General features: G+C 47.0%; 39 protein-coding genes (1 of these 39 only partly in view). 22 read left to right on the top strand and 17 right to left on the bottom strand.

Annotated elements, in window-relative coordinates; all coding sequences use genetic code 11:
- Positions 1-35 precede the first annotated feature (35 nt).
- The 12 genes from KE626_RS18445 (at position 36) to KE626_RS18390 (ending at position 15,237) form a co-directional block, all read left to right on the top strand.
- On the top strand, positions 36-2,831 hold the full coding sequence (locus KE626_RS18445) for a SusC/RagA family TonB-linked outer membrane protein (protein ID WP_211974399.1): 2,796 nt from the start codon (positions 36-38) through the stop codon (positions 2,829-2,831).
- Between the two features lie 29 nt (positions 2,832-2,860).
- Positions 2,861-4,531: a RagB/SusD family nutrient uptake outer membrane protein gene (locus KE626_RS18440; RefSeq protein ID WP_211974398.1), complete on the top strand. Its 1,671-nt coding sequence runs from the start codon at positions 2,861-2,863 to the stop codon at positions 4,529-4,531.
- A gap of 34 nt (positions 4,532-4,565) precedes the next feature.
- Positions 4,566-6,116 carry a right-handed parallel beta-helix repeat-containing protein gene (locus tag KE626_RS18435; RefSeq protein ID WP_211974397.1) on the top strand — a complete coding sequence of 517 codons (1,551 nt, stop codon included), beginning with the start codon at positions 4,566-4,568 and terminating at the stop codon, positions 6,114-6,116.
- A 47-nt stretch (positions 6,117-6,163) separates the two neighbouring features.
- The gene (locus tag KE626_RS18430; protein ID WP_211974396.1) at positions 6,164-7,009 is read left to right on the top strand and encodes a LamG domain-containing protein; all 846 of its coding nucleotides are present in this window, start codon (positions 6,164-6,166) and stop codon (positions 7,007-7,009) included.
- A 136-nt stretch (positions 7,010-7,145) separates the two neighbouring features.
- The gene (locus tag KE626_RS18425) at positions 7,146-7,736 is read left to right on the top strand and encodes an RNA polymerase sigma factor (RefSeq protein WP_211974395.1); all 591 of its coding nucleotides are present in this window, start codon (positions 7,146-7,148) and stop codon (positions 7,734-7,736) included.
- Between the two features lie 58 nt (positions 7,737-7,794).
- On the top strand, positions 7,795-8,802 hold the full coding sequence (locus tag KE626_RS18420; protein WP_211974394.1) for a FecR family protein: 1,008 nt from the start codon (positions 7,795-7,797) through the stop codon (positions 8,800-8,802).
- A gap of 164 nt (positions 8,803-8,966) precedes the next feature.
- On the top strand, positions 8,967-12,068 hold the full coding sequence (locus tag KE626_RS18415; protein WP_211974393.1) for a TonB-dependent receptor: 3,102 nt from the start codon (positions 8,967-8,969) through the stop codon (positions 12,066-12,068).
- 25 nt (positions 12,069-12,093) lie between these two features.
- Positions 12,094-13,257, top strand: coding sequence for a hypothetical protein (locus KE626_RS18410; RefSeq protein WP_211974392.1), 1,164 nt, complete (start codon positions 12,094-12,096; stop codon positions 13,255-13,257).
- A 189-nt stretch (positions 13,258-13,446) separates the two neighbouring features.
- The gene (locus tag KE626_RS18405) at positions 13,447-13,770 is read left to right on the top strand and encodes an ArsR/SmtB family transcription factor (protein WP_211974391.1); all 324 of its coding nucleotides are present in this window, start codon (positions 13,447-13,449) and stop codon (positions 13,768-13,770) included.
- Positions 13,771-13,776: 6 nt separating this feature from the next.
- Positions 13,777-14,250 (top strand): SRPBCC domain-containing protein, encoded by a 474-nt coding sequence (locus tag KE626_RS18400; RefSeq protein ID WP_211974390.1) that lies wholly within the window; start codon positions 13,777-13,779, stop codon positions 14,248-14,250.
- Between the two features lie 6 nt (positions 14,251-14,256).
- Complete coding sequence (locus tag KE626_RS18395; RefSeq protein WP_211974389.1) at positions 14,257-14,631, top strand: DoxX family protein; 375 nt, start codon at positions 14,257-14,259, stop codon at positions 14,629-14,631.
- Between the two features lie 27 nt (positions 14,632-14,658).
- The gene (locus tag KE626_RS18390; RefSeq protein ID WP_211974388.1) at positions 14,659-15,237 is read left to right on the top strand and encodes a YdeI/OmpD-associated family protein; all 579 of its coding nucleotides are present in this window, start codon (positions 14,659-14,661) and stop codon (positions 15,235-15,237) included.
- 71 nt (positions 15,238-15,308) lie between these two features.
- On the opposite strand, the gene KE626_RS18385 is transcribed toward KE626_RS18390, so the two are convergent.
- From KE626_RS18385 to KE626_RS18355, 7 genes are all read right to left on the bottom strand, one after another.
- Positions 15,309-16,898, bottom strand: a complete 1,590-nt coding sequence (locus KE626_RS18385) for a S41 family peptidase (protein WP_211974387.1) — start codon at positions 16,896-16,898, stop codon at positions 15,309-15,311.
- A gap of 14 nt (positions 16,899-16,912) precedes the next feature.
- Positions 16,913-18,532, bottom strand: a complete 1,620-nt coding sequence (locus KE626_RS18380) for a thiol-activated cytolysin family protein (protein WP_211974386.1) — start codon at positions 18,530-18,532, stop codon at positions 16,913-16,915.
- An 8-nt stretch (positions 18,533-18,540) separates the two neighbouring features.
- On the bottom strand, positions 18,541-19,668 hold the full coding sequence (locus KE626_RS18375) for a thiol-activated cytolysin family protein (protein ID WP_211974385.1): 1,128 nt from the start codon (positions 19,666-19,668) through the stop codon (positions 18,541-18,543).
- Between the two features lie 297 nt (positions 19,669-19,965).
- The gene (locus KE626_RS18370) at positions 19,966-20,712 is read right to left on the bottom strand and encodes a LytR/AlgR family response regulator transcription factor (RefSeq protein WP_211974384.1); all 747 of its coding nucleotides are present in this window, start codon (positions 20,710-20,712) and stop codon (positions 19,966-19,968) included.
- The gene (locus KE626_RS18365; protein WP_211974383.1) at positions 20,712-23,573 is read right to left on the bottom strand and encodes a sensor histidine kinase; all 2,862 of its coding nucleotides are present in this window, start codon (positions 23,571-23,573) and stop codon (positions 20,712-20,714) included. Before KE626_RS18365 ends, KE626_RS18370 begins: the two co-directional genes overlap by 1 nt.
- A gap of 175 nt (positions 23,574-23,748) precedes the next feature.
- Entirely contained in the window at positions 23,749-24,873 is a 1,125-nt protein-coding gene (locus KE626_RS18360) for a cellulase family glycosylhydrolase (RefSeq protein ID WP_211974382.1), read from the bottom strand.
- Between the two features lie 55 nt (positions 24,874-24,928).
- On the bottom strand, positions 24,929-25,732 hold the full coding sequence (locus tag KE626_RS18355) for a hypothetical protein (RefSeq protein WP_211974381.1): 804 nt from the start codon (positions 25,730-25,732) through the stop codon (positions 24,929-24,931).
- A gap of 238 nt (positions 25,733-25,970) precedes the next feature.
- Between KE626_RS18355 and KE626_RS18350 the strand changes: the two genes are divergently transcribed.
- A complete protein-coding gene (locus KE626_RS18350) occupies positions 25,971-27,062 on the top strand; it encodes an ATP-binding protein (RefSeq protein ID WP_211974380.1) in 1,092 nt (363 codons plus the stop codon).
- On the opposite strand, the gene KE626_RS18345 is transcribed toward KE626_RS18350, so the two are convergent.
- Complete coding sequence (locus KE626_RS18345; RefSeq protein WP_211974379.1) at positions 27,028-27,771, bottom strand: helix-turn-helix transcriptional regulator; 744 nt, start codon at positions 27,769-27,771, stop codon at positions 27,028-27,030. The two genes, KE626_RS18350 and KE626_RS18345, sit on opposite strands and share 35 nt — an antisense overlap.
- Before the next feature lie 411 nt (positions 27,772-28,182).
- Between KE626_RS18345 and KE626_RS18340 the strand changes: the two genes are divergently transcribed.
- The 7 genes from KE626_RS18340 (at position 28,183) to KE626_RS18310 (ending at position 35,495) form a co-directional block, all read left to right on the top strand.
- On the top strand, positions 28,183-29,136 hold the full coding sequence (locus KE626_RS18340; protein ID WP_211974378.1) for a peroxiredoxin family protein: 954 nt from the start codon (positions 28,183-28,185) through the stop codon (positions 29,134-29,136).
- 93 nt (positions 29,137-29,229) lie between these two features.
- On the top strand, positions 29,230-29,745 hold the full coding sequence (locus tag KE626_RS18335; protein ID WP_211974377.1) for a DUF2975 domain-containing protein: 516 nt from the start codon (positions 29,230-29,232) through the stop codon (positions 29,743-29,745).
- Between the two features lie 2 nt (positions 29,746-29,747).
- On the top strand, positions 29,748-29,957 hold the full coding sequence (locus tag KE626_RS18330; protein WP_211974376.1) for a helix-turn-helix domain-containing protein: 210 nt from the start codon (positions 29,748-29,750) through the stop codon (positions 29,955-29,957).
- 73 nt (positions 29,958-30,030) lie between these two features.
- Positions 30,031-30,900, top strand: coding sequence for an ABC transporter ATP-binding protein (locus KE626_RS18325; protein ID WP_211974375.1), 870 nt, complete (start codon positions 30,031-30,033; stop codon positions 30,898-30,900).
- 3 nt (positions 30,901-30,903) lie between these two features.
- Positions 30,904-34,059, top strand: a complete 3,156-nt coding sequence (locus tag KE626_RS18320; RefSeq protein WP_211974374.1) for an ABC transporter permease/M1 family aminopeptidase — start codon at positions 30,904-30,906, stop codon at positions 34,057-34,059.
- Between the two features lie 87 nt (positions 34,060-34,146).
- Positions 34,147-34,791 (top strand): dihydrofolate reductase family protein, encoded by a 645-nt coding sequence (locus KE626_RS18315; protein WP_211974373.1) that lies wholly within the window; start codon positions 34,147-34,149, stop codon positions 34,789-34,791.
- A gap of 221 nt (positions 34,792-35,012) precedes the next feature.
- Complete coding sequence (locus tag KE626_RS18310; protein ID WP_211974372.1) at positions 35,013-35,495, top strand: hypothetical protein; 483 nt, start codon at positions 35,013-35,015, stop codon at positions 35,493-35,495.
- 89 nt (positions 35,496-35,584) lie between these two features.
- On the opposite strand, the gene KE626_RS18305 is transcribed toward KE626_RS18310, so the two are convergent.
- From KE626_RS18305 to KE626_RS18265, 9 genes are all read right to left on the bottom strand, one after another.
- Positions 35,585-35,770, bottom strand: coding sequence for a hypothetical protein (locus KE626_RS18305; protein ID WP_211974371.1), 186 nt, complete (start codon positions 35,768-35,770; stop codon positions 35,585-35,587).
- Positions 35,771-35,931: 161 nt separating this feature from the next.
- On the bottom strand, positions 35,932-36,486 hold the full coding sequence (locus KE626_RS18300; protein ID WP_211974370.1) for an RNA polymerase sigma factor: 555 nt from the start codon (positions 36,484-36,486) through the stop codon (positions 35,932-35,934).
- A 168-nt stretch (positions 36,487-36,654) separates the two neighbouring features.
- Complete coding sequence (locus tag KE626_RS18295) at positions 36,655-39,258, bottom strand: DUF7133 domain-containing protein (RefSeq protein ID WP_211974369.1); 2,604 nt, start codon at positions 39,256-39,258, stop codon at positions 36,655-36,657.
- Between the two features lie 174 nt (positions 39,259-39,432).
- A complete protein-coding gene (locus KE626_RS18290) occupies positions 39,433-40,011 on the bottom strand; it encodes a Crp/Fnr family transcriptional regulator (RefSeq protein WP_249207546.1) in 579 nt (192 codons plus the stop codon).
- Between the two features lie 90 nt (positions 40,012-40,101).
- On the bottom strand, positions 40,102-40,944 hold the full coding sequence (locus tag KE626_RS18285) for an SDR family NAD(P)-dependent oxidoreductase (protein ID WP_211974368.1): 843 nt from the start codon (positions 40,942-40,944) through the stop codon (positions 40,102-40,104).
- Between the two features lie 24 nt (positions 40,945-40,968).
- Positions 40,969-41,421: a nuclear transport factor 2 family protein gene (locus tag KE626_RS18280; RefSeq protein ID WP_211974367.1), complete on the bottom strand. Its 453-nt coding sequence runs from the start codon at positions 41,419-41,421 to the stop codon at positions 40,969-40,971.
- A gap of 1 nt (position 41,422) precedes the next feature.
- Positions 41,423-42,157 carry an SDR family NAD(P)-dependent oxidoreductase gene (locus KE626_RS18275; RefSeq protein WP_211974366.1) on the bottom strand — a complete coding sequence of 245 codons (735 nt, stop codon included), beginning with the start codon at positions 42,155-42,157 and terminating at the stop codon, positions 41,423-41,425.
- Between the two features lie 4 nt (positions 42,158-42,161).
- Positions 42,162-42,380, bottom strand: a complete 219-nt coding sequence (locus KE626_RS18270; RefSeq protein ID WP_211974365.1) for a tautomerase family protein — start codon at positions 42,378-42,380, stop codon at positions 42,162-42,164.
- Between the two features lie 26 nt (positions 42,381-42,406).
- On the bottom strand, positions 42,407-42,925 hold the full coding sequence (locus KE626_RS18265; RefSeq protein WP_211974364.1) for a YceI family protein: 519 nt from the start codon (positions 42,923-42,925) through the stop codon (positions 42,407-42,409).
- Between the two features lie 211 nt (positions 42,926-43,136).
- On the opposite strand from KE626_RS18265, the gene KE626_RS18260 reads away from it, so the two are divergent.
- Together KE626_RS18260 and KE626_RS18255 are read left to right on the top strand one after the other, a co-directional pair.
- On the top strand, positions 43,137-45,653 hold the full coding sequence (locus KE626_RS18260) for a DUF5686 and carboxypeptidase-like regulatory domain-containing protein (RefSeq protein WP_211974363.1): 2,517 nt from the start codon (positions 43,137-43,139) through the stop codon (positions 45,651-45,653).
- A 182-nt stretch (positions 45,654-45,835) separates the two neighbouring features.
- A protein-coding gene (locus tag KE626_RS18255; protein ID WP_211974362.1) for a SpvB/TcaC N-terminal domain-containing protein crosses the window boundary here: on the top strand, positions 45,836-52,314 show its 5' portion. 1,366 nt of this gene lie beyond the right edge of the window; the window shows 6,479 of its 7,845 coding nt (coding positions 1-6,479); the start codon lies at positions 45,836-45,838; its stop codon lies beyond the right edge, outside the window.

The raw sequence follows: 52,314 nt of genomic DNA, 5'->3' as shown, positions 1-52,314 counted from the left end.
CCCGGCGCCTGATCGTAAACTTCAAATCTGAAAAAATGAACCGCATATATAAAATAAAAAGAACAGCTTTGCTAACGGCAACGGGTACACTTTTTACCCTCGCTACAATAGCGCAATCGGCTACAGATTCTGTTCCTGCAGCAGCAGATACCAGCCGCCGGGTACCGGTGGCATATGGATCGCAGCCATGGTGGAAGGTCACCGGCGCCTATGGCGGCGTAAATGGCAGCGTGCTGAGGAAGTCGGCGGCCGCCACGCTCAGTAACGGGTTGTATGGTCGTATTCCCGGTCTTACCGTTATGCAGGGCAATGGTGAACCCGGATATGATGCGCCTTCCATGAGCATACGGGGCCTTAGCTCTTACCGGGGCACAGGCATCCTCACTTTTGTGGATGGATTCGAAAGTCCTTTTGATCAGCTGGCAGCAGATGAAATAGAAAGTATTACCGCGCTGAAAGATGCCGCCGCTACTGCCATGTATGGCATACGCGGCGCCAACGGCGTATTACTCATTACCACTAAAAGAGGTACAGCCGGTAAACCGAAAATATCCTTCCGCGTACAAACAGGCTTTCAGCGTCCGCAGCGCCTGCCGGAGTTTCTCGGTTCGTACGACTATGCCACGCTTTATAACGAAGCATTAAGGAATGAAGATAAAACAGAGAAGTACTCGCCCGCCGACCTGGCAGCCTATAAAAGCGGCAGCGATAAGTACTTCCACCCGGATGTAAACTGGTATGATGAAGTGCTGAAGAAATCGGCGCCCATGTCTGAATACAACCTGAACCTGACCGGGGGTAACAGCAATGCTACCTATTTTGTATCGCTGAATGTGCTGAAGAATACCGGGTTGTATAAAAACACCGATTCAAAAAGAGAAGAGAGTTCCAACGCTAATTTCCTGCGGTATAATTTCCGCTCCAATGTAGACATTAAAGTAACAAAGCGGCTGAGTACTTCGCTGGACCTGGCCGGCAGGGTGGAAGACCGCAGCTATCCCGGTGCAGGCGCTGCTGAAATATGGAGCAATATGATGCTGATACCACCTAATGCATTTCCTGTCCGCAATCCCGATAATTCTTACGGAGGCACTTCGGTGTATCGCAGTAACCCGGTTGGACTGGTACTGGGCCGCGGCGTATCCACCACGCATGCACGCAGTTTACAGGCTACCATGCGGTTGAGCTACGAGCTGGATCAGATTGCGCCAGGGCTGAAAGCCGGTGCGGCCGTTTCTTTCAATAACTGGTTCCAGGGAAATGATGATAAAACCAAACAGTTTGCCGTATTCCAGCTGCTGAAAAATCCAGCCGGAGCTACGGTCTATAACAAGTTTGGTGACAATACCACTATCGTGGAAAATGACGGGGTGAATGATCAGTGGAGACGTACAAATACCCAGTATACGCTTACCTATAACCGCAGCTTCGGCGAACATAGTGTGGATGCGCTGCTGCTTTACAACCAGGATGTTTACACCATATCCGGTAACAATGTGCCATATGCCCACCAGGGGACAGCCGGCAGGTTAACGTATGCGTATAAACGAAAATACATCGGCGAGTTTTCCTTTGGCTACAATGGGTCTGAAAATTTCCCGAAGGGTAAACGCTTTGGCTTTTTCCCTGCATTGTCTGCCGGGTGGATCTTATCCGAAGAACATTTCCTGCAGCAGGTGCAGTGGGTCAGCTTCCTGAAGCTGCGGGCCTCATACGGACTGGTGGGCAACGACCAGGTGGGAGGACGCCGGTTCCCCTATCAGCAATATTATAGTGGTGGTGGCGGTTATTATTTTGGTACCGACAATCACTATGCCGGTGGTATGGATGAAGGGAGCCTTGCCAACCCTGCCATCACCTGGGAAAAAGACCGCAGGGCTAATTTCGGGATAGACGCTTCGCTGCTGCATAACAGGGTAACCTTTACACTCGACCTCTTCGATGAAAAAAGAAGGGATATCCTGGCCGAAAGATATGGCGCTATTCCCGGTTATGTAGGAGTGGGATTGCCGGCAGAAAATGTAGGCAGCGTAAGCAACCGTGGCTTCGAATTACAGTTGGGCTACCAGAGCGAAGTAAAACACGGTTTCAGCTATTTTGTTTCCGGATCGGCAGCCTTCGCAAGAAATAAGATATTGTACATGGCAGAAGCCCGGCAGCCATATGCCTATCTGAACCGCACCGGTCAGCGCATTGGTCAGCCGTTTGGTTTGCAGGCCATTGGGTTCTTTAAAGATGAAGCAGACATCAACGCCAGCCCACAGCAAATTTTCGCACCGGTAAAACCCGGTGATATCAAATACAAAGATCAGAATGGTGATCATATCATCGATATCTATGATGAAGTGGCTATCGGTAAACCCGTATTACCGGAATGGACATTCGGTTTGCACCTGGGCCTGCAATACAAAGGATTTGACCTCGACGCATTTTTCCAGGGCGTTGCCAACCGCAGTATCATGTTATCAGGTCCGTTGGTATGGGCTTTTGTGAATGATGCGAAAGCCGCGCCCATCGCAATGGGCAGATGGACGCCGGAAACAGCAGCTACCGCTACCTATCCGAGGTTGACCACTACGGCCAACGACAACAACTACCGCTCCGCTGATTTCTGGCAACGCAACGGCAGCTTTGTAAAACTGCGCAACATTGAACTGGGATATACCTTTCCCGTTTCCCTGTTATCGCGTATCAGGCTGAAACAGCTACGGATATACGTAAATGCCGTGAATGTGTTTTCGCTGGATCATATCCATTTTGCTGATCCGGAAACGTTAAGCGGGTATCCTGCCATGCGCTCCATGAACGCCGGTGTACGTGTGCAATTATGATCATCATCTCAACAAAAAATTTCAATGTTATGAAATATAAGTTTTGGTTGTTTTTTACAGGGATGGTCACCATCATCACGGCTTCCTGTAAAAAAGATTTCCTGGACAGGCAGATCAGTACGGAGCTGACCAAAGATGAAGTATTTTCTTCCTACGCCAGAACCCGCGATTTCCTGGTGGGCACCTACGCCTACCTGCCGGGTGGTTTTAACCGGATTGACAACGCCATGTTAGATGCGGCTACCGACGACGCGGAGTATACCTGGGAAGGCAGTGCCATTCAGCGGTATAACAATGGCAGCTGGAATCCGTACATTAATCCGGACGATAACTGGAATATAACTTATACGGCTATACGCCGGACCAATCTTTACCTGGAACAATCAGGTAATGTGGATCTCAATATGTACAAACTGAACCCGGACGCCACTGCGCAGCAAACCTATCGTAACATGACGGCCGACCTGGAACGGTGGCGTTATGAGAACCGTTTTCTGCGGGCCTACTTTTATTTTCAGCTGGTGACCCGCTATGGCGGCGTACCGCTCATTACCAAAACACTGGGCTTGTCCGACAGTCTTAACCTCCCCCGGAATTCCTACGACGAGTGTGTGCAGTTTATTACATCGGAATGTGATTCTGCCGCGGCGCATTTAGGCGCAACGGTGGCAGATAACGACCTGGGAAGGGCTACCAAAGGCGCCGCATTGGCGCTGAAAAGCCGTGTGCTCCTGTACTATGCCAGCGACCTCAATAACAAAGCACGCCTGAAAGAACGATGGATAGCCGCCGCAAAAGCAGCAAAGGAAGTGATAGACCTGAATGTTTACCAGCTGGAAAACGACTACCGCGGATTGTTCCGCAGCACTACCAGCAAGGAAATTATTTTTGCACACCGGTATGCTCCTGCCAACAGCTTTGAAAGAGCCAACTACCCGATTGGTTACGACGGCGGCAGCAGTGGTACCACGCCTACTCAAAACCTGGTAGACGCCTACGAAATGATGGATGGCAGCACCTTTGACTGGAATAACCCTGATCAGGCCCAGCACCCGTATGATAACCGCGATCCGCGTTTAGCCATGACAGTTATCCTTAACAATTCGCAGTGGAAAGGACGTGCGGTGGAAGCATTTGCCGGCGGCAGGGAAGGCGCCGGCGTAGATCGCGCCTCCAGGACGGGCTACTACCTGAAAAAATACGTGGATGAAAACCTGGACCTGTTGCTGAATAAAACCAGTGTGCATACGTGGATACTGTTCCGCCTTAGTGAAATGTATCTCAACTACGCCGAAGCCATGAACGAGGCATATGGCCCTGATCAGGACCCGCAAGGCTTTGGGCTTACTGCGATCCAGGCGGTTAATAAAGTACGCAGCCGCGCTTCTGTTAAAATGCCTGAATTGCAGGCCGGACAATGGAGTGCCACTACACTGCGTAATAAGCTGCGCAATGAAAGAAGAGTGGAGCTGGCATTTGAAGAACATCGCTACTGGGATGTGCGCCGCTGGGAACAGGGAGTGGCATTATTTAATTCGCCGGTATACGGTGTAAATATTGCCCGTGTGAATGCTACTACGTTTAAATACACCAAAGTAGAAGTGGAGGGCAGGGTGTTCCAGCCAAAGATGTACTGGTACCCGGTACCGCAGGCCGAGAAAATGAAATCGCCGGCTCTTACACAAACACCCGGCTGGTAACGGCACAGGATCATGAATACTAAAAGAGACAGTAATGAATATCAGGAAGATTTTCCGGGGCGCTGCGATATGCGCCCTGGGATTAAGCTTACACGGCGGCGCAGCAGCGTCCCGCATTTATTATATAGATGCGCTGGCAGGAAGGGATACGAACAACGGGTTATCGGAGCAACAAGCCTGGCGCAGTTTGCAACAGGTGAATAACCAGGTTTTTACCCCGGGTGACCAGATCCGTTTCCGTGCAGGCCGTATTTATGAAGGGCAGCTGAAACCGCAGGGGAGTGGCAACGCGCAACAGCTGATTACCATTGACCGCTATGGAGAAGGATACAAACCGCGCATACAAGGCAACGGTGTTATGCCCGCTACTTTGCATTTATTGAATGCGGAAGGCTGGGAGATCCGTAACCTGGATATCTCTAATTATGGTGCAGATATTTGCGCCCATCGTTCAGGGGTATTGGTACAGTTATCTGATTACGGTACGGCGTCTGCCATCTCCCTGCTGAACCTGGATGTGCATGACGTGAATGGAAGTCTTGTAAAGAAAGAGGGCGGAGGCGCCGGCATTATTTTCAGTAATGACGGCCACGATGCCCGCTCACGGTTCGATAGCATTCTCATCGCCGATTGTACTATCAAACGTTGCCAGCGCAATGGTATCCTGGTAAATGGCAACTGGTCCAGGGCCAACTGGTTTCCCAATGAGCATGTGGTGATCCGTGGCAACCTGATAGAAGGCGTACCTGGTGATGGCATTGTGCCCATTGGCTGCGATGGTGTGCTGGTGGAACATAATACCATGCGTGACTGTCCGCGGTTATTGCCCGACAGCGAATCCGCTGCAGGTATATGGCCCTGGAGCTGTGATAATGCCCTCATTCAATACAATGAGGTCAGCGATCATAAAGCGCCCTGGGACGGGCAGGGTTTCGACTCCGACTGGAACTGCAACAATACTGTGATACAGTATAATTACAGCCATGACAACGACGGCGGATTTTTGCTGGTATGTGATGATGGCAGCGCGCATGCGTCGCAAAGCTGTGGTAACAAAGGAACTATTGTCCGCTATAATGTAAGCGTAAACGATGGGTTGCGTACTACCGGTAAGCATGCCGGTTTTGGGCCGATATTTCATATAACCGGCCCCGTAGTAAATACCCGCATTTACAACAATGTGATTTATCTCCCGGAAAGAGATCTTAAAATGGATAGTACACTGGTAGAAATGGGGAACTGGTTTGGTTATGCAGACAGTACGTATTTCGCCAATAATATTTTTTATACGCAAAGCACGGCGGACTACGTGATGAATCAAAGCAAACGTAATTTTTACAGCAACAACCTTTATTTCGGAACACATCTTAACCGGCCGGCCGACAAGGCGGCGGTTACAAAGGATCCGCGGTTCCATGCAGCGCCGTTGCCGGGAATGGCGGGGTTGAAAGCGCTGGAAGTGTTTCGTTTACAGCCGGGTTCACCTGCTTTTCAGAAAGGTATAACGCCGCCGGATAAAATGGCCGGAGATCTTTATGGGAACAGGTTATCGGCACATCCGAACATAGGGGTAGATGGGAAATAAGACAGTGATAAAAGCGGCTTTTATTTTTCACTATAAAAATTCCATTTATGAAAGCATGTATGAAAATCTTATTGGCGCTAACCTGCGCAGTAACCCTCTCGTGCCGTAAACAGGCCGCTCCCGGGGATTTGAAACCCAAAGATGATGCTACGCTGAAAAAGGTCACCGCAGCTACCGTTACCTGGGAAACGGTGCTGGACAATAGCTCCTTTGCCAGTTACACGGCCTTTGAAGCTGCCTGGAATTACCTGTATCCGTGGGGATCGGATCATAACGGTACCGCGCGTATGTATGGCAGCACTTCAGATCACAACCACATTTACCTGAACAGCGGGGTGCTTACACTAAAGGCTGCGCGCATCAACTGGAATGAAGGAAACAGCAGCAGCGATCCTTATCTCCCTATACATTATCACAGCGGTGCGGTACATGCCAAAGCGCAGGTGCTGGTAAATGATCAGTTCCCCGACTGGGAGGTGAAGGGCGATTTCCAGGCGCCGTCTGTAGGTGGCTCCTGGCCGGCTTTCTGGCTTACCGGCGTTAACAGCTGGCCACCGGAAAGCGATATCCTGGAGTTTAAGGGAAATGCCACCAACTGGCAAAATACTTTCCGGACCTGGCAGGATGTGTCGAGCATTTTGACAAATGTTTCGTCTCCTGGCAACTGGCATAACTACCGGGTATGGATCACCAAAGTCAGCGCTACCGATGTGAACATTCACTATTACATTGATGGCGTATGGAAAGGGATGCATGTGGCTAATTTTGTAGGAAAACCCATGTATATCATTATTAACCTTCAAATGGAAGGCTCCAGTGGCGGCAATGGCCCGTCGGGCGATACCTATTATAATGCGAAGAATATTTACGTAGGCCGCAACCGGGTATCGTAAACCTGTTTTATTTCTTTTTCCGCCGCCCTGCATGTTCAAATTAACCGAACTGCGGGGCGGTTGGTTTTTTAGCGCAACACTTAACCTTATCATAATATTGCCTGGTTACCTTTGCCGCGAATGTTTCAACTTCGCGATGGATACAGTAATTCAAAGACACCTGGAAGATTGGCTAAACGGCGATGAAGCCGCTTACCAGCTTGTGTTCAGGTATTACTACCAACGGTTGTTGTCGTTTGCCGTTCGTTTTTTGAAAGACAGGAAACTGGCAGAGGAAATTACGATGGACACATTGCTCAAAGTGTGGCAGAACAAGACAATTATTGCTAATACCGGCACCTTTCAATCCTATATTTTTGTTATACTCCGCAATGAGCTGGTGAGCGCCACCCGCAAACGTACGCTGCATATGGTTCCGATAGACGGACTGGAAGATGAATGGCAGGCAGATACCCCTGAAGCGATATGGGCTACACGAGAAGTGCTGGAACAATACCAGCACTGCCTGGCACGCCTTTCTCCCAAACGAAGGGAAGTATTCCTGTTAAGTCGCGAAGAAGGCCTGTCACATGCCGATATTGCCCGGCAACTAGGACTGTCGGTGTTTACCGTTAAAAATCATATCAAGGCCGCCTTGCAGTTTCTGAAAGCTGAATTACCCCAGGCAGGTGTGATGTCTGTATTGTACGGCACTTTCCTGCTCGACAGCATCGCTATGTTATCTTAATGTGAACAGTTAGCCCCTGCAGATAGCAAAAAGCGTATTATCTATATACGCTAATGTTATGATGTCTGCTATTACCAAATCGTTGCTGATCCGCTATTTTAAAGGGTATTGTAATAAAGAAGAGAAAATCGCTGTACAGGCTTTTATTGCAGCCGGCACTGATCCCGCGCTGGTGGAAGCCAGTATGGAGGAAGCATTTGAAACACAGTCGCCCGATCAGCTGCTCCTGCTTTCGGAAGATGAATACAGCCATGCCTGGCAGCAGTTCCGCCATAGAAGCGGCTGGCAGCAGCAGCCGAAGATGAAACGTACTTATTTATCGGGCTGGCGCAGGTATGCCGCTGCAGCCGTACTCGTGCTGACGATCGGTATAGCCGGATACCAAACCATATTGCATGTAGCGGAAAATAAACACCATACATTGGCGGAAGCCATGCCACAGCGAATTGAGGCTGTAAGAGGCACGGCCAAACGTATTACCCTTAACGATGGCAGTACGGTATACCTTTTTCCCGGATCAACTTTGCTGGTGCCGGAAGCATTTAATAAAAAAGACAGGGCTGTTGAATTAAAAGGTCGGGCATTTTTTGAGGTTACACAACACCCCGGGAAACCTTTCCTGGTGCAGGCCGGTACGCTTTCTGCCAGGGTACTCGGTACCTCTTTTGAAGTAAACGGTTATGATGATCAGCAGGTAGCTGTTACCGTGCGCACAGGCAGGGTAGGAGTTGCGGATGATAAAAAAGAACTGGCCTTGCTAAACCCCGATCAGCAGATCATTTATCATACTAACAGTGGCGCCTGTACGGTGAACGCTGCGGATGCCGCCGGTCTTTGCAGCTGGGTCAGCGGGGAGCTGGTATTTGACCGCACCCCGCTGACGGAAGTATGCCGTACACTGGAGCAATGGTATGGGATCAGTATAGCACTTGACAATGTCCGCTGGCGGGATAAAAAGATTACGGTGAAATTCAGGCAACAGCCGCTGTCTACCGTATTACAGATACTTTCACTCGCATCGGGTTTTAAGTATGAGCAGGCGCACGATCACGTAAAAATTATCTAACCCGTAAATATATATGCACACCAGGATCAGAAGTGGTTAACCACAAAAAAACCGCTCTGCTACCAACAGAACGGTTCTTAAAAAGTTCCGGCGCTGGCGGCGCCAAAAACAATTATCAATAAACGAAAGGGATGTGATCCCATACTCATTTAATGCGCAAATTTATGCAAAAAGAACCAGGATTAGTTCAACTGCCTGTCGCAGGGTTATGCAGAAAGGTGATAGCAACGCTATTGCTGTTATTGGGGCTGCTGCACGTCTATGCACAAACACCGGATAAAATAATATCATTGTCCGCATCGCCGCAATCCTGCCGTGCATGGCTGTTGATAATTGAAAAACAGACGGGTATCCAGGTGGCTTTTGATGACAATATTGGGAAAAGACTGGGAAAAAATATATCATTTCCCGGTGGTAAATCAACGGTGAAAGAGATGCTGGCTAAGATCTGTGCTGTTACAGGACTGGAGTATACTATCAGTAACAACTATGTAATATTTAAACCAGCTGCGCCGGTGCTCCGGAAAGCGCCCGGCAGGTTTACAGGGAAGCTCACGGATGAAGAGAACGGGCAACCCATTCCAGGCGCTACTATCCGGATCGGCAACAGCGGCGTGACCACGGGGGAAGACGGCGCTTTTACGATTGATCTGCCAAAAGGTAAATATGTGGCGGAGGTGCGTTATGTGGGTTACGGTGTAAAAAAAATAACAGACATCCTCATCAGGGAGGAAGAAACCTATACCCTCGACATTCCCCTGAACCGGGAAAAAGGACAGCTGGGCATGGTAACGGTATCGGCCTGGCGGGTGAAAGAAACCGGCACCAACGACTTTATCATTAACGAGATCCGTGGAGCGGATGCGGTAGTAAGCGGTATTTCCAAAGAACAGATCAGCCGCAGCCAGGACAGGGATGCGGCAGAAGTGGTGCGTCGCGTATCAGGTGTAAGTATTATACAGAACAGGTTGGTGGTGATCCGTGGATTACCCCAGCGCTATAATACAGTAATGCTCAATAATGTGATTGCACCCAGTTTTGAGCCGGATAGCCGCGCTTTCAGTTTTGATATCCTGCCCTCCGGATTAATTGACCGGGTGATGATTTATAAAACAGCCGTTCCTGAATTGCCTGGTGATTTTGCCGGTGGCGTGATCAAGGTGTATACAACGGATATGCCTGTACGTAACAGCTTTAATGTTTCCTATGCTGCTTCTTATAATGCCAACACCACCTTCCGGGATTTCTATGAACAAAAACAGGGGAAAAAAGCATGGCTGGGGTATGATGACGGCACCTACGGTATGCCCAAAAATGCGCCAGGCAGGATTGATGCGTTAAGCGTGGATGCACAGCGCGAGCTTACGCCGGATTTTAACACCAACTGGGATACACAACGGAAAACAGCCCCGGTTGGTCACCGCTTTAACCTGGATGGTGGCCGGCGCATTCCTTTGGGGCCAAAGGCTGTGCTGGGAGTTATTGGCGCCTTCAGCTATTCCAATACCTATGAATACAGTGTAGTTGCACAAAATACCGCCGGCGTGATGGGCGGCGTATTCTCCAGCGGATACCGGCTGGCGGATCAGTCGTATGATCATAACGTACGCCTGAACGGGCTGCTAAACCTTTCCCTGGAAATTAATCGACACCATCGCATTGGTCTTAAACAGCTATACACCCATATGGGCAGCACCAATGCCATTACGCGAAACGGGGCTACCGGCGACGCCGCCTCCGATGGCTCGGGGCTTTACTCCGGTCAGTATGTACGGCAGTACATATTAAGCAATGCTTACCGGGGCATTTATACCACGCAGTTGTCGGGCGCTCATCAGTTTGGAAACACGCAGGTAAATTGGGTAGCAGGGTATACCAAAAGCAGGTATGATGATCCGGATCAGCGATACCGGACCTTAAAGGCCGATACGGCGCATTATTACAATGACTCTTCACTGGTAGAACCTGTGCCGGGTACCATATCAGGGATTTACCGTGGCCGTCGCTATTTTTCGTTACCGGAAGAAATAAAAACAGCGGGGCTGGACCTGGTGCAACCCATTAGTATTGGCAATGCCCATCTGACTATCAAGGCAGGGCTTTTCATAGAAGATAAGCAAAGAACTTTTGAATACCGGCAGCTGGGATACCTGCCGGATACAGCAACCGGCATGCGTATTACCGAAACGTATGGGAAGAACAACAGCTATACTGCCCGCAACACGCTGAAGGCGGGCTACCTGGCCGTTGAAGTGCCTATTACTGCTCACCTGAAGGTATATGGCGGTTTACGGATAGAAGATAATACCCAGGAACTCCATACCTATACCTGGCAAACAACAGGCACAGTGAATAATGGGCGCATTGACCTGTTAAGAAAAAATACCAGTAAGTTACCATCTCTCCATATCAGTTATACGGTTAACGACAAAAGCCTAGTGCGTGCAGCCTATTCTAAAACGCTGAACCGGCCTGAATTCCGTGAAATCTCTACCTTTTATTATATGGATATGATGACCTACCGGCTGGCTTATGGAAACGAAAACCTGAAGATTCAAACCGATATTGACAATTATGATCTTCGTTTTGAGCATTATCCCGGTAAGGGAGAAATGATTACAGCCGGTATTTTTTATAAGCATTTTAAGAACCCGGTAGAGTTCTACTATTACGCGGGTACCAGCGGGTATAATAATTTTCAGTGGAATAATGCGGTATCTGCCAGCAGCTACGGTGCCGAGGCAGAGCTGATGCTGGGCATGGCGCGTTATTTTAACGGCGGCAGCGCATTGAACAAAGTGCTTCAGAAAATATCGGTACTCTTTAACGCGGCGTATATACGTAGCCGTGTGGACCTCGGCAGTCGTGCCGGTATCCAGGATAAAGACCGCTCCCTGTATGGTCAGTCGCCTTTCCTGGTAAACGCTGCGCTGAACTACACCGATGATAACCGTGGACTGAAGTGCAATGCGAACTACAATGTAATAGGCAAACGGCTTACCGCGATTGGGAACCTGGTGAGCCCCAGTATTTATGAAATGCCGCGACATGCACTGGATGTCAGTTTCGCCAAAAAGATAGGACGCCTGTTCGAAGTAAAGGGAGGGGTGCAAAATATCCTGAATGCCCGTTACCTGCTGGTGCAAACAGCCGCAGACATCGCGAAAATAGCCGGCAAAACCGATAATACGATCCATGGCGATAATATTTATCAATCCAATTATACCGGGGCAACGTTTTCCCTGGGCCTGGGGTTGAGTTTATAATTACTTCTACCAATAAAAATTATTTATGAAATCATTTACCATAGCAGGATATATTTCTTTTTTGGTGATGGCAGCAGTGATATTGGGCTCCTGCCAGAAACAGGAAGCATTGTTCGATTTTAATGAAAAGGTACAGCCGCCACCACCTCCTCCGCCTCCGCCACCACCTCCGCCACCGCCATTATCAGAGGCGTTCAAAAATATTGAACTCACTTATAATGATACGCTGCTAAAAACCAGTATGATCGGACGGAAAACATTTAGTGACACAAAGCAGGCTTCAGGACTTTATTCCAACGGGTTTGAACTGGCGATACGGTTGGACAATAATTCAGAAGGGATAGGGTTTCAACAATTGCAGATCATGCTGCCGCTAAATGATAGCGGGCATGTGGTAAAAGGGCGGTACAGTATAGAAAATAACCAACCGACGGCAGGAGGGCTGAAAGACCTGGTGTACACCAAAGGAACCTTTACAAATGTTTTTCCTGATGCCTCCTTTAGTACCGGTAAGGATAAATTTAATTTTAGTATCAGCTTGAGAATAGAAAGTTTCGACCCGGTTAACCACAGTATTGCCGGCGTTATTGATAGTATGAAAATTTATACCACGGCAGATACCACAAAAAAGATAAGTATTAAAAATGCAGGTTTCAATTTCTATTATGATTTCCTGGAGCTTTTCCTCAATGATACATTGACGTATGAAACCGCCACGGGGCCGTATACCAACTGGTATCCCCAAAATTTTGGTAGTGAAGAAAATGTGGCCAGTGTTTCCGGAGAGCGGGTGTATCCTACGGTTGCTCATCCTCCATTTAAGATGGGGCAGGTAACTTTTAATTTTTCCTTTACCAAGGTACAGGATGTTTTTCCCCAGGAAACAGTGTTGCCGTTATCGCCATCTACCGCCAGCCAGTTTTTACTCCGGTCGGAGGATTTGTTTGACATTAATGGCCGGGTGGTGTATGGGGTTACGCCTGCCACTGCCTATCAATGCCGGTTCATCAATGCTACGCAGGTGGGTGTTGCCGGGGGAGTGGAAATAACGGCTGCCAGCGCAAAGCTGTTGATGGATGAATATTATGATTATGAGGTGGACCCGGTTTCGGGCGTTTATTACCCCCAGGAATTCAGGACCGCCCCGGATTATAAGCTGAAATGCCTTTTTTATCAGCGAAAATTTTAGTTTCCCCTGTCCCAGTGAAGAGCCATCAGCCCTGTGTGCCATGCAGCACCAGGGCTGATTTGTTTCAGGGCAGGCGCCCCTGGTTGCACCGTTGCCGGAACTGCTGATCCCGCTTCTCCCCGAAATTTTCAAAAAAAAATTTGTGTAGTTAAATGACTACGCATATATTTGTAGTCAAATAGCTACGCAATGAACCTAAGACGAGACGTATTTCAAGCCATAGCCGATCCCACAAGAAGGGCTATCCTGTTGCTGGTGGCTTCACAATCCATGACAGCAGGTGCGATAGCCTCGAACTTTGACACCGCGAGACCGACCGTTTCCAAACACCTGCAGATACTCACGGAATGCGAATTATTGGAACAACAGCAAAACGGCAGGGAAATTTATTACTATCTAAACGCAAAAAAGATGAAAGAGATAGCAGACTTTATTGAACCGTTCCGGAAAATGTGGGACGACAGATTTAATAAGTTAGAAGACATCATGAAAAAATACAAATCCAAAAAATAGTACGCCATGGAACAAAAAACAAAAGTCCACGCTGAAGACGGCAAGCAGGAACTGCTGATTACAAGGGAGTTTGATTTGCCGCTGGAGCTGCTTTTTAAAGCATACACCGTACCCGAATTCCTGGAACAGTGGATGGGTACGGAAGTAGTGAAGCTGGAAAACAAACCCCATGGCAGCTGGCAGATTCAAACAAAGGATGGCCGCGGTAACGTGGTATTCCGGGCCAACGGGGTAATCCATGAGTTTGTTCCGGAACAGAAAATTACCCGGACATTTGAAATGGAGAATACGCCTTTTGGTGTGCAGCTGGAGTTCCTGGAATTTGAAGCGCTTACAGACGACACCAGCAAACTCAATATCCATACCTTATGCCGGTCGGTTGCCCTCAGGGACCAGATGATACATATAGGCGTAGGCATGGCTAAAGGGCTGGAAATGGCACATAACCGTTTGCAGGAAGTTATAGGCAAACTAAAATAATGCATCATGACAAAGCGAAATAAAATCATCTATTGGATCGCCACACTCTGGCTCTCACTGGGCATGGTTTCCAGCGCCCTGGTGCAGATATTCAAAGTACAAACGGAAGTAGATTTTATCAGCCGCCTGGGCTATCCCGGCTACTTTATGACGATAATAGGCGTGTGGAAGATTTTGGGTGTGATTGTACTGCTCATGCCTAAATTACCGTTGCTAAAAGAGTGGGCTTATGCCGGATTCTTCTTTGCCATGTCAGGAGCCGCCGTTTCGCATTTAGCGTCGGGCACGGCGAATGAAATATTTCCCTCGCTGCTGCTGCTCACCCTGACGATCGTATCCTGGTATTTCAGACCGGCCGAGAGAAAGCTTATTTTTAGTTAATTTGAAAAAGTAAATTCCATGAATCCGATGAATCCTAAAGTAGATTTTTATTTTAAGAAAGAAGACAAGTGGCAGAAAGAACAGGCCAAGCTGAGAACTATTATCCTGGACTGCCATCTGACAGAAGAATTGAAATGGGGGGTGCCCTGCTACACCTACGAAAAAAGCAACATCGTTTTAATACATTCGTTTAAAGACTACTGTGCGGTGTTGTTTATGAAAGGTGTGATGCTGAAGGATCCTAAAGGAATTCTGATCCAGCAAACAGCAAATGTACAGGTAGCGAGACAGGTAAGGTTTACCAGTTTGAAAGAAATAGAGAAACTGGCATCTACCCTGAAAGAATATATTTTTGAAGCCGTTGAACTCGAAGAAAGCGGGGTGAAAGCGCCTTTGAAAAAGGTGTCAGAGTTCACCATGCCGGAGGAATTTCAAGCGGAATTAGATAGAAACCCCGCCCTGAGAGCTGCCTTTTACGACCTGACGCCAGGACGCCAAAGAGGATACCTCCTTCATTTCGCTGCACCTAAACAATCCAAAACCCGGGTATCAAGGGTAGAAAAATATATAGCGCACATCCTTGACGGAAAAGGATTGGATGATTAACAGCAGCTGGAAAACATTATTACCTCACCCGGTATGCTGTCTGGCTACCGGGGATATGGTAATGATTGTTGTTACCGATCGAGACTGATCTTTGTCCCATCTTTCAGTGTAATACTTGACTTCAGGACAGGCAGTTCATTTTTATTCAACGGCAATTCCTTCCACGATGCCGTATTGCTGCCCAGCCGTTCCGTCTTTACCCGTCTTTCACCGTCCCCCGAAATCAGGCTTAAGGCCGCTTCCAGTCCTCTTTCTCCCCTGGTCCCAAAATCAAACTGCGGATCATCATAAACGCTGACCTCTGCGGGTATGCCGTCGTAGTAATCGCCCTTTCCGTTTGCATTTATATTCCTGAACATGGAATAGTAAACGCTCATATTACCGATTTTGAGGGGAAAGAAACCAACCGGCTTTCCATATGTCTTCACGGTGTTACTGTTTTCAGTACCACCGCTTACGCCAACAATTTTTATCTTCAGGTAAGGTTGCAGGCAACTGATCAGTAATTCTGCTGCGGAAGCTGTTTTTTCACTTACAATAAAGCATACACCTTTAAGGGTGCCTATTCCTCCCATCTTGTTATAGTATACGGTATTTCTTTCTTCGGTATAGTCTACATCCCCATAGGTAATCGCTTTCCCATTTTGATAAACCGGTAAGCCATCGGCCGCGATAATAGGTTGCAGGGAAAGGAGGGTGGCCTGCCCGGACTTTACCAGGTTGTTGTATTGTTCTTTTCTCATCACCTTTCCATCCGCCGGAAACGGAACCAGCAGGTTGGCAAAGCGATCCAGTTCTGTGAGGTTCCCGCCGCCGTTATACCGGAGATCTACAATCACATCCGATACCCCGTTTGCGGCAAATCCGCCGATGACACGATCAAGGTCCTGGTATACATGCCTTACATCAATGAACTTCAGGTAGGCCAGGTAACCTGCTTTACGCCCCGACGGAAGGGGGAGTATGGTATCTTTAAGAATGGGTTCAAAATAGTTATTCTTTTTATAAATGAATTTGTATTGCCGGGTTACCTGGTGATCCATGCAAACCAGTTCCAGCTGCGATCCTTCATTGAAAGATTGCATGATCATTTTGTAATAGGAAGCAGATATTTTAACAGGATTTCCGTTAATACTGGTTATACGCATTCCTCTTTTTACACCCGCTTTCTCTGCATCACTTCCCTTTATTACATAATTGATATACAGGTCCTGGTCTTTTACCACCACCAGGCTGATACCAAATCTGCCGGAAACATTCAGCATACCTGCATCCGTTTCGCTTTCCTGATCAGTGGCGGTAAAAATAGCGCTGTATTTAGGTATGGCCGGTATCCACCGGTTCCACTCATAGGGCTTGCCGGATTGAGGGTTAATAGTGAGCTGGCTGATATCAAACAACTCTGTTTTGTAGTTCAATTTGCCTTCGGACGAAATATACCGGCCCGGGTTAAAATCCTTTAGTGAAGGCAGCTGCTCATTCCAGAGATATACCTGGTTAGCATACAGGAAGATGGAATCCGCCAGCAGTTTATCTGTCCCTTTATGCTGAATTTCATCGGGAACAACGTCATTCTTTTTACAGGCAGTCAGTAAAATGCTGATAACAAAGAATACGGGAAGAAAGAACTTCTTCCCGTATTTACTGGTGTTTAGAATCATTGATAAGTTGTTATTTATCGCCTGATCGGCGCCAATACTTTATAGAAATCTCCAGGCAGTAATTCGTAGGTATACCCATACGTTTGTGATGTTGTTTCAGTCAGCGTCATGGTATCTTCCTCGTAATTTCTCGACCGGTCTGTACGATCCTCCAGGAGCGCCGGAACGGCCAGCGGATATTCTGTGTTTCTGAAAACATTGTACCGGTCGCCTTTTTCATCTGTTACCTTTTGATCCGAGTAGTTGCCGCCTCCCGGTGAGCCATATACGTTGTAGTCGTATGTTTTGGTCAGCTTATAGTTAAACCGGACAAATAAAGGTGGATTAGTTGGTTTGGTGGCGAGGGCATCGGCATAGAAACGGATATACACTCTACCGGTTGTTTTGGCCAGGTCTTCCCATTGATCGCCGTAATATTTCCTGTCTGTTTCAATCTTCACGCCTTCCGTTTCCATTCTTGCAAATACCGGGTCGGTATAAACGCTTACCCGGAAGGTTTGTTTCACGAGGCTATGGTCCGACAGGTTACTTAATGAAAAATAAATAGGTACCCCGGGTTTGTCGGCCGAGAACTGCTGGCCTTCCTGTGCCACTTTCATAAAGCCTTCGTAACCCTGTACCGATTTCACCGTAGCTTCACCATCTGTACCCACCAGGAACAAACGCATATCTGCCTGGTCAATGATCCGCTTCTCACTTTCAGTGAAAGTAGTGGAACCGCTTACAAACAATGCTTTGTATGCCTTATTAAAAGCTTCATAGGTAGATTCATAAGAAGAGTCAGATTCGATCGACATGATTCCCATCCTTCCGTAGGTAATAGAGCTTACATAGGTAGGGTTCAGGCCAGCCAGGTCAGCGGGATTCACTGAAGGATCCAGGAGGTTGCCGCCATCGGGTAAATCAACATCAATGGTGAAGTTCCGTTGAACAAACCGCACATAGATACCTGATTTTTTAGAGATGCGGTGTTCCTCGCTGGACGATGAACTCGAGCTTTTGTAGAACAGTGCTCTCGTGTTTACATTGGAGCCAAAGGCGGTTTTGATCTCATCGTACGACGTGAACCGCTCCATGCTATAACCATAGGAGGCAAATTGATTACCGAGCTGGTTATTGTACATAATATCAGAGATAAATTCCCTGGTACCGGACAAACTGCTCTTATTAATTACGCCACTCACGCGTTTGGCAGGAAAGGATACAGAAACTTTTAACGGCTTTACTTTTCCCTGGAAAGCAGCTATTGGTTTCAACGTTAAATCGTTGATCGTATTTCCCTGTATCAGCGATCCTGCAAAGGCCCGTTGTAATTGGGTGGTTTGCGAAATACTGATTTCATCGGAAACACCAATGATCGTTTTGCCAAAACCGTCTGTCCATATACTATCCCGCAGTTCTACGGTATTCGTTTTCACGCTGTTGGCAGCTTCGTTGGCATCTGCTACTCCGAATTTTACCACGCCGCTTCCTCCCGGAAGGTAATTGCGTGTACTCAGTTCAATGGTTGGAAGGGATGCTTTCGATAACCCCGTCAGTCCATTTTTACTCTCCACGTCCACACGTTTTTTACACCCCGTCAGTATGAGTATAAATAACGCAGCGATGCCGGTTATTCTATTAATACTAATCATGGGGGGAATTATTTATTAGGGACATTTACATTGAAGATGGTGCTGAATACAGAATGATCGCTTAAATGGCTCAAAGTAAAGTACAGCGGGAACCCCGGAGCTTTGGAAGAATAATTTCCGCCTGACTCAATGTACTTCCTGAATTCTTCGTATCCTACAATAGTTTTGGTAACCTCATCACCTTCGCCGCCAACGGTTCTTACCTGGATGCTTGATTCATCTATGATCTTCTTGGTGGTGGCATCTACCTGAACGCCTCCGCCAACAGTAGAGATCTTAAAGGCAATGTTAAAAGCCAGCTTCAGTTCCTCATAAGAGTAATTTGATTCTACCTTTATTATTCCCATTCTTCCATAGGTGATGGAGCTTACATACACCGGGGAAAGCGGTCCCAGATCGGCAGGGTTAACGGTTGAATCCAGCAGGTTACCATCATCCGGAAGATCCATATCCAGGGTGAAGTTTTTCTGGATGAATTTAGCGACCAGGCCGGTTGTTTTTTCCACCTTCTCTTTACCAAAGGAAGCTCCTACAGAGAACAGGGAGCCAATGCTTACGTTGGCGCCAATAGTGAGTTTCAGCTCTTCGTAGTAAGTAAATTGGTTCATGTCAAACTGGAATCCTACCAGCTCGTTACCTACAGGTCCGTTTCCGAATACTGACCCGATAAATTCTCTTGTTGCAGAAATACTGGGCTTGTTGATAACTCCTGAAATGTATTTTCCGGGAGCGGAAACAGAAACGGTAATGGGTTTCACTTTACCCTGGTATTTTGCAATCGGCACATACTTCAGTGCGGCGATGCCACCGGCCTGCAACAATGATCCGGGGTAAACAAGTCTCAGCTGATTTTCAGGCGCCAGTTGTTCATCCGAAGAGAAGATCATGGTTTTCCCGGTACCATTGGCCCATGCGCTGTCTCTGAGGAATTCCAATACGCTCTTCTTGTTGTTTTTCAGTATGTCTTCTAAGTTGACATTTCCTGCCTTGATATCCACTATGGCATCAGGGATTTTTTTGAGATCTTTAAAGCTCGTAATAGGTGGTTGTTCTTCGACAACGGGTTGGGTTTCTTTTCTGCAGGAACTAACGGCGAATGCGAAAATAGCTGCAAACAACAGGTGTTTTCTTTTCATAGTACTTATCATATTAGGTTAATAAACGCGCGTGGGGTTTCATATTTACATAACGCCTTATGTAAAAAATAAACATGCCTGATTTGCTCTGGGTTACAGCACTGTACAGATTTATAGGTTTTGTTGTGCTCTATGGGTTCAAATCAACGGGGCGAAAGTACAACATAAATATTGCAGGTATTTTTTATCCATGTTAACTTAATATTAAGAGCCGGTTTAAATTTTCTTGATGCTTATTTTACCAGCTGACAGGAAAATTTAAACAGGGATCCTAATAAAAAATACATAGGTGGGATGTTATTTCTTATACCTGAATTTTTTCAGCAGGTCTTCTTTTTTTCGTCGTGATACGGTTACATACATACCGTTTTCCAGTTCTATCTGTCCGCCTTCTCCCCGGATGTAGCGCCGGATATATTGTAGATTGATGATGTATGAATGGTGGGTACGAAAGAATAGATCCGTAGGCAACAGTTCCTCGAAATCTTTCAGGGTACGGCTGGCGAGCAGGCTGGGGGCTTTGGAGAAGTGGATAGCGGTATAATTGCTTTTTGCCTCCAGGCATATGATGTCGGCTATATTGAAGAAAAGCAGGCCCTCTGCGGTAGGAATGGCGATCTTACCCTGCAGGGACCCTGTATCCAGGTTTTGTTGCAATACCTGGAGCTTTTCTTCTGTATGTTCTCTTGGTTGCTCACTAACTCTTTTAATAGCGGATTTCAATTCTTCAATATCTACCGGTTTGAGCAGGTAGTCAAAAGCGGCGTACCGGATCGCTTTGATCGCGTACTGGTCGTAGGCAGTGGTGAATATAAGATGGAAGTCTTTTTGTGGCAGCATGTGCAGCATTTCAAAGCCGCTCATGCGTGGCATTTCGATGTCCAGGAAAACGATTTCCGGCTTCTGTTCCCGGATCAGTTTCAGGCCCTCCGCTCCATCGGCCGCTTCTCCCAGCAGCTCCACTTCCTGGCAGTAGTCGCGCAGTTTTTCGCGTAAAGCAAGACGTCCTTTTTGTTCATCATCGATGATGATAGCTGATAGCATTACTGAATTTTTAAAAGTACCTGAACCCGGGTGCCCGCAGGCTTTCCTTCGTTCTTTAAATCTGTTATTACTACGGAGGCATATTCTTCATTATTGAAAAACTTTACTCTGTCGCCACTCATTTGCATGCCATAGGAATGGTCATGTTTACGGCCATTTTTGAGTGTATCCCTGCCTACGCCGTTATCTTCAATAATGTATTTAATATGTTCTTCGTTTTTCGTTACGGTGATGGTGAGCCTGCCCCCATTGTCAGGGCGATGCCTCAGCCCGTGCAGGATGGCGTTTTCGATATAAGGCTGCACTACCAGTGGCGGAACCTGGTAATCATCGAGCAACAGGGATTCATCTGCTTTGATGGCAGCCGTAAATTTATTTTCATCCCTGAGCTGTTCAAGATCGATATAAAGCTGCAGCGTTTCCAGGTCTTTTGCCAGGCTAACGGTATTTTGTTTTGAGCTGTCGAGCACATTACGAAGCAGCCGGGCAAATTTGTTCAGGTAAACCGTTGCATAGTATTTATCATTGCTTTGGATCAGGGCATCGATGCCGTTGATACAATTAAAAATGAAATGCGGATTCATCTGCGCCCGCAGCGCCATCATTTCGGTTTCGGCTATACGATGTTTGAGCTCCGCTTCCCGCCAGATGTTGTTGATCCGTCTTTTTATCAGGATGGCTACCAACCCGGTGAACAGGATCAGCGCTGTGATCCTGAACCACCAGGTTTGCCACCAAGCGGGATGGGCTTTTACAAATAGCGACAGGGTTTGTTCCTGCCGGTTGGCAAGGTTATCGAACACCTCTACAGTAATATGATATTCTCCCGGCGTAATGTGATGAAGAGAAAGCTCCGGGCGATGCCCCAGGTCATGCCAGTTATTTTCATCGCTGTACTTATACCGGAAATAAACTTTATGTGGATCCAGGTAGGAGAGGTCAGAGAAATATAAATAGAGTGCAGTTTCTTTCCTGGATAATTCTATGCTGGTAGCAGTATCATTTCTGAAAACGCCGTTTACGCTAATCTGTGTAAGGCTAAGGCGGTTGGTGAGCCTGGTTTGTAAAATCTTTTCGGGGTCAATTAACAGGATGCCGTTTGGAATGCCCAGGGCAAGGTTGCCATTGAGCAGTTTCTTATGGGCATTTACCAGGTAATCGGTAGGTAAGCCATCTATCTGCGACAGCCGCACCACCTTGTTTTTTTCCTTCAACCAAACATGTAGTCCTTCACGGGTACCAAAAAATACATTCCCGTGCCGGTCTTCGGAAATACCTACATTATAGGTGTCTGCTATCTCGTAGTCATGCGTATCTACCTTTTGAATAATTTTCCCTTTTTCATCTGTCCGGTTCCAGCCGCCGTAGGCGGAAAAAAGCAGCTGGCCATTGCTTGCAACACCAATGCTGTTGTAATAATCACCTACAAAAACGCCCAGTGTTTTTTTGTTGATGGTGGAGTCGGAGATCTCTATAAATGTATTTTTAGCTGCGTCGTAGCGGGCAATACCCCAGGCCTTGGGCATCCATCCTGCCAGCCAGGTGATGCCGCTGCTATCTGTCAGTATATCATTCCAGGTGTTGCCGGTCCAGAAAGCACTGTCGTTGTTAAATGCCCTGGAGAATTTTTCAAAGCCGGGATAACTATATCGTGCAATTGGCTGACCGGAGAAAACAACCCAAAATTCATTCTGGGGGGTGACCAATACTTTTCGTATGTCGCTTTTTATTTGCAGGCCCGGCAAGTGAAGCTGCCGGAAGCGGTTGTCCTGCCACCGGAATATTCCTTTTTGGGTGGATAATATGACCTGGTGTTCCACATCGTCGAGCGCATAATACCGGTTATCCATCTCCCCGGAAAAACGTTTCTCCAGGGAACCGTTACCATAAAACCAGACCTCTCCTGAACGGGTAAGCATCCAAAGCTCACCGGCTTTGGGCGCTGCGATGGAGATCACCGGGTCGTTTTGCGTTTTTGTTCCGGGAAACATGCGTGTTTCAACTGCTTCGGGGCCGGGCGTTAATTTTATTATGCCTTTTGTAGTCGACACCCAAAGCAGGTGGGTGCGGGCATCGGAACTGAGGTGATTGATCAGCGCATCATCCGCGCTGCAAATTTCCTGGTAAGCAGCTGGTTGCTTTTGATATATTTTGCGGGAGGTATAGAGAAACAGTCCCTTTGCCGTTTCCAGAAATCCTCTCACTATATCGTGGTCAGGTAGTGAAGGAAGATCAGCGGATTGGCCGGTGGCCGGATTTACCCGGAGAATTTTACCGTTGGTAGTGGCGAGGAGCACTTCTTTGTCATTCAGCTGAATGGCGCTTTCATAACTCAGCCGGTTGATAGCGGTTGCAGGATGCAGCTGCAGTTTATTATCGGCTTCATGCCATACCCAGAGACCGGATCTTGCTGCCACCCAGATTTCTCCATCGGCTACCTCCAGTATAGCTGTATTTATTCCCGCGTCTTTATTTTCGGGCATAATGAGGAAGGATGATATCCTGCCATTTCCCGGCAGGTAGTATTTCACATAGTTAAAGTCAGTGGACCATATTCTTTGTTTGTTGTCAACGAAGATATTTGAGTATGCATCATTATTCGGATCTGTATCGGTAAAGATATTCGCTGCCAGCAACTGGGGGACTGTATGAAAATTCTTCAGGCGGTTTAGTCCGCTGTCGTTATAAAAATAAAAGGTATGATGATCCAGGTACAGATCACTGACCCCCAATTGCAGGAACGGGTGGTTTACGAAGCGGTAGCCGTCGTAAATCGAAATACCCTTTTGGGAAGCGATATACAAATACCCCGATGAATCAGGGATGGCTGCATATACGTAGTCGGACGGAAGCCCGTCCATATAGTTCAGGATTTGTTTTTTATAGTGACCCTGGCTGTGAACAATCCCTGTATAGCAGCTACAGCATATCAACCCAAACAGGGCACGTAGTATCGGACGTGGTAAGGCCAAGGGTTTTTATTTAAATTTACAAACATTTGAATTGATCCTCCTGCATTTCGGTCCTGTCCTCATTTTAGTTTTCCCTCGGGAGGGGTTGTGCAGCGCAGCCTCCTCCTGACAGCAATCCATAGGTACCGTTATGAACCACCTCATGACCATAAGTAGTTAACGTATTAAACTCGCCGTTGGTTGTCATTTCCCGCGGTTTGCAACAGTCCTGGGTATAAGCCCAGGCCAGCCAGCCAATACCGCGGTGACAGGCTTCATTTACGATAACAGGAAACAGGGTGCTTATATTCTGAACGCAGCAGGTATTGCCATCCTGCCAGTTACCTACTTCTCCCAAAACGAAGCATGTGCCGGTGTTGTCTATTTCGTCCATTTTTGTTTTAATGGCGGCAGCAGTATTGGCGTAGTCCGCCCAATAGGTGTGTGCGGAAAAAATAATATTCCTGGCGGGGTCGGCAGTGAGAATGTCTTTCGCTACTTTGGCGAGTGGTGAAGAAGAAGTACCGCAGTCCGGTGCATCAATCATTAATGGGATGGTGATGCCGGCGCTGCGCAGTTTTTGTACAGCCTGGATGTAATTGGTTTTGAAGATTCCCAGTGCCGCTTCCGGATCTTCCGCCCACCGCACATTACCGAATTCACAGGCGATGTTGGCAATCAGGTATTTTTTATGTTTATTGATAAGATCAAGTACGGCTGGCTGCTGCCACCAGGGCAGGGCTACGGTTTTAAAATAATTCCAGTCGCTTTCACATACTGTATTTTGTACCACCAGGATGGGAATCATTCCTTTCTGATAGCAGTACCCGATGATATTGCTTAATGTGCCGTTATTGAGGAATCCATCAACTGTTCCGGGCGATCCTTCTGCTGATGTATCCAGCCAATGGGTGTTGTTTGTATACCATTGGATGCGGATCGCATTAGCGCCGGTTTTCGCCGCTTCATCAATTTTGAATTTGTACCGGGTAGGGTTGCCGAGTGTAGGCAGTCCTTCATCGATAATAGGATAGTTGATGCCACGCAGGACGAATGATTGTCCGCCGGCCAGCACCAGGTTTTTGCCTGATACGGTGATAGTGGGAGTGGAGTGATCCACGTTTACAGGGTTGTCGCGATGGCAACTTGTTATGATGACAAGCGTCATTACAACGGAAGTGAAGTAAACAGTACTTATTATCGCTTTCATTTTTGTAGTTTTTGTTTTCAGTAAGATATCGGGTGAGGGTTACCTGGCTGGTGAATCAATTACAGGAATACTGGTATCTTATTTCCTGGCTGTTTGTACCGGAAGTAGCTGTAAGGCTTGTAGTGTTGATTTTTCCTGTTTCATCGTATTCGTAATTTACGTTTATAATCATTGTGCTGTTTGATAATGATTTGACCAGGTTTTTGTTTTTATAAGGATTGACGCTATAGTTCATCACGTTTTGAAAGGCGACAGGATCTCCTTTCTGAGTGGGTTTATCGGTATAATATTCAAAGATGGATGTTTGGCCACCGGTATCTTCCTGTTTTACAACATTGCCATTGGCCCAGGTATAAGAGGAAGTGATGTTGGAGTTACCGGCCGGGGCATTGGCAAATACTTTTTTTTGGGTAGACAGCTGTAGTTCTCCCTGGCTATTGTATTCGAAGGTTGTGGTAATGGTAACAGAGAGCTTGAGCGGTTGACCAATCGGGGTATAATCGTACTGTTTTTCGGTAATAAGTGTGGGCAGTCCCATGCTGTTCACTTCTGCGCGCAGCTGCCCTGTTTGTTGCCCGTTCCAGTTGTCTGAATAGGTATCCCGTGAAAGTATGCCGGGTGCATAATTGAAAAGGCTCCGGCTTTTGCTAAGATCATCTGTGCTTATTTTACTGATGCGTCCATCGTTGTCGTAAGTCAGTGTATAGATGACGGTGACAGCGCCGGATTTTGATGTAGCGGTTGCAATGCGGCAGTTCTTGTCCGGCGGCGGCGCCGGGTTGTCGTGACCTTTGCTGCATCCTGCCGTGATGAACAGGGGCAATAATAAAATACAGTGGAGAAGGGGTGAAAGCTTCATGATATTAAGTTTTGTATTTGCATTAATTATTTCGGCTGATCCATAGTCGGGGAATCGTTATTTGCCTGTATCAAAAATCCGGTACAAAGAGGAATAGCCCAAGGGCCGTTTAGCAGATGGAGGGGGTGGGTGAGCCGGCGGGGTATTATGCCCTCAAAAGGCGTGTTTTGCGGAGATGTTGGGAGATTTATTATATTTACTCCTAATTTATCTGCCCGCTGCTTTCCCGTAAATGCTCATGAAAAAAACGATTACGTTTAAAAATATGGCCCGTCAGCTGAAGGCTGATCTTGGAGGTAAGGACTCTTACCGGGGTGTTACACTAACCTATACCTGGCTGGCCAACCAGTTTGGTCATTTTTCGCTGGGGTTTATTCCAGCCTTTATCGCTTTCCTGATCATGAAGCCGCATATGGCGCCGGCCAGGGCTTCGCTTAATGCCGCCTGCCTGATCAGCGGTACCTGGCTGGTATTTGAAACCATCAATTTCCTATGGCCGTTAACGTTAGGCAGAAAGGGTGGTGTAAAGTCGTACGTTTTTCAACCAGCCTGGGGAAATGTTGCTTTTGATACCATTACCGACCTGCTTTTTTTCTGGCTGGGTGCATTTTTTTGCTCCCTGTTATGCTATGATACTCCCCTGGCCAGGGGAGTAGTAATGGTAACAGCTACGCTGATCCTGTATCCTGCCTATTATTGGTATCTCACAAAAATGTACCTGCAGGCGCCGGGATATCCTTTCCAGTTCCGCCTAAGCCAGTGGAGTACAGAACATATCGCGCCTGAGGATATTAAGCTGATAAAACGCTTTCTCGACAGCAATACCATGGGTATGCACCTGTTCCTGTTCGGGCCCAAAAACAGTGGTAAAACCAGTCTGAGCGTGGCGATTGCCACGGAGTTGTCTATCCGTCACTATTCGGCCATATATACCTCTGCGATGAAGTTGTATTGTATGTTCTTTGAACAGGACGACGATAACACCGCGGATGTACTATGGACCTGGCGTAAGGCTTCCATCCTCGTGATAGATGATATTAACCCCGGAGACCCGGTAAAAGAAGACCTGATCACCTCAGAACGCTTCCTGGGCTTCGTAGACGCGCTGTCTACCCGGGATATCAATCGTACTGCACTGAAGGATACCAACGTGATCTGGGTGCTGGGAAATGACGATAAGGACCGTAAACTATCTGCCAACTGGCAGGACATGTTGTACAGCATAGGTGTGGAAAGGGACAAAATGCTTTCACTGAACCTGCAGCGTCATGTACCTGCAGCCAGGGGCGCCAGGTCTAAGGGAGAATATGATTTGCAAATGCAAAGCTGATCAGGTGGGTCAGGCTTTTAACGCCGAAACGCTTATACATCGGCAGTATCCTTTTTTCTATGGCCGACTGTGACACGCTGAACCTGGCTGCAATTTCCTTAAAGGAATAGCCTTCCGCCACCAGTGCGAGGGCATCTTTTTCTTTTTCAGAAATGGCGTAATGCCGGAACAGCTGTTTGTTCAGCTCTTCTTCAAATTCCGATTTTTCCGGACCATAGGCGGCATAGCGCATTACGCTGCCAAACTTAATGCTTTCATTCCTTTGTGAATGCCCTATGATACAGGTGACCTTTCCTCCTTCCGTGGCAAATACGCCCACTTTCCAGATAAGCGGTACCGGGGCGCCGTTCTTATGAAGTTTTTTTAGTTCGATGGTGAAACTGTATTGGTGCTCTTCTTCGATGACCTTACTGTGGAGGAACATCAGGGCTTTGTCGTTCAGTTCATTGGAAAAAGGGGCATATTCCGGTGCTGTGATATTTACAATGGTGAGCATGCTGATTTCATCGTCCCGGTAGCCCAGAAGGGGTTCCCAGCCATCGGCATACAGCATTTTATTTTCCTTGAAAGAATAGATGTAGATGGCTTCTTCCGGAAAACGGCGAATGGTATTTTTGAAATGCAGGGCTTCAGGGGCGTTCAGATCTGCCGGTACATCCGTTATAAATGCTTTAGAATAGTTACCATATGCCAACTTATCAGGATCCATCTTTTTAGGTGTAAAATAACAAAGAATCGGCTAACCTGCGAATTTTCGCAGTTGATTCCTGCTGTTCTGTCTTATACTTTTGCTGCTGTAATACAATCCTTTAAGGATTAGCAGGAAGAATCGCTCATACGGCCTTTTATCCGGCGATCCCATCAAACCGGCCCCGTGGCAGAGGCTGGCAGAGAAATGGGATGTTTACAAACCCCAAAAGTTGAATTTTTTAATGGCTGTCTTAACGAGTTTGTCATTAACCGAAACCCCAACGCAATAAAAATAAATTGTTCCCCGGGCCGGTGCAGGAAACTGTACCGGCATTTTTATTCTTTGCAAGATCGCATCCGCGATATCATCTACCCGGCAGCCATTCACCCTTTTCGATGCCCCCGATGCCTATATATAAAATCAACCATCATGAAAAGAATAATGCTGTGGAGCGTACTCCTGTTTCCCCTGTCCGGCCTCTGTCAACAACAGGCACCGAAGGATACCGTGCGCCTGTCTGACCTGGACCTGAAAGCAGTGATGGCTTTCCTGGCTAAGGACCAGGTAAAGGATACAGATGTGATCGGGGATTTCAATGCTTTAGATGCCATACTGAATAAGGATATCGGGGAAGAAGCGTTGGGAAAGGAAATTGAGTCATTGGACATGGTCAGGGACAGTGTAGCCTTTTATAAATTAGTCACCACAAAGCCTGCAGCGCTTTACCAGAAAAAGTTATTGATGAAGCAGGCGTTTGTAAAGGAACATCCCGACTCCTATATGAGCTTATATGAGCTGGAAGACAACAACGAGATGTATACCACAGCTACTTATGCGGCAGCTTATGAGCAATTGAGCGACCGGCTTAAAAAGATGCATGCTGCCCAACGGATCCGTGACAGGATAGCCGCCTGGAAGAAACTGAGTCCTAAAGGACAGCAGGCGCCTGATTTTACCCGGAAAAATCAATATGGTAAAACCATACGACTGAGTGATTACAGGGGGAAGTTAGTCATACTTGATTTTTGGGGCAGCTGGTGTGGCGCCTGCCGGCAAAGTCATCCTCATTTGAAAGCGCTTTACGATACTTATAAAAACAAAGGTCTGGAAATTGTTGCCATTGCAAATGAAAATGCGCATGGACAGCCGGCATTCGCGGAGTGTAAAGCTGCCTGGCTGGGGGCTATTAAAAAGGACGAGGTGAACTGGGTACATGTATTAAACGATGAAGGCAGCGGCGGAATCGATATCGTAAAAGCGTATGACATCAGTGCTTATCCTACAAAGATCCTGCTGGACAGGGATGGGAAAATATTGATGCGTGTATCTTTCATGCTGAATGTGGAGATGGACGAGTTGATTAAATCAATGTTGGAAAAGTGAGTTAAAGCGTATTGGAAATAAATTAACAATAATTAATTATCGTTTTACGATAATTAATTATTACTTTTGGGGAATTAATTTTAATTCCCGAAAATGGTACGCGTAAAAGTCGTTTCTAAAATACTGTATTATATCAGTTATATATTGGCACTGGGGTACCTTGCCACGACTTTATATTCAGTTATTTGTTTGCTTACCCAACGCGGTATAGTGCCGTATGGTGAAGGGAAGTACATTCATATTATGTACCCGTTTACAAACGAGCCTTTTCTCAATATAGACAATAACGCTCCCTATGTAGTATTCTCATTCCTGTTGCCATTGAGCTTATACAGCTTATTCTTCTGGGCGGCTTCCAGGGTTTTTAAAGTATTTTATCAGCCCAGGTTATTTACGTCACGAAACATTATTCATCTGCGCCGCTTCTACCTGCTTAATATGCTGGTACCGGTTTTCTGTGCCGTACTATCGGGCTTTTTTGTTCAACTGGAAAGTATCGTATGGGGGTTGGTGTTGGTGCATTTGTTCCTGGGGATTTTTGCCTATTTCCTGGCGGCTATATTCAGGCAGGGACTACAACTTCAAAAAGAACAAGACTTATTTATATAGTTATGCCGATTATCATAAATATTGATGTGATGCTTGCAAAGCGTAAAATGCAAAGCAAAGAATTGGCAGAAAAATTAGGAATTACACCGGTAAACTTATCCATACTTAAAACCGGGAAAGCGAAAGGCATGCGGTTCGACACGCTGGAAGCCATTTGTAGAATCCTGGAATGTCAACCCGGTGATATTTTAGAATACAGAGAACACCCGTAATTTTTTATATCACAAGTTGTAAAAAGCAATGGACAACCATTGCAGGGGATTGTATTATCTAAACATTCGTAAAATGAACAGGCTTTGCATTGATCAGCTTTCGCTCACCTATCGGAATGGTATAAAGGCGCTCAACAATATATCACTGGACATTACCAATGGAATGTTCGGTTTGCTGGGACCGAACGGGGCGGGTAAATCTTCGCTGATGAAAACAATTGTAGGGCTGCAAAAGCCCGACAGCGGGACTATTATTTTCAACGGGGTTGATGTGATCAGGCAACCGGCATTCATGAGGAAGCAGCTTGGTTTTTTGCCCCAGGATTTTGGCGTGTATCCTAAAACCTCTGCCTATGATCTGTTACAGCATCTTGCCGTGCTTAAAGGTATAGATAGTGCCGCTGTGCGAAAAGCGCAGATTCTGTACCTGCTTGAAAAAGTAAATTTATACCACGCGAAAGATAAAGAAGTGCACACATTTTCGGGCGGAATGAAACAACGTTTTGGTATTGCCCAAACACTACTCGGAAACCCCCGGATTGTTATAGCAGATGAGCCTACCGCCGGGCTGGATCCGGAAGAGCGGAACCGGTTCAATATTTTGCTGAGCGAAATAAGCGAAAAAATAATTGTTATCCTTTCCACGCATATCGTTGAAGATGTCCGGAACCTCTGCCCGCAAATGGCGGTGATAAAAGAGGGTGCCTTACAGGCTGCGGGCAGTCCTGCGCAGATGATAAACACATTAGCGGGAAAAGTATGGACCAAACAGATTCATACATCTGAATTATCATCGTACGAGTCGTCCTGCAAGATCATTGGCCGGCAGCTGATAGCGGGAGCTATGCATATTACTGTTTTTTCCGGGAAACAACCGCAGGGCTTTCATCCATTAACCCCAACCCTGGAGCATGCCTATTTTCATACCCTGTATCACCAATAACCCATGAAAGCAATTTTTCTTTTTGACATAAGAGGGTATACGAATCGCTTCACTGCTTACCTGGGAATGGCGTGCTTCCTGGGTATGGGGATATTCGCCGGCAACCGGTTTAACCTGTCGGCAGGCGAAGGGATTAACTTCAATGGCGCTTATACCATTGGATTTATGCTGGGAATGTTGAGTCTTTCTACTATCCTTATTGCTACCGTTTTTGCGCAGAAATTGCTCTTTATGGAATGGGATACCCGGTTTGATCTTATCCTTTTTTCAACACCGGTTGGTAAGGGTAAATTCGCAAGCGGCCATTTCCTGTCGCTGTTGATCCTTACTGTTTTTAGTTTCCTGCTGGTTACAATCGGGTTCGCCATTGGACAGCAAATAAGAGCGGGATTTTCCATTCATCTTCTTTATTACCTGTATCCATTCATATTGTTTGGCTGTATCAACAGTTTGTTTGTATGCAGTTTCCTGTCGTGTATTGCGTGGCGAACGAGGAGTAAATTGATGATGGCACTAGGTGGTATGCTTTTGTACGTACTATACATGGTGACGTTGTTATTTTCTAATTCACCTTTGATGGCACAGGCATCTCCGCAATCTTTAGCTACGCAACAAGTATCTGCGATGGTAGATCCGTTTGGATTGTCGGCTTATTTCTATGATAGCAGGGGGCTTTCTGTTAGCCAACGCAATACTGTGTTGTTGTTGCCATCGGGATACTTTTTAGTGAACAGGCTGATCATAACGGCAGTTTCGTTTGTATGCTTATGGCTGGGTTATACGGGGCTTTCCGGTACACAAAGAAAGGTGGGCGGCAGATCATCTGCAGCAGCAGAAAAATCGTTTCCGCTGCGCCAGGAGCCGGATTTTACGATAGCCACCAGGTATAACCTCAGAACTAAGTGGCAGTCGATATGGTCGTTTGTAAAAATAAATATAGGTCATACTTACAAAAATATTCCGTTCATTGCCAGTGTGGTAATCCTGCTATTTTATACCGGTATGGAGATGTATGCCGCTATAGAAAAAGGTATCCGGCTGCCACAGCAGTATGCCAGTTCCGGGTTAATGGCTGTCACCATTTCTGAGAGCTTCTATTTTATGGGTATGTTGTTAATGGTGTATTTCGCACACGACCTGTTTTGGAAAAGCAGCAACGTGAAATTTTCGGCGATTGAAAATACCACGGCGCATGTTTCATTCCGGCAATGGGGGCATTGGTTCAGCTGTGTATTGTTGCTGTTATGTTATACCGTATTGATTATTATGCTGGGGCTAAGTTTCCAGTGGGCTTACCATTATCCCGTTATTGACTGGAAGGCTTATGGAGGCGTGGTGATTTTTAATACGGGTCCGCTGATATTGCTCACAGGAATGCTATTATTCATTAACCAACTGGCGCCCCGTAATTATATCGCGTTAAGCATATGCATACTAACAACACTTGCGATCGCTAGTCCGCTGTCAAAGAAAATCATCAGCCTCCCCCTTTTCCGTTTTCTTTCAGGTTTTAACGGGGTTTACAGTGACTTCAACGGCTATGGCGCCTATCTGCCTTCTTTTGTTGAAAGGTTGATATTTGGCGCCTCTGTTGTAGGGATGCTATGGCTTATTTACAGCGTTATAAAAAATAGGCGTCTGAAAGTGGCCAGCCTTATAGGTATGCTTGCTTTGGGCGGCGGTGGTGTTTTCTCAGGCATAGCCTTTATGCATGGATATGCAGGCAAAGACCGGGAACTAAAACCGGAAGCAGCTGCACGCTACGAAAAGTTGTACCGTAAATACCAGGATATCCCACAGCCTGTTGTTACAGCCGTAACCTCCCGTATCAGTTTGTATCCCGGCAAACGGGCCTATACGATAGCGGGAAGTTATATTATTAAGAACCTTACAACAGCAGTCATCCATAACATATTGATCAATTTTGATGAGCGCCTCCACATGCTGCATGCGGCCTACGTATCAAAGGGAGAGGAGATACAAATTAACCAGGCGGTTACAGCACTCCTGTTGAACCACGGCCTGCAACCCAATGACAGCGCCGCTATTCACTTTGAGATATCATACAGCTGGGCGCCGGTCAATGGCCATCAACCCTTCAATGCTATTATAGAGAATGGGTCTTTTATGCGCATCAGCCGTTATTATCCTCAAATAGGTTATCAGCCGCAAAAGGAGATAACGGACAGTTTGCAGCGGAAGAAATGGGGATTGGGAGAAGCCACAAAGGTAACCACCCTGACTGCGCCCAAATCTTCTACCCTGGATTTCATTTATTCAGACATGCTTATTTCAACAGACTCGGGGCAAACAGCTATTGGTACAGGAGAGCTGATAGCGCAATGGCAGCTGGGTAACAGGAGCTATTTTCATTATAAAACAAATGAACCGGTGCCTTTTCGTTTTGCAGTTGCTTCCGCCGTGTACAGCATGCGCCGTATCATGTACAAAGGAATTGAAATCAGCGTATATTATCATCCCAAACATGATGAAAATGTGGCACACCTGATTTCCTGCGCAAAAAATACACTGGATTATTGCCAGGAAAATTTTGGTGCATACCCGTTTCGTTCACTTGCCTTCTCGGAGGTATCCTCGTTCACCAGTGGTTTTGCAGCTACGGCTTATCCGGCAAATATTTTTATGACGGAGAACATGCTTTTCCATGCAAATATTAAAGCAGACCGGCAACAAGACGTCATTAATGAATTGGCGGGACACGAACTGTCTCATTTGTGGTGGGGCAATAATCAGATAGCACCCGACGATAGGGAAGGAGCGGCCATGCTTACGGAAACGCTGGCTATGTATACAGAGATGATGCTGTATAAAAAAATGCATGGCCGGCAGAAAATGCTGGAGCGGGTGCAGGTACATCAGCAGATCTATGATATGGAGAAGGGGCTTTCAGAAAACCGGCCATTATATAAAGTGCAGGAGAATGACACGCATATTTCCTATTCAAAGGGAGCTTTAGTAATGGTGAAGCTCAGCGAGCTGATTGGTGAAAACAAAGTGAATGAAGCATTAAGAAATTTTCTTCTGAAGAATAAGTATCCACGGCCCAGGCCTGTTTCCATTGATCTGATTACGGAGCTATTGAAGGTAAGTGAGGAGAAGTATCATCATGAAATTAAGAAAATGTTTATGGAAATTTGATGACGCAACGGCCCCCTTTGATTGTCGCTTTTGCCCTATGTGAGTTCCGTGAGGGCGGCTTACATTTGGGAAACAAAAATTCTAATCATGAGAAAACTAATGATGAAGATGTCAATGTCCGCTGATGGGTTTGTAGGCGGCGCCAACGGCGAGCTCGACTGGATCTTCAAGACCTCAGATGAAAACTCAGCGGCCTGGTTGGTTGGGCTTTGCCGGACTGCGGGATTGCATATTATGGGCAGTAAAACCTTTCATGATATGGCGTCTTACTGGCCAACTTCGACCGCACCCATTGCCGCGCCAATGAACGAGATACCCAAGGCGGTTTTTACGAAAAAAGGATTTGCAGGTTTTGATCCGGCACAAACCACTGCGGCCGTAGAAAATACCAGGCGATATGATGCCGCCAATGGAATCCAGCCCAACGCAGAGCAGTCGCCGGCTGCAGCCTCCTGGACCGGGGCCCGGGTTTTCACCGGTGATCTTGCTGAAGGGATCAGGGAACTCAAAGCAGAGCCAGGGGCGCCGATCTTAGCGCATGGAGGTGCAAGATTTATGCGGAGCCTGATCGAGACGCGTCTCATCGACGAATTCCATTTAGCCATACACCCCATAGCATTGGGAGCCGGACTACCGATATTTAGCGGTCTTTCGAAACCACTTGACCTGAAACTGGCTGATGTGAAAACTTTTCCCGGAGGGATTATTGTGCATACTTATCAACCGGCATAAGCGGTAATGATGATGAATATTCCTGGAGTAACATTGTTGTTTACAGCACGGGCAAAATACGACCCGTTAAGTAATGAAGATCAGATGGGGTGGGATAGGTACCCAACCGCTCAATCATTCCCACCAATGGCTAAATAGCCTTTCTTCACTTTTTTGAAAAAACGGTTCTTTGAAGTAACGAAGCATTCCCCAACGTGCTTCAAACCTTCAAACCGATAATCATGAAAACAACATTGCTGCTATTAGCAGGCTTGCTGATGATATCATGCTTTGCCTGTTCAAAAACCGGCCCGGAAGGCCCTCAGGGCGCACAGGGACCGAAGGGAGATAAAGGCGCTACCGGGAACCAGGGCAACACCGGCACAGCGAATGTGATCTACTCCCCCTGGAAGTCTTTCAAAGGACTGGTGGCCCAATGGCCCATACCAGCCTTGACAAGAGAGCTGCTTGATAAAGGTGTTACGTTGGTATATGCTGATTTTGGCTCTACTGTTTTACTCCTACCATATGCTTCCAATGCCGGTGATATAAAGATGTATCCCCAGTTCTATGTTGGCGGTCTTAATGTTGTGAGCAATTACCCGCTGGATGTTATTAAGCTCCGTTATGTTATTATTCCCGGGGGTATTGCAGGAAGAAGGGCGTCGGGTGCAGATTTTAGTGATTACCAGGCAATGTGCGGATACTATCATATTCAGCCCTGAACCGGTTGAGGTTAATACGAAATAAAATATAATCCCGTAAATAGCCATATTTACGGGATTGTTGATGACGAAATGCTTTTAGCGTGTTTTCATCTCCTGAAAAACCGGCGGATGCTATAGCCTACGCTCATGGTAACACAAAGCGGGCATACCCCGAAACGGAAAAATGTTAAGAATACTTTCTTATACCAGGGGAGATTAGCCGGAATAATGGGACAGTGTTCACCATCTCCTTCGAATTCTTTGATTCCCCAGATATTGACAGATGTTTTCATTTTTACTGTTTTTGGGTTAACCGAAGAAATGATAAAGACAGATACCTGTTAATACCAGGGAGAAAATGCAAAGAACGATTTTTGTTGTTGCTGACATCATGAATTGTTTTAAGGGTGATTTGTTTATTAATACCAGCCGGTAAAAATTATCACCCAAACAACTATATGCTTTCTTCGGTTTGCCTTATTTTCTTTACCTGTTGAATACACTTATATTGTTGGTTGGCCGCCGTATGCTTATTTTTCCAGTTCATTTTCTTCATCAGTATATCCATTGGTTCCCGGTAAAAGAAGATAGCTTTTAAAATACGCTGGCAATGCCGGGTGATCCTCATTATCCAGGATTGTACTTTTTCATCTTTGCTTTTTTCCCGGTGCAGTTCCGGGAGAAAGGTGTCATGTTCACCCTGGTATATTTCTACGTCTGCTACCGGCAATAATTTATTATCCCGCAGGCGTTTCAGCCAGAGGTGCCTGCAAATGGAAAAGAGATAGGTTTTCAGGGCGGCGGTAAGCTGGAAATCGGGTTGTCTTACTTTGTGCAATAATACGATAATTGCTTCCTGGAAGATATCTTCGGCATCTTCATTTCTCCCGTAATTATTGGTAATATAGGTGGCTATTGGAGGAAAATAGTATTGATACAATACCGCAAAAGAAGCGTTATCCTCGCTTCTCAGTTTATCCAGCAGGGCATTGTCTGATATTGTTTGCATGCTATTGTAGATTTAGTCACCTGTATATACCGGGAACAGCGTTTTATCACCCATAAAATTAAAATTATTTTATGGCAGATATCAATGCCCTCAAAAAAAGCGGCCCGCATGGAGTTTAATTCCATGCGGGCCGCTTTTGCAGTTACGGCTATGCCGGTATAAAAGGCTTTATTTCTTTTGTTGCGCCAGGAAGTTAACCAGTGATGCAAACTCTTCATATGATAATGAGTTCGCAAGACCTGTAGGCATCATCGATGTTTTCATTTCCTTGCGGCTCAGGATATCAGCGGCATTCACTGTGTATACCTGTCCGGAAATATCCCTCATAACCACCTTGGTGGCTGTTTCTTCTGTTACAAAACCAACATAGGTTTTATTACCCTTCGCGGTGACGGTCACTGTGGCAAATCCCTGGGAAATAGACGCATTGGGTTTTAGGATAGATTCTGCAATCCGTTCACGGTTCATGATAGAGCCGATCTGTCCCATGAAAGGTCCTTTCATTTTCTCACCCCTGTTGAGGCTATGGCAGGCAATACAACCCTGGTTGCTGAACAGTATCTTTCCTTTGGCAGGATCTCCTTTTAACTGTTTCACGGCCAACAGCACATCTTCAATAGATGCCTTACCTACCTGGCCTTTCTTGCTTTTTATTTTCTCGAGGTCCACTTTAGGTTCTTTCACTGCAACGGGTTCTGCCTTTTTCAGCGGGGCAAATGCGGCGATCTCCATTCTATGACGTGCATCGAGATCCCTGAACAGGTCCATGCGGGCCGGTCCGGCTTTCTGCGCTTCTTTCTTCAGGAAACTTTCAATCAACGGTGATCCGGACCACAATACTGCTTTGTAGTAAGGACCATGCGAATCCGGCCGGGTACCCCACCACCAGGAGGCGTCATAGGCGTCCTCTTTTTTGTAGAGGCGTGCCAGTGTTGTCATGATCTGTTTTTTCACCCTGGGGTCTTTCGATTGTTTGTAGGCAGCAATTAATCCATTCACTGCCTTGTCGTCGTGCATATAGCGCAACGCCCATAATGCGAGTGTGGCATTTGGACCGTTAACAGCCGATACAGTGGCGTCTACAGCGTTAAGTTCCACGAGTGCCCGCACGGCGAGGTGAGGCAGCACAATAGCGGCATTAGGCGTAGCGTGTGGTCCTTCCAGTTCTTTCGCAGGCGCAACAAATGAGGCAGGCACTTTGGTTTGTAACAACGCGGTGGCTGCTTCTATGCGGCCCAAACGTCCCAATCCTACTATCGCTGCGGCGTGAACGCGTGGCGACGGGTCTTGCAGACCGTCGAGGAATGGTTGCTCAGGAACATCTGCCAGGATGCCTTTGCGGTCTGCCAGGGCGCGCAATGCATGTTCCTTCACTGAAGGGTCTTTTGTCAGCTCCACTAACGCTGCAATACCGTCTTTGCCGGTAGCCTGGGCATATGTGTACAGGCCGGCTACACGGGCATATAAAGGCTGTTGTGCATCAGATGCTATCTTCAAAGCTGCGGTAATTCCCTGTTGGTCGGCCCGCAGGATCAGCTCCTGGGATGCATTTAACCGGGCTACTGCACTGGGCGACTTCAGCAGGTCAACCAGTTCAGCTACTGATGCTTTGGCCAGGTCCGGGAACGCTTTATAAGTCCAGTCATTCGGTACCGCCCGAACAACAAAACCGATGGTATCGCTACCGGAATAACCGGCGCCATCCCATGCGGAGAGGTAAAGTCTACCTGATCCGTCCACATCCAGGTCAGTAATCTGGGGCAGTGCTATAAAATCTTCTTCTTTTTGTGTGAACGTAGCACCATCAGGCTTTACCCTGTGGATGTACAGCATGCTTCTGCCCCAATCGGCCATCATGGGAACATTGTTATATTTCGCAGGCCAGTTGGGTTCTGACATGTATAAGGCGCCGGTACCGGAACCACCGCCCAGGTCAGCCAGTGCAGGTAATATTTCATCTGTAAAATGCTGGAATAATACCGGGTATCCGTATTCACCGGATTGGATATGATGGGAGAAACGCACATTCCATCCTCCGCCATCATTGGTGTTTTCCCGTGTAAATACATTCATATAAGGGTCAATGGCAACATCATATACGTTACGTGTGCCATGGGTGAATATCTCCAGTTCGGTGCCATCGGGGCGCACTCTTACGATCCCTCCACCCAGCATGGTCAGCTTTTTGCCGGAACGGTCGGTGGCGTCATGGAAGCCAAAGTCGCCTACGGCGATATAGATCCAGCCATCGATACCCATGCGGATACCATTGGTGGCATGGTCAGTTCCGCGCTCCTGGATATATTTCGTATTGCTGAGATGCTCTACAAGTGGCTTAGGGGGGCCATCTGCTTTGCCATCGCCATCTTTATCTTCAAAAACCACCAGGGCCATCCCCGTGGCTTTACCTGTTTCGCTGGAAAAGGTAGTGTGTAATACAAATACCTGGTTGCCCATTACAATGATACCACGCGGATTGTCCACGGTGGCGAAGTCAGTATGCGCATCCATTTTACCATCATTGTCCTTGTCCACCAGCTTGAGTATCCGGCCTTTCCCCGGATCTTTACCAAGAGAACCTATCATGTCCACTCCAACAAACACTTCGCCTGTTGGCGCTACCGCCAAACAGGCAGGGCTGGGAGTTACAGAGGGGCCGGCAAATCGGGTGATGTTTAATTCAGCGGGCGTAGTCTGTGAATGCGCTGAAAATGGTTTTACTAACATAAACGCTGTAAGAGAACAAACCAGCGTAAGAGGAATTTTAATCATTGAACCGTGCTTATTTTAAGATAGTATAACTATAACTAGAGCCGGCCAAGATATAAAAAATAAATTTCCGTATCGGAAATTATTCTATACACGGTTAGATCACGGGCAGGGTGGTAAAGGAAATCCGTCAGGATTCTTGACGTTTTGCGAAAAAAAGGCAGTCATCCCGGTTGTCTAGTCGTTATACAGGCGGCTGAGCGTTTCTCTTGATACACCCAAATAGGCCGCGATCAGCTTTTTAGGAACCATATTATAAAGCTCCGGGTATAGCTTCAATAATTCCTCATACCGTTGTTTCACATTATTATTCATCAAAGACAACAACCTTTTCTGTGAGGCAACATATCCCCTGTTGGTTCGCCACCGGAAAAAATGTTCCACTGCATGGAGTTCGCTGCATATTTTTTCTCTGTCACCATTGCTGAGATAAAGTACTTCCGCATCAGTAATGCAATCCACATTGATGGTGGCGCTGCCGTGATTATACAATGCGTTATAGTCGGATGTCCACCAGGTAGGCATGGCAAACTGCAGGATGAACATTTTCAGGTCGTCGTTGATAAAGAAAGATTTCAAACAGCCGGACAGCACGAAGTATTCGCCATCTACCTGGTCGCCGGCTGTAATAATGGCCTGCCCTTTTTTGAAATGCCGGTTCTCAAAGTGCTGGAAGAAATAGTCAAACTGCTCCTTGGGGAGCACGGTTATTTTATCTATGTGTGCTTTTAAAATATCTTTTGCGTCCATGGCCATATAAGTGGTATTTCATACTGCGTTTTTAAAGTTAAACGTTTTCAGATAGAAAATAAAGTGCTGTGTACCGGCGATCGGCGCAGCCGTTGCTCACGCAGGAAAATCGGCGCCCATGGTAACCTGCTTCCACTGCTCAAGTTCAGCAGACATGGCCGCTATTTTTTCTGACGCCCTGTTATATGCCTCCTTTCCGAGAAACAGGTGCAGGGGCGGTGCGGGGTTTTCCGCCATTGCTATGAAAATTGCCGCAGCCCGGTCAGGGTCGCCTGCCTGTTGCCCGTTCATGGACAGGTAGCGTTCCTGTGTATGCTTTACAGCTTCATATTCCCCGGCACCCTCACTGCTTGATACAAGGGAGTCCGGGGTGAGAAAGCCTGTCCGGAAACCGGAGGGTTCAACTACCGTAACTTTAATGCCAAATTCCTTTACATCCAGCGCCATCACTTCAGAAAAGGCCGCCACCGCAGCTTTGGTGGCAGCATAAACAGCCCAGCCATGAGCGCCGGCAAACCCTGCTACCGAACCAATGTTCAAAATATACCCTGATCGCTGCCTGCGCATGACCGGCAGGATACGCTTCGTTACATGGATGGTGGCCCGTACGTTTGTATCAAAGAGGTTCTTTACCTCCTGTTCCGGTATCTCCTCCAATGCTCCCACCATGCCATAGCCGGCATTGTTTACCAGTACATCAATACGCCCGAATGCCAACACGGTTTGTTGTACGGCATCACTGATACAGTCTGTGTTGTTGAGATCTACTGCCAATGGAAGAAAGCGATCATGATCTATCAGGCCAACCGCCTGGCTTAACAGATGCGCATTCCTGGAGGTGGCCGCCACCCGGTAACCGTTATCGAGCAGCTTTTTTACGAGACTCAGTCCCAGTCCCCGGGAGGCGCCGGTTACAAACCATACTTTTGAAGTGTTCATGATTTACAGGTTAAGGCGTTACATTTATTCCACTATGTCGGTCAGCATTTTATTAACGATCACCCAACGGTTATCAATTTTATGAAGCGAAAGCAGGTCATAATAATTGAAATCGTACATTTTGATATTCACTTTGGCCACTGCAATGGTGTTAATCACTTCTACCGACAGCACCGTTCCCTTAAAGGGTTTGCCGGAGTCTTTAGGGCTTTGCCGATGCGCCACCCCATCGAGGTATTGCTCCAGTGTTTTGGCATAAGGCTGCCCTTTTATATCGCCGAATAATAAGGTGCCCGGGTATAATATTTTGCGCAGCGTATTAATATCGCCCACATAAAGTCCGTTAAGATAATAATCTTCCAGCGCCTGACGGATGGCTGCGGTATCTTGTTGGGAAGTATCCATTTCCGTTGATTTTTGTGCTTTTACTGCCAACAGTGTGAATGATAGCAAAGCGGTTAATAAACGCGTTTTCATATTAATTCAGGTGATGACCGGCTGCCATACCACCGTCTACATGGATGATGGCCCCGTTTATAAAGTTACTTCTCGAAATGGTATCCACCATTGCTGCGATGTCTGTTACTTCACCTACCCGGTTGAGCAGGTGTATGCCTGCGCTTTGATCTGCCTGGTCGCCGTGCATGGGAGTGCGTATAACGCCCGCGGCAATCGTGTTTACCCTGATATTATGTTTGCCGAATTCTGCCGCCAGCTGCAGGGTGAGCGCATGTATGGCGCCTTTGGAGGCAATGGGCGCAGCCGAAGGAGCGCCGCCCAACGCATGATTTACCAGCGGGGTGCCGATATTGATCACCACACCACCGTGTTGTTTAAGCATTTGCGGAATGATAGCCTGGGTGGTAAAGAAAGTCCCCTTCAGATTAGTATTCAAAAACCGGTCGAGATAAGCTTCATCTACTTCAAGGAATGGTTTGTTTTCATAGATGCCGGCATTGTTTACCAGCACATCTGCGGCGCCAAATTTTTCCATGGCGGTTGCCAGCAGCTTGTCGCCGGTATTTTTATCGGCCACGTCGCCTGCTATCATAGCGAGGTTTTCGCCTCCGCCCAATTCTTCGTATACCCGTGCCAGTTTTTCTGCAGTGGAGGAGTTGATGACTACGTTGTCGCCCTTTTGCAGGAAATGACGGGCTATTTCTTTGCCGATGCCGGAGGAGGCGCCAGTCACAATAATTGTTAACTTTTTCATGCTATTATTTTTTATCAGCTGTTATACCTTTTGCTCTCAGTGCAGATACCTGTTCTCCTGCATATCCCCAGTCGTCCAGGTCAATTTCCCGGATCACCACATGGGTTAGATGAGGATCTTTATTTAGCACGTCCGTGATCAGATCGGTAATACCTTTGATCAGCGCCTGCTTTTGTTGTTTGGTGACGCCCTCCCGGGTTACTTCAATTTTAACGTAAGGCATGATTTATTTTTTTGTGCCAAAGCGGACTATGCAGCTTTAGCGGTGATACTGATGTTTAATTCAAAATCATTGTAGATCAGGGTATCCCCCAAATCTTTAAAGAAATTACCGGAACGGAATCTTATGCCGTATTTGGTGCGGTCAATGATCAGCTGGCCGGTAGCGGTTAACAGGTCTTCGTTTACCCGGATGGCAGTATCGAAACCAACGGGATGAGTAATTCCTTTGATGGTCAAAGCTCCTTCCACATGATTGCCTGATACAGCCGTGATCTCCAGCATTGCTTCGGGATAGGTTTCGATAGAGAAGAAGTCGTCCGATGCGAGGTGACCGGCAAACTGTGCATTGGTGGCAGGATCAGTTACATCCAGTATCCTGATAGAGGTGGTGTCTATAATAAATTTTCCGCCGCTAAGTTGGCCATCATTCAAAATGAGTTCGCCTTCTTTTATGGCAATGGTACCATTGTGTGCGCCGGTTACTTTTTTACCGACCCAATCGATATTGCTCTGGGCATTTACGATGTTAAATTTTTGATTTTTCATGTCTTTATTTTTTAATTGTAACACAAAGATGGAAAGGTTTTTCCGGGCGGTAGCGTGATCTGCATCACTATCCCAAAATGTTATAACATATGTGATCCAGGTCACATCATATACCCTGCTAAAGCCGGGATAGGGGGAAATGTCTTTTCGGGCGTCATGTATAAAACATCGTGGAATAATTGGATTTTGTGTGAGCTTCAATTTTTTGTGCATGAGTATTGCCTACAACTGTGCTGTGAATCGCTGGATTTTCTGTTGTTGCCTGCTGCTTGTTATTTCCCGTGTTGATGCGCAAATCCCGGCGGTTATCACCGGAAGGGTCGTTGCTGCATTTTCACAGGAAGGATTGCCTTATGCCACCGTATACTGGAAAAGAGGTGGCTTTGGTTGTATGACGGACAGTGCCGGGTATTTCCATCTGAAAAAAAGTCATGATAACCATGATACGTTAATTGTGCGTTATGTCGGCTACCAGGTATTATCCCTGGAGCCGGAAATAACCGGTAAACCAACCTCGCTGTTGATTCAGCTGCAGACCACTGTGAAGGAAGGCGTGGAGGTGAAAGGGAAAATGAACCGGGGCCTGGTATGGTGGCGGCAGATCGTGGCGCACAAAAAGGAAAACACGCCCGGGCGATATGATACCTATTATGCAGAATTGTACAATAAACTGGAAATTGACATTGCTAATCTCGATAAAACAAAATGGCAGCATTCAGGCATCATGAGGCCATTTAAATTTATACTGGATCGTGTGGACAGTGTTTCTGAAAGCGGCTCTTTTTTACCCGTTTTTTTAAGCGAAACGATCTCCGATTATTATGTTACCGCATCGCCGCCGCGTGTAAGGGAGGAAATTAAAGCATTACACAGCGGCGGAATCAGGAATGAATCGGTGATGCAATATCTTGGCGGTATCAACCAAAAGATAAATTCCTACCAGGATTATATGCAGATTTTTGGGAGGGAATTTATAAGCCCCGTAAGTGTTACCGGCGACAAATACTATCATTATAAAGCATTGGATACTGTAACGCTTAATGGCGTACCTTATTTTCACCTGGCCTTTACACCTAAACGCGAAGGAGAAAATGTATTTACGGGCGACTGCTGGATTCATGGTCCCACCTGGGCCCTGTCGAAAATCAGTATGAGTGTGAATGGAGCAGTGAATATTAATTTTGTAAAACGATTGGAGATCATACAGGAATTCGCTACAAGGGAGGAAAGGGAGTGGGTAGTATTGAAAGATAGATTTATTGTGGAACTGGCGCCGCTGGGAAAGGAGCGCAATACTTTCATTGCCCGTAAAACAACCCATTACCGGCAGGTGAAAATAAATGATCCTGATGTTCGTGTGAAGATAGCAGCTGGCCGTAATAAAGAGGAAGTAGTGATTGCTGACAGCGCAGCTGCAGCAGGAAATATTTACTGGAATCAACACCGTCCGGAAAACCTGACCACCAACGAGGCATTGGCAATGACGCTGGTGGATACACTGAGAGCGATGCCTGCATTCAAAAGTTTGAGTGATAAAATAACTTTTTTGCTGGATGGACACTTAAAGTTGGGCATGGTGGAAATCGGACCCTGGTATAAATGGGTTAGCCGCAACCCGGTGGAAGGAACCCGGCTCCGCTTTGATCTGGGCACCACGCCGGAATTCAGCCGCCAGTTGCGCCTGTCGGGATACCTCGCTTATGGTACGGGTGATAAGGCGCTCAAAGGAAAGGTAGCTATGGCATGGAATCTTCCGGGGAAAAATGGATATAGCATATTTACTTCTTTCAAAGATGATCTTGACAACCGTCAACGGGGATTTAACGGGGAAGAAGTTTCCCTGGATAATATATTCGGACAGGTAGTCCGCCGCCGGAACATTCCACAGAAATTCATCCGCGAACGCGAAATGAAATTCAGTATTTCGAAAAAGTTACCCATGAGTTTTTCTGTGGAAGGAACTTTCCTGCATAGCAGCTTCAGTACTTTGTCACCGTTGCCGCCTCACAAAATATTCCTGCCTGAAAATGCCGTTGGTGACGTCATTAATACGGAATGGCAGCTGAAGTTGAGATATGCGCTGGGTGAGCATGAAATACGTACGCCACGCAAAGTACGGCGCGTGCGGGGGCATCTCCCGGTAGTTGAATTATTATACGGGACCGCAGCCGCTGGTGTATTAGGCAGTCAGTACGGATATCAAAGGGTTAGTTTAAGTGTCAATCAGCGTTTCCGCATACCACGATGGGGACAGGTGACTTACCAGTTGTATGGGGGCCGTATTTTCGCAGACAAGTTGCCGTTTATGCTGTTACAGATACATCCCGGCAACGAAACGTATTACTATAATAAGGAGTCCTTTAGCCTGATGAATAAATATGAATTTATCAGCGACCGGTATGCAGGCTTTAACCTGGAACACAATTTTGATGGGAAGTTACTTAACCTGCTGCCATTTATGAGAAGAAGCGGGATACGGCAGTTTTGGAATGTAAAAGCAGTGGTAGGCGATCTCTCGCGTGAAAATATTATCTATAATAAAATGGAATTTCCCGGCTATGGTATGCATTCCTTTAAAGGGAAAACCTACACTGAAATAGGTACCGGTCTGGATAACATCTTTCATTTCTTCCGGGTAGATGCTGTATGGCGTTTGTATCCAAACAGCGCGGCGAATCCGCAACGATCAGGGTTTGGCGTTTTCGGCAGCTTCAGGTTACAGTTTTAACTACTGCAGTATTAGTTCAGCTGGTGTAATAAATTGCCAGTCGCTTTGTGTGTAGCGTACGCACTAAGGAATGTTGTTCCATTGTTATTTTTTTTGTACGCCGGAAAAAATGACACGTTGTTACAAGAAAAGATTTACTTTTATTACAGGAACCCCAAACCCTAAAAAACAAAAAGTAGATTATGCCTCTTCATGACCCCAAAAAAACGGGTAATCCTTCGGATTATCCCGGACGGAGCGTATTCTCATCTGGCAACGATTCTGCCTCATCCTCATCCGGCAACATGGAGATGCCCGTTGTTGCATTGCCAAAGGGAGGTGGCGCCATTAAAGGAATCGACGAGAAATTTAATGTGAATGCAGTTTCCGGTACAGCTTCCTTTTCTATTCCAATTCCGTACAGTCCCGGGCGTAACGGGTATTTACCGGGCTTTGACCTGGCTTATCATTCCGGCAGTGGTAACGGCAGTTTCGGATTAGGATGGGAAATCGCCATCCCTTCGATCAGCCGTAAAACAGAAGATGGTTTGCCCCGTTACCATGACGCCACAGCGTCAGATACTTTCGTGTTGTCCGGAGCGGAAGACCTGATCCCCTTGCTGGAGTGGAATGGCAGCGAATGGAAAAATACGCCCGTTCCCAGAATGGTAAACGGTGTAAACTACACCGTAATGCGTTACCGCCCCAGGATAGAAGGCTCCTTTACCCGTATCGAAAAATGGATGGACGATAATACAGCACAGGTGCACTGGCGGATTGTTTCCGCCGATAATCATATTTCTTATTATGGTTTTACAGCCGACAGCAGGCTTACTGATCCTGATGATGACAGCCGGGTATTTAAATGGCTGCTATGCCGCACGCATGATGACAAAGGAAACCTGGTGCTGGTGCAGTATAAAAAAGAAGACTTCGCCGGTATTCCTGCGATGCAAAATGAAACCCACCGGCTTCATCATTGCACACAGCTCTACATCAAGAAAGTGCTATACGGTAACCAGCAGCCCTATTACCTGGGCGATACACTGCCGGCCGAAAGCGATTTTCTTTTTAAAGTAATTTTTGACTATGGTGAACACGATACCGCAGCCGATATTCCGGGTGATATTGACCAGGAAAAAAACGATTGGATCTGCCGCAAAGATCCTTTTTCCTCCTACCGCTCAGGCTTTGAAATACGCACCTACCGCAGATGCAGCAGGGTGATGATATTTCACTGTTTCCCGGATATGCTGCTGCCGGTAAACCCCTGCCTCGTAAAATCGTTACAGCTGTTTTATGATGATGCACTTCCACTGACCGGTAACGGCGACCAGGTAAACGGCTACTCTTTCCTCGTGAGAGCCAGACAGAACGGGCATCTCTGGGATGCCGGCGCCAACAGCTACCTCACAAAACATCTCCCGGAACTGGAACTGCAGTACCAGTCGCATGAATGGAACACCAGTGTGCAATCGGTGAGCCCCGATAACCTGGTACACGCGCCGGTGGGTATAGATGATAAAACCTACCTCTGGGTTGATCTTTATAGTGAAGGCGTTGCAGGAATCCTCACCGAGCAGGGCGGAGGATGGTATTATAAATCCAATCTCGGTAACGGACAGTTTTCTCCGGCACGGCCGGTAGCGCCGAAGCCCTCTTACGGGGGACTTAATAAAGGCGTGATGATACAAGAGCTGGAAGGGAATGGAATTAAATACCTGGTGCAGGTAGACAAACAATTCAACGGATTTTTCAAGTTAACAGAAGATGCTGTGTGGGAAGGGATGCGGTATTTTAAACAAACACCGGTGCTCTATCCCAAAGAAGCGAATATGCGTTTCATTGACCTCACCGGGGATCATATGCCGGACATGCTCTATACCGATGAATACCAGCTACGCTGGCATGCCGGGGCGGGAGAGAAAGGCTTTGAGGTGCCGGAAACAGTGATGAAAGCCACCGATGAGGAAAAAGGACCTGCCATTGTTTTTGCTGACCGGGAGCAATGTATTTTCCTGGCGGATATGAGCGGCGATGCGCTGACGGATATTGTCCGCATCCGGAACGGTGAAATATGTTACTGGCCTAATCTCGGCTATGGCCGTTTTGGTGCGAAGGTGAGTATGGACCACGCGCCGGTATTCGATCACCCTGATCAGTTTAATCCTGCCTATTTAAGACTCGCGGATATTGACGGCTCCGGCACTACCGATATAGTTTACCTGGGAAAAAATAATTTCAGCGTATGGATGAACCTCAACGGCAACGAATGGGCCGCTGCTCCGGAAATACTCAGTGCTTTTCCTGCCGTGGATAATATGTCTCATGTATCTGTGATGGATTTCCTGGGAGCCGGTACGGCAGCTATCGTATATGCGTCGCCGATAGCCAGTAAACCATTGCAGTATATCGATCTGATGGGTGGTAAGAAACCTGCCTTACTGATCGGCCATAAAAATAATTGTGGCAAAGAAGTGACCATAGCATATAAATCTTCTACCTTTTATTACCTGGAAGATAAACAGAAAGGAATTCCCTGGATCACGAAGCTCCCGTTTCCGGTGCATTGCATTTCCCGTGTAACTACTGCTGATAAGATCAGGGAAACTATTTTTACCAACACCTACAGCTACCGCCACGGCTACTACGATGCTACAGAAAAGGAGTTCCGGGGATTTGCCCGGGTAGAACAAAATGATACAGAAGTATTCAGCCAGTTTAAACTCAACGTTGCGCTGAATGTAGTAGAGGAAGATCTGCACCAGCCTCCCATCACCACTATTTCCTGGTTCCATACCGGTGCTTACCTCGCTAACCAGCGATTGCTGCACCAGTGTGCGGCAGAATATTTTAATGGTACTATTACACCTTATGATATGCCGGATCCTGTATTGCCGGCAGGTTTGCAGCCTGATGAAATTCACGAGGCGCTACGGGCATGTAAAGGTCAGCACCTGCGGACAGAGGTATATGCATTTGACGGAACTGCGCAGGAATCTTGTCCTTATACTGCCATGCAGGCCAACAATGAAATACGCCTGATACAACCTAAAGGGAGTAACCCATATGCGTCCTTCCTGGTACTGCCATCAGAAAGTATTACCTATGCGTTTGAGCGAAACCAGGCAGATCCCCGCATCGCACATTCCTTTGTGCTGGAAACAGACGACCTGGGATATACGACCAAATCCGTTGCGGTAGTATATCCGCGGTTAAGCAGACCTGTGGCGCCCAATGATATTCCGGATAAAGTGTGGGATGAACAGCGGAAACTGCATATTGCTTATAATGAAACTGTTTATACAACAGATGTGACCGGAGACGATACCTATCGTTTACGTGAGCTATGTGAATCGATGGCATATGAAGTAGCCGGTATTACGCAGCCTCCCGGTTTTTATCTGCATAAAATAAACCTGGCAGGCGTTCCGGGAGCTCCTGTTATACAGTATGAAGAAGAGTTTACAGGTAGTATTCAAAAAAGATTATCCGCTCATGGCCGGATCTATTTCCTGAAAGATGATCTCTCCGGTCCGCTGGCATTGGGAACGCTTTCAGCGTTAGGCTTTGTACATAAAAAATATCAGCTCACATTTACACAAAACCTGGTCACCAAGTATTATGGCGCCGAAGTAACGCCGGCAATGCTCGCAGCGGCAGGCTATACACATACAGAAGCTGATGCGCATTGGTGGGCGCCTTCGGGAACAGATATTTTTTCTGCCACCCCCGCAGTTGATTTTTATATTCCTACCGGTACAAAAGATGTATTCGGAAGAGAACATCATATACAATACGACGACCTGCATATACTGGTGCAAAGCTGCACAGACGCGATCGGTAATACCGTAACGGCAGACAATGATTACCGGGTGCTGAAACCCTGGTTGCTCACTGATCCCAACGGAAACCGTTCTGCAGTGGAAACAGATGAACTTGGATTTGTGGTTAAAATAGCTGTTATGGGAAAGGCCGGCAGCAGTGACGGCGATACGCTGGCAGATCCTACCAACTACATGGAGTATGATCTTTTTAACTGGGTAAATAATGGTAAACCCAATTATGTGCATTGTTTCAGCAGGGAACAGCATGGCGTTTCCAATCCGCGTTGGCAGGAGAGTTACGCTTATTCCAATGGTAACGGCGGTGTAATCATGACCAAAAACCAGGTGAACCCCGGTAAAGCGAAGGTATGGAATCCTGTTACCCATACCGCAGATGAGGTAGACGCGGATCCGCGCTGGATTGGCAATGGCCGCACCATCTATAACAATAAGGGGAATATGGTGAAAAAATATGAACCTTATTTCAGTACTACTTTTCATTTCGAATCTGAAAGTGAATTGGTGGAAACCGGTGCAACGGCAACCCGTTACTACGATCCTACCGGCAGGTTAATTAAAACAGCATTCCCTAACGGCACTTTTTCCAATACGGAGTTCAATCCCTGGTATTTTAAATCGTACGATGTAAATGATAACGTAGTGGCCAGTCAATGGTACAGTGACCGTGGCAGCCCGTTGCCGGCAGATCCGGAACCGGCCGATCCGGAAACAAGGGCTGCATGGCTGGCTGCACGCCATAATCAGACACCGGCTACTTTTCATGCAGACTCCATGGGCCGGCCTTTGATGACGGTGGCAGATTACGGAGGCGGTAAAAAAACAGCCGTATGGGTGGAAACAGATGCATTGGGAAGATATTCCAAATCGTTCGATCAGCTGAATCGGCTGGTTAGTTATGGCGTAAGCAATCTCGCCGGTGCGCCTATGTATTCCGATACTGCTGAAAAAGGAAAGAAATGGGTATTCCAGGATGTACAGGGCCGCATTTACAAAATGTGGAATGCTGCCGGGCAGTATTACCGTTTTGAGTTCGATGCCATGGACCGCCCGGTGAGCAGTTACCTGAAAATAGGAGCTACCGAATGGATGTATGCACGCATCGTGTATGGCGACCTGTTTCCCGATGCACAGGCCAGGTTGCTGAACATGAAAGGAAAAGTATACCAGGTGTATGATCAGAGTGGTGTGAGCACTGTTAAGCACATCGATTTCAAAGGTAATATTACCGAAGCAGAGAAAAGACTAACGAAAGATTACAAACAGCTGATAGACTGGACCCCACTGAAAGGGCTTGTGGTGATCCCGGATATTCTTACAGCTGCCGATCCGTTGCTGGAAACAGCCACTTATTCTTCCTCCGGAACATTTGATGCGCTAAACCGCCCTGTGATGGCTACATTGCCGGATCAATCCATTGTACAACCCATCTATAATGAAGCCAATCATATTGCCACGCTGAATGTGAAGATTCGTGGAGCAGGCGCCTTTATTCCGTTCCTGAAAAGCCAGGATTATGATGCCCGGGGGCAAAGACAAATGGCGCAATATGGTAATGGCACCATCACGAAATATTTCTATGATCCGCTGACTTTCCGCTTAACGGATCTGCTGACCTTACAGAAAGATACAGATGCCGAAGCGGCAGCACTGCAGAATATTTCGTTTACCTATGATCCCAAAGGTAACATCACCCAGATCCGGGATGATGCGCAGCAAACACATTTTTTTAAGAATACGGTAGTGTACCCGGAATCGTTGTTTGAATATGATGCTGTTTACCAGCTGACAAAGGCCAGCGGAAGGGAACATTCGGGTTTAACGATGGATACGCAGCGTAACAATACGGATATCTCCTTCATTCCGCAATTACCGGAAATGAATAACAGCACTGCTGTCCGGATATATACCGAGCAATATGCTTTTGATGATTGCGGCAATATTCAATCGTTGAAACACAGTGCTACCGGGGCTACCTGGCAACAGCGTTATAAGTACGAATATGAAGATGATCCCACTAATGTGACCAACCGGTTGAAGGCCACCAGTATGCCGGGAGATGCGCCGGGCGTATTTTCCGGAGCCTATGTGCATAATGCGGGAGGCAATATGACTTCCATGCCGCATTTGCCGGGGGCTAACAGTATAGAATGGAATTTTCAGTCGCAGCTGAGTAGTGTGAACCTGGGCGGCGGCGGGCACGCATATTACGTGTATGGCTCCGGTGGGCAGCGCGCGCGGAAAATTATTGAGCGCATCGGCGGAAAAAAGCTGGAGCGTATTTATCTCGGTGCAGTAGAAATTTATCGTGAAAGTACCGGTATGGGGGCGCCCGATTTTGAACGATATACACTGCGCGTAGCCGATAATGTGGGCACTATTGCACAGATAGATACCAAAACCATTGATACGCTGGGCGCTGATCCTGCGTCGGCGCTCAACGTGCCGGTGATACGTTATCAATATGGAAACCATATTGGTTCGGCAGTGATGGAAACCAATACTGCGGGAGAAGTGATCTCTTATGAAGAATATCATCCTTTCGGCACTTCGGCCTATCGTATTTCTAAACCGGGAGCAGACCTGAGTATGAAACGTTACCGTTTTTGCGGGAAGGAGAGAGATGAAGAAACAGGTTTTTATTATGTAGGTGCACGTTATTATGCGGCGTGGCTGGGACGTTGGACCAGCAGCGATCCCGGGGGATTTGTGGATGGTATGAATTTGTATCGCTATTGTTCCAATAATCCTGTGATGATACATGATCCAACGGGTATGGATGGTGTAACGATTTCCGGTCATGCTACCGGCCGTGAAACGGAAGCTGATATTGCCCG

The organism is Chitinophaga hostae, assembly GCF_018224885.1.
Classification (GTDB): domain Bacteria; phylum Bacteroidota; class Bacteroidia; order Chitinophagales; family Chitinophagaceae; genus Chitinophaga; species Chitinophaga hostae.
This window is presented reverse-complemented; position numbering and strand designations above follow the sequence as displayed.

Coding starts and splice junctions, on each gene's coding strand:
- KE626_RS18445 (WP_211974399.1), top strand. CDS start 36: ATGAACCGCATATATAAAATAAAAAGAACAGCTTTGCTAACGGCAACG.
- KE626_RS18440 (WP_211974398.1), top strand. CDS start 2,861: ATGAAATATAAGTTTTGGTTGTTTTTTACAGGGATGGTCACCATCATC.
- KE626_RS18435 (WP_211974397.1), top strand. CDS start 4,566: ATGAATATCAGGAAGATTTTCCGGGGCGCTGCGATATGCGCCCTGGGA.
- KE626_RS18430 (WP_211974396.1), top strand. CDS start 6,164: ATGAAAGCATGTATGAAAATCTTATTGGCGCTAACCTGCGCAGTAACC.
- KE626_RS18425 (WP_211974395.1), top strand. CDS start 7,146: ATGGATACAGTAATTCAAAGACACCTGGAAGATTGGCTAAACGGCGAT.
- KE626_RS18420 (WP_211974394.1), top strand. CDS start 7,795: ATGATGTCTGCTATTACCAAATCGTTGCTGATCCGCTATTTTAAAGGG.
- KE626_RS18415 (WP_211974393.1), top strand. CDS start 8,967: ATGCAAAAAGAACCAGGATTAGTTCAACTGCCTGTCGCAGGGTTATGC.
- KE626_RS18410 (WP_211974392.1), top strand. CDS start 12,094: ATGAAATCATTTACCATAGCAGGATATATTTCTTTTTTGGTGATGGCA.
- KE626_RS18405 (WP_211974391.1), top strand. CDS start 13,447: ATGAACCTAAGACGAGACGTATTTCAAGCCATAGCCGATCCCACAAGA.
- KE626_RS18400 (WP_211974390.1), top strand. CDS start 13,777: ATGGAACAAAAAACAAAAGTCCACGCTGAAGACGGCAAGCAGGAACTG.
- KE626_RS18395 (WP_211974389.1), top strand. CDS start 14,257: ATGACAAAGCGAAATAAAATCATCTATTGGATCGCCACACTCTGGCTC.
- KE626_RS18390 (WP_211974388.1), top strand. CDS start 14,659: ATGAATCCTAAAGTAGATTTTTATTTTAAGAAAGAAGACAAGTGGCAG.
- KE626_RS18385 (WP_211974387.1), bottom strand. CDS start 16,898: ATGATTCTAAACACCAGTAAATACGGGAAGAAGTTCTTTCTTCCCGTA.
- KE626_RS18380 (WP_211974386.1), bottom strand. CDS start 18,532: ATGATTAGTATTAATAGAATAACCGGCATCGCTGCGTTATTTATACTC.
- KE626_RS18375 (WP_211974385.1), bottom strand. CDS start 19,668: ATGAAAAGAAAACACCTGTTGTTTGCAGCTATTTTCGCATTCGCCGTT.
- KE626_RS18370 (WP_211974384.1), bottom strand. CDS start 20,712: ATGCTATCAGCTATCATCATCGATGATGAACAAAAAGGACGTCTTGCT.
- KE626_RS18365 (WP_211974383.1), bottom strand. CDS start 23,573: ATGGACGGGCTTCCGTCCGACTACGTATATGCAGCCATCCCTGATTCA.
- KE626_RS18360 (WP_211974382.1), bottom strand. CDS start 24,873: ATGAAAGCGATAATAAGTACTGTTTACTTCACTTCCGTTGTAATGACG.
- KE626_RS18355 (WP_211974381.1), bottom strand. CDS start 25,732: ATGAAGCTTTCACCCCTTCTCCACTGTATTTTATTATTGCCCCTGTTC.
- KE626_RS18350 (WP_211974380.1), top strand. CDS start 25,971: ATGAAAAAAACGATTACGTTTAAAAATATGGCCCGTCAGCTGAAGGCT.
- KE626_RS18345 (WP_211974379.1), bottom strand. CDS start 27,771: ATGGATCCTGATAAGTTGGCATATGGTAACTATTCTAAAGCATTTATA.
- KE626_RS18340 (WP_211974378.1), top strand. CDS start 28,183: ATGAAAAGAATAATGCTGTGGAGCGTACTCCTGTTTCCCCTGTCCGGC.
- KE626_RS18335 (WP_211974377.1), top strand. CDS start 29,230: ATGGTACGCGTAAAAGTCGTTTCTAAAATACTGTATTATATCAGTTAT.
- KE626_RS18330 (WP_211974376.1), top strand. CDS start 29,748: ATGCCGATTATCATAAATATTGATGTGATGCTTGCAAAGCGTAAAATG.
- KE626_RS18325 (WP_211974375.1), top strand. CDS start 30,031: ATGAACAGGCTTTGCATTGATCAGCTTTCGCTCACCTATCGGAATGGT.
- KE626_RS18320 (WP_211974374.1), top strand. CDS start 30,904: ATGAAAGCAATTTTTCTTTTTGACATAAGAGGGTATACGAATCGCTTC.
- KE626_RS18315 (WP_211974373.1), top strand. CDS start 34,147: ATGAGAAAACTAATGATGAAGATGTCAATGTCCGCTGATGGGTTTGTA.
- KE626_RS18310 (WP_211974372.1), top strand. CDS start 35,013: ATGAAAACAACATTGCTGCTATTAGCAGGCTTGCTGATGATATCATGC.
- KE626_RS18305 (WP_211974371.1), bottom strand. CDS start 35,770: ATGAAAACATCTGTCAATATCTGGGGAATCAAAGAATTCGAAGGAGAT.
- KE626_RS18300 (WP_211974370.1), bottom strand. CDS start 36,486: ATGCAAACAATATCAGACAATGCCCTGCTGGATAAACTGAGAAGCGAG.
- KE626_RS18295 (WP_211974369.1), bottom strand. CDS start 39,258: ATGATTAAAATTCCTCTTACGCTGGTTTGTTCTCTTACAGCGTTTATG.
- KE626_RS18290 (WP_249207546.1), bottom strand. CDS start 40,011: ATGGCCATGGACGCAAAAGATATTTTAAAAGCACACATAGATAAAATA.
- KE626_RS18285 (WP_211974368.1), bottom strand. CDS start 40,944: ATGAACACTTCAAAAGTATGGTTTGTAACCGGCGCCTCCCGGGGACTG.
- KE626_RS18280 (WP_211974367.1), bottom strand. CDS start 41,421: ATGAAAACGCGTTTATTAACCGCTTTGCTATCATTCACACTGTTGGCA.
- KE626_RS18275 (WP_211974366.1), bottom strand. CDS start 42,157: ATGAAAAAGTTAACAATTATTGTGACTGGCGCCTCCTCCGGCATCGGC.
- KE626_RS18270 (WP_211974365.1), bottom strand. CDS start 42,380: ATGCCTTACGTTAAAATTGAAGTAACCCGGGAGGGCGTCACCAAACAA.
- KE626_RS18265 (WP_211974364.1), bottom strand. CDS start 42,925: ATGAAAAATCAAAAATTTAACATCGTAAATGCCCAGAGCAATATCGAT.
- KE626_RS18260 (WP_211974363.1), top strand. CDS start 43,137: ATGAGTATTGCCTACAACTGTGCTGTGAATCGCTGGATTTTCTGTTGT.